The sequence below is a fragment of the Agrobacterium tumefaciens genome (assembly GCF_005221325.1).
Lineage (GTDB): Bacteria > Pseudomonadota > Alphaproteobacteria > Rhizobiales > Rhizobiaceae > Agrobacterium.
The window spans coordinates 1677058-1734728 of the sequence record NZ_CP039889.1 but is presented as its reverse complement, the minus strand read 5'-3'; the positions used below and the strand labels follow the sequence as shown (position 1 = coordinate 1734728).

General features: G+C 59.3%; 54 protein-coding genes (2 of these 54 only partly in view). 24 read left to right on the top strand and 30 right to left on the bottom strand.

Going from position 1 to position 57671, the window contains the following annotated elements; all coding sequences use genetic code 11:
• Positions 1–1432 carry the 3' portion of an FAD-dependent oxidoreductase gene (locus CFBP5499_RS22915; RefSeq protein WP_080827989.1) on the top strand. 182 nt of this gene lie to the left of the window's left edge, so only the last 1432 of its 1614 coding nucleotides appear in the window; its start codon lies beyond the left edge, outside the window; the stop codon is at positions 1430–1432.
• The gene (locus tag CFBP5499_RS22910; protein ID WP_080827990.1) at positions 1432–1752 is read left to right on the top strand and encodes a 4Fe-4S dicluster domain-containing protein; all 321 of its coding nucleotides are present in this window, start codon (positions 1432–1434) and stop codon (positions 1750–1752) included. The genes CFBP5499_RS22915 and CFBP5499_RS22910 overlap by 1 nt, the downstream gene beginning before the upstream one ends.
• A 102-nt stretch (positions 1753–1854) precedes the next feature.
• On the opposite strand, the gene CFBP5499_RS22905 is transcribed toward CFBP5499_RS22910, so the two are convergent.
• Entirely contained in the window at positions 1855–2901 is a 1047-nt protein-coding gene (locus CFBP5499_RS22905; RefSeq protein ID WP_080827991.1) for a substrate-binding domain-containing protein, read from the bottom strand.
• A 364-nt stretch (positions 2902–3265) separates the two neighbouring features.
• On the opposite strand from CFBP5499_RS22905, the gene CFBP5499_RS22900 reads away from it, so the two are divergent.
• The 4 genes from CFBP5499_RS22900 to CFBP5499_RS22885 all read left to right on the top strand — a co-directional run bounded on the left by CFBP5499_RS22900 (position 3266) and on the right by CFBP5499_RS22885 (position 8178).
• Positions 3266–4747, top strand: coding sequence for a sugar ABC transporter ATP-binding protein (locus tag CFBP5499_RS22900; protein WP_080827992.1), 1482 nt, complete (start codon positions 3266–3268; stop codon positions 4745–4747).
• Entirely contained in the window at positions 4747–5781 is a 1035-nt protein-coding gene (locus CFBP5499_RS22895) for an ABC transporter permease (RefSeq protein WP_080827993.1), read from the top strand. The genes CFBP5499_RS22900 and CFBP5499_RS22895 overlap by 1 nt, the downstream gene beginning before the upstream one ends.
• A gap of 32 nt (positions 5782–5813) precedes the next feature.
• Entirely contained in the window at positions 5814–6857 is a 1044-nt protein-coding gene (locus tag CFBP5499_RS22890; protein WP_080827994.1) for a substrate-binding domain-containing protein, read from the top strand.
• A gap of 67 nt (positions 6858–6924) precedes the next feature.
• Entirely contained in the window at positions 6925–8178 is a 1254-nt protein-coding gene (locus CFBP5499_RS22885) for an LVIVD repeat-containing protein (protein ID WP_080827995.1), read from the top strand.
• A 62-nt stretch (positions 8179–8240) separates the two neighbouring features.
• Here the strand turns inward: CFBP5499_RS22885 and mgrA are convergent, their stop codons facing one another.
• The 4 genes from mgrA to CFBP5499_RS22865 form a co-directional block, all read right to left on the bottom strand.
• Complete coding sequence (gene mgrA / locus CFBP5499_RS22880; RefSeq protein WP_080827996.1) at positions 8241–9284, bottom strand: L-glyceraldehyde 3-phosphate reductase; 1044 nt, start codon at positions 9282–9284, stop codon at positions 8241–8243.
• 87 nt (positions 9285–9371) lie between these two features.
• Entirely contained in the window at positions 9372–10634 is a 1263-nt protein-coding gene (locus CFBP5499_RS22875) for an SfnB family sulfur acquisition oxidoreductase (protein ID WP_080827997.1), read from the bottom strand.
• Between the two features lie 10 nt (positions 10635–10644).
• Positions 10645–11913: an SfnB family sulfur acquisition oxidoreductase gene (locus tag CFBP5499_RS22870; protein WP_080827999.1), complete on the bottom strand. Its 1269-nt coding sequence runs from the start codon at positions 11911–11913 to the stop codon at positions 10645–10647.
• A 217-nt stretch (positions 11914–12130) separates the two neighbouring features.
• The gene (locus tag CFBP5499_RS22865) at positions 12131–13588 is read right to left on the bottom strand and encodes an FAD/NAD(P)-binding protein (protein WP_080828001.1); all 1458 of its coding nucleotides are present in this window, start codon (positions 13586–13588) and stop codon (positions 12131–12133) included.
• Between the two features lie 304 nt (positions 13589–13892).
• Between CFBP5499_RS22865 and CFBP5499_RS22860 the strand changes: the two genes are divergently transcribed.
• Positions 13893–15311: an LLM class flavin-dependent oxidoreductase gene (locus CFBP5499_RS22860; protein WP_080828003.1), complete on the top strand. Its 1419-nt coding sequence runs from the start codon at positions 13893–13895 to the stop codon at positions 15309–15311.
• A 139-nt stretch (positions 15312–15450) separates the two neighbouring features.
• Positions 15451–15681: a 30S ribosomal protein S21 gene (gene rpsU / locus CFBP5499_RS22855; protein WP_080830120.1), complete on the top strand. Its 231-nt coding sequence runs from the start codon at positions 15451–15453 to the stop codon at positions 15679–15681.
• Between the two features lie 101 nt (positions 15682–15782).
• On the opposite strand, the gene CFBP5499_RS22850 is transcribed toward rpsU, so the two are convergent.
• The 9 genes from CFBP5499_RS22850 to CFBP5499_RS22810 are packed head-to-tail and all read right to left on the bottom strand — an operon-like array spanning position 15783 to position 25270.
• Complete coding sequence (locus tag CFBP5499_RS22850; RefSeq protein ID WP_080828006.1) at positions 15783–16730, bottom strand: LysR family transcriptional regulator; 948 nt, start codon at positions 16728–16730, stop codon at positions 15783–15785.
• Between the two features lie 49 nt (positions 16731–16779).
• Complete coding sequence (locus CFBP5499_RS22845; RefSeq protein ID WP_080828008.1) at positions 16780–18288, bottom strand: carboxylesterase/lipase family protein; 1509 nt, start codon at positions 18286–18288, stop codon at positions 16780–16782.
• A 1-nt stretch (position 18289) separates the two neighbouring features.
• Positions 18290–19078 (bottom strand): ABC transporter permease, encoded by a 789-nt coding sequence (locus tag CFBP5499_RS22840; RefSeq protein WP_080828011.1) that lies wholly within the window; start codon positions 19076–19078, stop codon positions 18290–18292.
• Between the two features lie 8 nt (positions 19079–19086).
• Entirely contained in the window at positions 19087–19962 is an 876-nt protein-coding gene (locus tag CFBP5499_RS22835) for an ABC transporter permease (RefSeq protein WP_080828013.1), read from the bottom strand.
• Positions 19962–21017 (bottom strand): ABC transporter ATP-binding protein, encoded by a 1056-nt coding sequence (locus CFBP5499_RS22830; RefSeq protein ID WP_080828015.1) that lies wholly within the window; start codon positions 21015–21017, stop codon positions 19962–19964. The genes CFBP5499_RS22835 and CFBP5499_RS22830 overlap by 1 nt, the downstream gene beginning before the upstream one ends.
• A 20-nt stretch (positions 21018–21037) precedes the next feature.
• Positions 21038–22111 (bottom strand): ABC transporter substrate-binding protein, encoded by a 1074-nt coding sequence (locus CFBP5499_RS22825; protein WP_080828018.1) that lies wholly within the window; start codon positions 22109–22111, stop codon positions 21038–21040.
• Positions 22112–22138: 27 nt separating this feature from the next.
• Entirely contained in the window at positions 22139–23140 is a 1002-nt protein-coding gene (locus tag CFBP5499_RS22820; protein WP_080828020.1) for a dipeptidase, read from the bottom strand.
• Positions 23137–23781 (bottom strand): 2-hydroxychromene-2-carboxylate isomerase, encoded by a 645-nt coding sequence (locus tag CFBP5499_RS22815; protein ID WP_080828022.1) that lies wholly within the window; start codon positions 23779–23781, stop codon positions 23137–23139. The genes CFBP5499_RS22820 and CFBP5499_RS22815 overlap by 4 nt, the downstream gene beginning before the upstream one ends.
• Positions 23774–25270 (bottom strand): FAD/NAD(P)-binding protein, encoded by a 1497-nt coding sequence (locus CFBP5499_RS22810; RefSeq protein ID WP_371506819.1) that lies wholly within the window; start codon positions 25268–25270, stop codon positions 23774–23776. The genes CFBP5499_RS22815 and CFBP5499_RS22810 overlap by 8 nt, the downstream gene beginning before the upstream one ends.
• 384 nt (positions 25271–25654) lie before the next feature.
• On the opposite strand from CFBP5499_RS22810, the gene CFBP5499_RS22805 reads away from it, so the two are divergent.
• Together CFBP5499_RS22805 and CFBP5499_RS30550 are read left to right on the top strand one after the other, a co-directional pair.
• Positions 25655–26983 carry an LLM class flavin-dependent oxidoreductase gene (locus tag CFBP5499_RS22805; protein ID WP_137066453.1) on the top strand — a complete coding sequence of 443 codons (1329 nt, stop codon included), beginning with the start codon at positions 25655–25657 and terminating at the stop codon, positions 26981–26983.
• A gap of 141 nt (positions 26984–27124) precedes the next feature.
• On the top strand, positions 27125–27430 hold the full coding sequence (locus CFBP5499_RS30550; protein ID WP_080828028.1) for a hypothetical protein: 306 nt from the start codon (positions 27125–27127) through the stop codon (positions 27428–27430).
• A gap of 42 nt (positions 27431–27472) precedes the next feature.
• Here CFBP5499_RS30550 and CFBP5499_RS22795 read toward each other — a convergent pair whose 3' ends face one another.
• The 6 genes from CFBP5499_RS22795 to CFBP5499_RS22770 all read right to left on the bottom strand — a co-directional run bounded on the left by CFBP5499_RS22795 (position 27473) and on the right by CFBP5499_RS22770 (position 32753).
• Complete coding sequence (locus CFBP5499_RS22795; protein ID WP_233284259.1) at positions 27473–27742, bottom strand: MurR/RpiR family transcriptional regulator; 270 nt, start codon at positions 27740–27742, stop codon at positions 27473–27475.
• Between the two features lie 102 nt (positions 27743–27844).
• Complete coding sequence (locus CFBP5499_RS22790; protein ID WP_080828031.1) at positions 27845–28864, bottom strand: Gfo/Idh/MocA family oxidoreductase; 1020 nt, start codon at positions 28862–28864, stop codon at positions 27845–27847.
• 26 nt (positions 28865–28890) lie between these two features.
• Positions 28891–29682: a TIM barrel protein gene (locus CFBP5499_RS22785; RefSeq protein WP_080828034.1), complete on the bottom strand. Its 792-nt coding sequence runs from the start codon at positions 29680–29682 to the stop codon at positions 28891–28893.
• An 82-nt stretch (positions 29683–29764) separates the two neighbouring features.
• Entirely contained in the window at positions 29765–30553 is a 789-nt protein-coding gene (locus CFBP5499_RS22780; protein ID WP_080828036.1) for an ATP-binding cassette domain-containing protein, read from the bottom strand.
• Positions 30553–31674: an ABC transporter permease gene (locus CFBP5499_RS22775; RefSeq protein WP_080828038.1), complete on the bottom strand. Its 1122-nt coding sequence runs from the start codon at positions 31672–31674 to the stop codon at positions 30553–30555. The genes CFBP5499_RS22780 and CFBP5499_RS22775 overlap by 1 nt, the downstream gene beginning before the upstream one ends.
• 125 nt (positions 31675–31799) lie before the next feature.
• Positions 31800–32753 carry a sugar ABC transporter substrate-binding protein gene (locus CFBP5499_RS22770; RefSeq protein WP_080828040.1) on the bottom strand — a complete coding sequence of 318 codons (954 nt, stop codon included), beginning with the start codon at positions 32751–32753 and terminating at the stop codon, positions 31800–31802.
• A 183-nt stretch (positions 32754–32936) separates the two neighbouring features.
• On the opposite strand from CFBP5499_RS22770, the gene CFBP5499_RS22765 reads away from it, so the two are divergent.
• The gene (locus CFBP5499_RS22765) at positions 32937–33932 is read left to right on the top strand and encodes a LacI family DNA-binding transcriptional regulator (RefSeq protein WP_175416853.1); all 996 of its coding nucleotides are present in this window, start codon (positions 32937–32939) and stop codon (positions 33930–33932) included.
• Between the two features lie 133 nt (positions 33933–34065).
• On the opposite strand, the gene CFBP5499_RS22760 is transcribed toward CFBP5499_RS22765, so the two are convergent.
• From CFBP5499_RS22760 to CFBP5499_RS22715, 10 genes are all read right to left on the bottom strand, one after another.
• Positions 34066–35313 (bottom strand): SfnB family sulfur acquisition oxidoreductase, encoded by a 1248-nt coding sequence (locus tag CFBP5499_RS22760; RefSeq protein WP_080828045.1) that lies wholly within the window; start codon positions 35311–35313, stop codon positions 34066–34068.
• Positions 35314–35345: 32 nt separating this feature from the next.
• Positions 35346–36140: an ABC transporter ATP-binding protein gene (locus CFBP5499_RS22755; protein ID WP_080828047.1), complete on the bottom strand. Its 795-nt coding sequence runs from the start codon at positions 36138–36140 to the stop codon at positions 35346–35348.
• 82 nt (positions 36141–36222) lie between these two features.
• Positions 36223–37557 carry an ABC transporter substrate-binding protein gene (locus tag CFBP5499_RS22750; RefSeq protein ID WP_080828049.1) on the bottom strand — a complete coding sequence of 445 codons (1335 nt, stop codon included), beginning with the start codon at positions 37555–37557 and terminating at the stop codon, positions 36223–36225.
• 96 nt (positions 37558–37653) lie between these two features.
• The gene (locus tag CFBP5499_RS22745) at positions 37654–38697 is read right to left on the bottom strand and encodes a branched-chain amino acid ABC transporter permease (RefSeq protein WP_080828051.1); all 1044 of its coding nucleotides are present in this window, start codon (positions 38695–38697) and stop codon (positions 37654–37656) included.
• Between the two features lies 1 nt (position 38698).
• Entirely contained in the window at positions 38699–39595 is an 897-nt protein-coding gene (locus CFBP5499_RS22740) for a branched-chain amino acid ABC transporter permease (RefSeq protein WP_080828053.1), read from the bottom strand.
• Positions 39595–40506 (bottom strand): ABC transporter ATP-binding protein, encoded by a 912-nt coding sequence (locus tag CFBP5499_RS22735; protein WP_080828055.1) that lies wholly within the window; start codon positions 40504–40506, stop codon positions 39595–39597. Before CFBP5499_RS22735 ends, CFBP5499_RS22740 begins: the two co-directional genes overlap by 1 nt.
• 122 nt (positions 40507–40628) lie before the next feature.
• Complete coding sequence (gene sfnG / locus CFBP5499_RS22730) at positions 40629–41738, bottom strand: dimethylsulfone monooxygenase SfnG (protein ID WP_080828057.1); 1110 nt, start codon at positions 41736–41738, stop codon at positions 40629–40631.
• Between the two features lie 31 nt (positions 41739–41769).
• The gene (gene msuE, locus CFBP5499_RS22725) at positions 41770–42342 is read right to left on the bottom strand and encodes an FMN reductase (RefSeq protein WP_080828059.1); all 573 of its coding nucleotides are present in this window, start codon (positions 42340–42342) and stop codon (positions 41770–41772) included.
• A gap of 274 nt (positions 42343–42616) precedes the next feature.
• Positions 42617–43642, bottom strand: coding sequence for an SAM-dependent methyltransferase (locus CFBP5499_RS22720; protein ID WP_080828061.1), 1026 nt, complete (start codon positions 43640–43642; stop codon positions 42617–42619).
• The gene (locus CFBP5499_RS22715; RefSeq protein WP_080828063.1) at positions 43639–44427 is read right to left on the bottom strand and encodes a DUF1295 domain-containing protein; all 789 of its coding nucleotides are present in this window, start codon (positions 44425–44427) and stop codon (positions 43639–43641) included. The genes CFBP5499_RS22720 and CFBP5499_RS22715 overlap by 4 nt, the downstream gene beginning before the upstream one ends.
• A gap of 189 nt (positions 44428–44616) precedes the next feature.
• Here CFBP5499_RS22715 and CFBP5499_RS22710 point away from each other — a divergent pair, with 189 nt between their 5' ends.
• From CFBP5499_RS22710 to CFBP5499_RS22645, 13 genes are all read left to right on the top strand, one after another.
• On the top strand, positions 44617–45990 hold the full coding sequence (locus CFBP5499_RS22710; RefSeq protein WP_080828065.1) for an NAD(P)/FAD-dependent oxidoreductase: 1374 nt from the start codon (positions 44617–44619) through the stop codon (positions 45988–45990).
• Positions 45987–46805, top strand: a complete 819-nt coding sequence (locus CFBP5499_RS22705; RefSeq protein WP_080828067.1) for a DUF1365 domain-containing protein — start codon at positions 45987–45989, stop codon at positions 46803–46805. Before CFBP5499_RS22710 ends, CFBP5499_RS22705 begins: the two co-directional genes overlap by 4 nt.
• Entirely contained in the window at positions 46792–48024 is a 1233-nt protein-coding gene (locus tag CFBP5499_RS22700) for an SAM-dependent methyltransferase (protein WP_080828069.1), read from the top strand. The genes CFBP5499_RS22705 and CFBP5499_RS22700 overlap by 14 nt, the downstream gene beginning before the upstream one ends.
• 28 nt (positions 48025–48052) lie before the next feature.
• A complete protein-coding gene (locus CFBP5499_RS22695) occupies positions 48053–48430 on the top strand; it encodes a DUF2147 domain-containing protein (RefSeq protein WP_080828071.1) in 378 nt (125 codons plus the stop codon).
• Between the two features lie 40 nt (positions 48431–48470).
• Positions 48471–48902 (top strand): DUF2177 family protein, encoded by a 432-nt coding sequence (locus CFBP5499_RS22690; protein WP_080828073.1) that lies wholly within the window; start codon positions 48471–48473, stop codon positions 48900–48902.
• Positions 48903–49027: 125 nt separating this feature from the next.
• The gene (locus CFBP5499_RS22685; RefSeq protein WP_080828074.1) at positions 49028–49570 is read left to right on the top strand and encodes a sigma-70 family RNA polymerase sigma factor; all 543 of its coding nucleotides are present in this window, start codon (positions 49028–49030) and stop codon (positions 49568–49570) included.
• A complete protein-coding gene (locus tag CFBP5499_RS22680; protein WP_080828076.1) occupies positions 49567–50277 on the top strand; it encodes an anti-sigma factor in 711 nt (236 codons plus the stop codon). The genes CFBP5499_RS22685 and CFBP5499_RS22680 overlap by 4 nt, the downstream gene beginning before the upstream one ends.
• 371 nt (positions 50278–50648) lie before the next feature.
• A complete protein-coding gene (locus tag CFBP5499_RS22675; RefSeq protein ID WP_080828078.1) occupies positions 50649–51677 on the top strand; it encodes a ketopantoate reductase family protein in 1029 nt (342 codons plus the stop codon).
• A 50-nt stretch (positions 51678–51727) separates the two neighbouring features.
• Positions 51728–52297 (top strand): TetR/AcrR family transcriptional regulator, encoded by a 570-nt coding sequence (locus CFBP5499_RS22670; protein ID WP_080828081.1) that lies wholly within the window; start codon positions 51728–51730, stop codon positions 52295–52297.
• Between the two features lie 12 nt (positions 52298–52309).
• Positions 52310–52912, top strand: coding sequence for a 2-hydroxychromene-2-carboxylate isomerase (locus CFBP5499_RS22665; RefSeq protein ID WP_080828083.1), 603 nt, complete (start codon positions 52310–52312; stop codon positions 52910–52912).
• 105 nt (positions 52913–53017) lie between these two features.
• Positions 53018–54394: an FAD-binding oxidoreductase gene (locus CFBP5499_RS22660; protein WP_080830121.1), complete on the top strand. Its 1377-nt coding sequence runs from the start codon at positions 53018–53020 to the stop codon at positions 54392–54394.
• 37 nt (positions 54395–54431) lie between these two features.
• On the top strand, positions 54432–56837 hold the full coding sequence (locus CFBP5499_RS22655) for a molybdopterin guanine dinucleotide-containing S/N-oxide reductase (RefSeq protein WP_080828085.1): 2406 nt from the start codon (positions 54432–54434) through the stop codon (positions 56835–56837).
• Between the two features lie 335 nt (positions 56838–57172).
• Positions 57173–57671: the beginning of an ABC transporter substrate-binding protein gene (locus tag CFBP5499_RS22645; protein WP_080828087.1), read on the top strand. The gene runs 1157 nt beyond the window's last position; 499 of the gene's 1656 nt are visible here — the first part of the coding sequence; its start codon is at positions 57173–57175; its stop codon lies off the right edge, out of view.

Sequence of the window (57671 nt, the reverse complement as noted above, 5' to 3'; positions counted from 1 at the left end):
GGGCACCCAGATCTGGTATGTACCGCCGGATGAAGCCGCGCGGGAGGCGGCCATGGCAAGCCGCGAGGCAATGGGCGGTTATCTTTCCGAACGGTCATGGATGGCGCCAGTCCTCGACAAGACTTTCGAAAGCGTCAACCGGCTGGCAGACTGGGGATATCCCTTCCCCCGCGACGACAGCGGCGAACAACAGCGCATCTCCGTTCAGGGACCGGAATATATGCGGCTTTTGCGTCGTCGGGTGAAAAACGCAGGCGTCACCATTCTGGATCATCATCCGGCAACCGGGCTGCTGACGGAGAGAGCACGCGTCGTTGGCGCAACCGGCGTGCGGCGGCAACAGGGCGGACAGTGGCGCATCGCCGCCGGTGCGGTGGTGCTGGCAACGGGCGGCTGCGCCTTCATGAGCAAGGCGCTCGGCTGTGATGTTTTGACCGGAGATGGCTATTTGATGGGCGCCGAGGCGGGCGCGGAACTCTCCGGCATGGAATTCTCGTCGGCTTATGCGATTTCGCCGGCCTTCGCGTCAATTACCAAGACGGCGCTCTACCGTTTCGCGCAGTTCTATCACAAGGACCATAGCCTGATTGAAGGCGCGGGCTCCGCAAGGGGTCGCTCGATCATCGCCCGCACCCTGCTTTCGCAACCCGTTTATGCCCGGCTCGACCTTGCCGGAACTGACGAGGTGAAAGCGATCCTGCGGCGCGCCCAGCCGAATTTCTTCGTGCCCTTCGATCGCCGCGGCATTGATCCTTTCACCGAATTCTTCGAAGTGAAGCTCCGACTGGAAGGCACGGTGCGCGGCACCGGTGGATTGCGGCTGACCGGGCTCGACTGCGCAACGACGGTCGCTGGCCTTTATGCCGCCGGTGACAATGCCACGCGCGAGCCGATCTGCGGTGGTTTCACCGGCGGTGGCAGCCACAATGCAGCCTGGGCGATTTCCACGGGCGCGTTCGCCGGCGCCGCGGCGGCGGCCTTTGCCCGCGAGGCGGCACAACTGCCGGAACGCGACCTTCCGCAGCCCACAACGCAAACCGCTTCGCCTACTGAGTCCACCGACCCTGCGGCCATCATCAAGGCGGTACAGGATGAGGTCTTTCCCCTCGACATCAACTATTTCCGCACCCACTCAGGCCTTTCGGCAGCACTGGCGCGGCTTGATTCCCTGTGGGCAAGGGTTGCCACGGCAGCGGCCGCCGATGACAGTCAGATATTGGCGTTGCGCCAGGCGCAAGCAATGGTCGCCACTGCGCGCTTCATGTATCGCGCTGCCCTGGCGCGCACCGAAACGCGCGGCATGCATCGGCGCGACGATTTTCCAAAGCAGGATCCCGCCCAGCATCACCGGCTCATTCTCAGCGGCCTCGATGCCATCTCCATCCGGCGGGAAAGCGTTGATCCCGGCATTTACACGGAGGCGGCAGAATAATGATCGAGGTTCTGGATAACGATGTCTGCACGGACTGCAATCTCTGCGTTCAGGTGTGCCCGACCAATGTCTTCGAGGCGATGCCGGAAGGCCCACCCGTCATCCTGCGACAGGATTCGTGCCAGACATGTTTCATGTGCGAGGCCTATTGCCCGGTGGATGCTCTCTATGTCGATCCGGATGCCGAGGCCGTGCATGGCCTGACACTGGATAGTGTGCGGCAGAGTAACCTCTTCGGCAGCTACAGAAAGGCCATCGGCTGGCACAAGGACACACGTCAACGCCGCCACATCGACGATCACTTCCGCCTTCCCCAATAACCGGCTGTTCTGGCGCCACAAGTGCGTGTTAAGCAGACCCGGACATGAAAGCGCCCCGGCACGGCGTGCCGAGGCGCTTCCCATATCCGTTTTCCAGGCAGCTCAGAAGGCTGCGGCCGGTATCCAGCTCGCCGTAGCGGCTGTGCTGGTCGAGAAAGCGGGGATTTTCTTTGCAAGCTCTTCGATGGTTTTCACATCCGCGGTCCGCAGTTGCTCCTGCGTCACCAGTACCGGATCGACGACGATGTTTCTCGGCACGGTTTCGCCGGCGATCTCCAGTGCGGCAGCGCGCACCGACACAGCACCGACGACAGCCGGATTGGTCGCCGCGGTTGCAACCCAGGGGCTGCCCGGCTCGACGATTTCCTGAATATCGGCCGTGGAGATATCGGCGGAATAAATCCTGATTTTATCGCTGATGCCAATATCCGCCGCGGCCAGCTTCACGCCGCGGGCAAATTCGTCATAGGGCGCAAAAATCACGGAAATTTTCGGGTTGGCGCGCAAAACGGCTTTTGCCTGATCCGCCGTGGCCGCAGCGGTCGTATCACTGACCGTGCCGAAACGGGCCTTCTCGACAATGCCCTTATTGGCTGCCTTCACCTTGTCCCACACCTCGTTGCGACGGTCGAGCGGTGCGAAGCCCGCCACATAGGCATAACCGGCTTCGAAATTCGTGCCGTTATCCTTCAGGGCCTGATCGAGCGCCAGCTCGGCCAGACGATGATCCGACTGTTCGACCTGAGGGATTTTCGGATTGTTGAGGTTCACGTCGAAAGCCACGACCTTGATGCCCTTATCCAGCGCCTGCTGAACGACATCCGTCAGCGATTCCGGCTGGCCGTGATCGATGATGATGGCCTCAACACCCAGATTGATCGCCTGCAGGATTTGCTCACGCTGCTGCGCCGCATCCTGTCTGCCGGGAAATATCCTGAGGTCGGCGCCCAGCGCCTTGGCCTGCGCTTCAGCGCCGGACTGGTAGGCCTGGAAGAAATCGCCGGCGGAAATATAACTGATCAGGGCGATCTTGACGCCGCCCTTGTCGAAAGGGTTGGGCGCGCCTTTCAATCCTTCCGCGCCTGCCGCCCCGGCGGCCAGAAGCGAAGGCAAAAGCGCAAGGGCGAGATAACCGGGTTTCAAAGACATCGGGATTTTTCTCCAATTGGATGGCCGCTGTACGAACCCTCGAATTAAGAGCACATAATCTATCGGTTTTATGGGTTTAAAATTGCTATTTTGCTCGGGATAACGAGTTTTCTTTTGTCCGCAAGACGCATGCAGGGAGAGGTTTTGCTCATGGCGGAAAGACGAGCGCGCGCCAAGTCGTTTGTAACGACAACTAATGTCGGGTCCCATGCGGCATGAAATTGATGAATTTCAAAACCTTGGAACGGATGCCGGGACGCGGGGAAATTTATTCCATGCTTTGTCGACACAATAGAAGGGCCATTCTTGTCTGTCGCTGCAAAAGTATTACCAAACTGGATTGTTACAGGATGGATTTCCGCACATGCCCCTTCTCGACGTCCAGAACATTTCCCATGCCTTCGGCTCCACCAAGGCTCTCACCGATGCGCATCTCACGATCGAGGCGGGTGAAGTCGTCGCACTGATGGGCGCAAACGGCGCTGGAAAATCCACGCTCGTCAAAATCCTTTCCGGGCTTTATCGGCCGGATGCCGGAACGATGACATGGCAAGGCAAACCGTTTTCGCCGCAAAGCCCGGCAGATGCGGCATCGCAGGGCATCGTGACGGTTCATCAATCAACGGATGTCGTTGGCATTCCCGGTCTGACGGTCGCGGACGCGCTGCTTCTCAACCATTTCGTTGATGGCCGTCATCCCTTCTTCCTGTCGAAAAAATCGGTCCGCCGGCAGGCTGCGGCCATTCTCTCAGAAACGGGTTTCGATCTGCCGTTCGACCGGGATTTCGAAACACTGAGCGCCGCCGACCGGCAGCAGGTTGCCATTGCCCGCGCGTTAGCGAACAAAGCACGGTTGATCATTCTGGACGAACCGACGGCCAGTCTTTCCTCCCGGGAATCCGCTCGTCTCTACGATCTCGTGCGCTCCCTGAAGGCGCGTGGGATCGGTGTGCTCTACATCTCGCATCGAACCGCCGATCTAGAAGCGCTCGCGGACCGGGTCGAAATCCTCCGGGGTGGGCGTAATGTCGGCTCCTTTGTGCGGCCGGTCGATTTCAATGCAGCCATTGAAACCATGATCGGCCGCTCACTGAATGCGGCGCGCCCGGACCGGCGGCGCGATTTCGAAAAGACGGTTCTGCGGCTGGAAAACACGCATCTTCTGCCGGAAAGCGCGCCGTTTTCCCTCTCCGTTCGGGAGGGAGAGGTGGTCGCCATCACCGGCGTTCTCGGCGCCGGCAAAAGTCGTCTTCTGTCCACGCTGTTCGGCCTTGGCGCGTTTTCGGGCGGACAGGCGTTTCTGGATGGCAAGGCCTATGCGCCGGGCAGTCCCGCCGGAGCAATCGCCGCCGGTGTGGTGATGGCCGCCGAAGATCGGCATAAATCGTCCTTCATCCATGCCGACTGGCCGGGCGAAAGCATTGCCGCAACCATCAGCCTGCCGCATCTCAACCAATGGTATCCATCGGGCTTCCTGTTATCCAACCGGGAAAAAGAAGAAGGCCGCAAAGCGATCCAGCGCCTGTCAATCAAGGCGCAATCGGCCGACGCTTCCGTCTGGTCGCTTTCGGGCGGCAACCAGCAGAAGGTCGTCATCGGCCGCTGGGAAGCCGAGCCCAGCCGCCTGCTCCTGCTGGATGAGCCATTTCAGGGCGTCGATGTCGGCGCCCGGCAGGATATCATCGCCGCCATCCGCCATCATTCCGAGCGCGCGACGCTCATCGCCACGTCCGACCCGGAGGAGGCTTACGAAGTGGCTGACCGGGTTCTCGTGATGGATGGGCACACCCTTTTTGAACAAACCAACGATGCCGGAACGCCGCATCTTCACAAGGAACTTGCCTGATGGTCGACGGCACCCGAGAGATTTCGGAACAAGCCAAACAAACAGCGACGCTGGAAAACCTGCGAAACGCGATAAGACGCGGTGCGGTTTTCCTGTTGCTCGCGGCAATGGTGGTCGGCTTTTCGCTGGCGCAGCCCGCCTTCATTAACATCAATAATCTCATGAGCATCCTGCAGGCGGTCTCGGTCGTCGCCATCATCGGTGCGGGGGTTAGCGTCACGCTTGCCATCAATGGCTTCGACCTCTCGGTCGGGGCGGTGGCGGCATCCAGCGTCATGGCCGCAAGTTATGCAATGATCGTGCTGGGGCTGAACGTCTGGCAGACGGTGCCGCTGGTGCTGGCCTTCGGCGCGCTTGTCGGCCTTGCCAATGCTTTCCTGATCGTCAAGCTCAAAGTGCCCGACCTGCTGGCCACGCTCGCCACCATGTTCCTGCTGACCGGCCTCCAGCTCATCCCGACGGCCGGCCGTTCCATCTCCGTCGGTCTCATCCTGCCCGACGGTTCGACGGCCAGCGGCAAATACGATCCCGCCTTTCTCACCATCGGACGCTCGAGCCTGTTCGGCCTCATTCCTCTGCCCGTGGTGCTGATGGCCATCGTCGCCATCGTTCTATTCATTCTGACCGAAAAGACGCGGCTCGGCCGCCTGATCTACGCCACCGGCGGCAATGAAACAGCCGCGCGGCTTGCCGGGGCCAATGTCGACAGGATCAAGACCTTCGCCTATGTGCTTTCGGGCACGCTCGCAGCCCTTGGCGGCATCATCGTTGCCGCCCGTGTCGGCCGGGGTGACGTTTCCTCCGGCGCTTCGCTGCTGATGGATTCGGTCGCGGCCGCGCTGATCGGCTTTGCGGTTCTGGCGCTGCGCCGCCCGAACGTTCTCGGCACGCTGGTGGGTGCCGTTTTCGTCGGCGTGCTGCTCAATGGCCTCACCATGCTGAACGCACCTTATTACACGCAGGACTTCATCAAGGGCGCCGTTCTCGTTGGCGCGCTGGCGCTGACCTACGGCGTTGCCCGCACAAAAAACTGACCTTTCAATATCCGTCCAGAGAAGTGGAAACCATGTTCAAGACCGTCAAGAAACTGGCCGCGGCCGTCATTTCGCTTACCCTCATCTCCACCAGCGCCTTTTCCGCCGGCATCGAAGGTGCCCCGGCACCCTTCGACAAGAAGACCGTCAACATCGCCGTCGTCAGCTTCCTCGGCAGCGGCGACTGGTTGCAGGCCTTTGAGGCGGGCGTGAAGCGCCAGGCCGATACGCTCGGCGTCAAGCTCACTGTCTCCCAGGCCCGCAATGACAACGACACGCAGAGAAACCTCGTCGAGCAGGCGATCAATCTCGGCGTTGACGGCATCATCATCAACAACGGCCGCCCCGAAGTGCTGAAGGACGTGGCGCAGAAGGCGCTCGACAAGGGCATCAAGGTCGTCGCCTATGACGTGGACCTCGAGAACCCGCAAATCCCGCAGATCGAACAGAGCGACAAGGACATGGCGAAGCTTGTGCTCGATCAGGCCGTGAAGGACAAGGGTGACGGCTTCGTTGGTGGGGCGGTCTACGTGGCCGGCTTTGCGCCTCTCGACCGGCGTTACGCGGTGTGGAAAGACTTCATCGCCAAACACAATCTGAAGGAAAAAGCCGTCTGGGGCGTCGTCAACGATACGGTGCCGGCCTCCGTCGCCGATCAGACAAAGGCCATCCTGCGCGCCAATCCGGATATTTCGGTCATCTTCACCCCTTGGGATGAGTTCGCCAAGGGCACTAAACTCGCCATCGACGAACTCGGCCTGTCGCAGCAGGTGAAGATTTACGGCGTCGATATTTCGACGGCGGACATCCAGCTCATCACCGAGCCGGACAGCGCATGGGTCGCCACCGCCGCGACCAACGCTGCCGTCGTCGGCGAAGTGTCGGTGCGCGCCGCCGCACTTTCCATCGCCGGCCAGTTCCCCGGCCGGTCGGTCCTGTTGCAGCCGACCCTCATCACCCGTGACGATCTGGTGAAAAACGACATCGGCACCATCGAGGATCTCCAGAAGAAATTCCCGGCATTTCTGAAAAGCGACGCCGCAACCGCCACCTGGATTCCCGCCGTCAAGCACTGACCCCTTTCGCCAAGATGCGCCGCCGCTCACGGACGGCGCTTTTCCCGTCGCAACGCAAGAGCAGACCATGGCCGCCACAGACCTTCCGACACCCGATTTTGCCCGTAACATGAAACTCATCGGCCATAGCGATATCGGCGGCCGTGGCGATGGCCTGCAACTGATGGTCCACCGGGGTTACGCCTATGTGGCGCATCCATGGTCGCAGGGTTTTTCGATCATCGACGTGCGCGACGCGAAAAACCCTGTCACCGTCAACTACGTACAGGCTCCGGCCAATACCTGGAACATTCACCTGCAGACGCATGACGACCTGCTGCTGGTCATCAACGCGCTCGATCTTTTCGCTGACGTCCAGTCGTTCACCGACGAAAAGGCCTATTACACCAAATCGGTCGGCGAGACGGTCGCTGCGGAGAAACGGGAGCGGGTCTGGACTGCCGGCATGACGGTTTTCGACATCTCGACACCCGATAGCCCTAAGAAAATCGGACAGCTGGATGTCGAAGGCATCGGTTTCCATCGCCTGTGGTATGTGGGCGGCCGTTATGCCTACGCTTCGGCGCTGCTGGACGGCTTTTCCGATTACATCTTCGTCACGATCGATCTTGCCGATCCAACGAAACCGCAATTGCTGGGCCGCTGGTGGTTGCCCGGCATGAACACGGCCGAGGGTGAAAAACCGGCTTGGGGCAAGGGAAAACGGTATGCCCTGCATCACGCGCTGGTGCATGGTGATACCGCCTATGCCTGCTGGCGCGATGGCGGCCTAACTTTGCTCGACGTAAGCGATCATTCGACCCCCAAACTCATCGCCCACCGCAACTGGTCACCGCCCTATGGCGGCGGTACCCATTCTCCCCTGCCCTTGCCGGGCCGCGACCTGCTGGTCGTTGCCGATGAAGCCGTGCTTGATAATGAGGAGGATGGGCGCAAACATACCTGGATTTTTGACATCCGCGTTCCGGAAAATCCGGTCAGTATCTCGACATTCCCCATCCCGAACGAGATCGATTACGCGAAGAAGGGCGGCCATTTCGGCCCGCACAATCTGCACGAAAACCGGCCGGGTTCCTTCGTGTCGGAAACGCTGATCTTCGCCACCTGGCAGAATGCCGGCATCCGGGCCTTCGATATTTCTGACCCCTATCATCCCGTTGAAACCGGCGCCCTCGTTCCGGCGGGGCCGACAACGATGACGGACCGGCGACCGGGCCGCCCAAAGGTCATCCAGTCGGCCGATGTCTTTGTTGATGCCAATGGGCTGATATACGCGACCGACTATAATGCCGGGCTGGAAATCATCGAATATGGCGGTTGAAGCGAATTCTTAAAGAAAATCGCCCGGGGAAATCCGGGCGATTGTTGGTAGAACAGGGTGCATCAGACCACTTCGTCGTGGGACGGTTTTTCCCACAGATTGATGCCGCCTTCGACGGCATAACGATCGATTTCCGCCAGCTCGTCCGTCGTGAAATACGGGTTGTTGAGTGCGGCGACATTTTCCTCCACCTGCCTGGCAGAGCTTGCACCGATCAGTGCCGAGGTAACGCGCTGATCGCGCAACACCCAGGCGATGGCGAGCTGCGCCAGCGACTGGCCACGATTTCTGGCAATTTCATTCAGCGCACGAGCCCGTTCGATATTTTCCTGCTTCAGATGCTCCGGCCGCAGGAAATCCCCGCCGGGACGGTTGACGCGCGCATCCTGCGGCACACCATCAAGATATTTGTTGGTCAGCAGTCCCTGCGCCAGCGGCGTGAAGGCGATCACCCCCGCGCCCACCTCGTCGGTCGCGTCAAGCAGGTCCTTTTCAGCCCAGCGATTGAAGAGATTATAGGCAGGCTGGTTGATGAGAAGCGGCACACCGCGCTCTTTCAGCAGAGCGGCAATTTCACGCGTCTTCGCACCGGAATAGGACGACACGCCGACATAGAGCGCCTTGCCCTGGCGAACGGCCTGCGCCAGTGCATCTGCGGTTTCCTCGAGCGGCGTTTCCGCATCGAAACGATGCGAGTAAAAAATATCGACATAGTCCAGCCCAAGCCGTGTCAGGCTTTGATCGAGGCTGGAAAGCAGCGCCTTTTTGGAGCCGCCGCCACGTCCATAGGGACCGGGCCACATGTCCCATCCGGCCTTGGTGGAGATGATCAGCTCGTCGCGGTAATTGGCGAAATCCTGTTTCAATATATGGCCGAAATTCACTTCGGCGCTGCCGGCGGGCGGGCCGTAATTATTGGCGAGATCGAAATGGGTGATGCCGAGATCGAAGGCCTTGAAAAGAATGGAACGTTGCGTTTCGAGCGGCGTCGTATCGCCGAAATTGTGCCAGAGACCAAAGGAAATCGCCGGCAGTTTCAGGCCGCTACGCCCCACACGGCGGAAGGTGGCGTCTTCATAGCGGTTGGGATCTGGATGATATGTCATGGTCTGTGTTTCCTGGTGGCGTTGAATAGCCGTCCGGCGATTGGTGATCGCCGGTTCGGGTGGGAGATTTGATCTTGAAACCGGAAGCTAGATGGCCCCGTGTCGCGGCGGCAGCGCGCCGTTCAGATAAAAATTGCCGATATGGTGATATTTCCAGCGGACGGGATCATGCAGCGAATGTGTTCGGGCGTTGCGCCAGTAACGATCGAGCCCGTAGCTTTCCAGCGTGGAGCGCGCGCCGCCGAGTTCGATGAGCTTGGTAGACGCAAGCTGCGCAACTTCCGTGCCCAGTGACTTGACCTCCGCCACCGCGATGGAGGCCGCTGCCACCGTTTTTTCGTCCGGTGCCGCAATTGCCGCGTCGAGAATACGACCGGCTCTTGCAAGAAGCGCATCGGCCGCATGCACGCGAATGGAAACGTCGCCAACGGCATGGATGGTATGCGGGTCTTCGTAACCGTGCTCGATGCTCAACTCGAAAAACGGGCGGGCATGGGCGCGAACATAGGAAATCGTCTCCGCCAGCGCGCCGCGCGCAATACCCACCTGAACCGCCGCATGAATGATCTGCGCAAAAGGTCCCATGGCCGTCGGCCGCTCGAAAACGACATCGTGATCCACGACCTGAAACGGTGTGATTTCGATATCATCGAACGTCACAGTGCCGCTGCCGGTCGTGCGCTGGCCGAAGGACGTCCAGTCATCGATGAGGGAAAGGCCGGCCGTTGCACGATCGATAAAGACGATATTCACCCGCCCGTCCGGCCCCTTGGCGACCACAACGATAATGTGGGCAAACAGAGAACCGGTGGAATAGAACTTCTGTCCGTTTAGCAGCAGCTTGCCGTCCCGCTCGGCGAAGTGCGTCTTGTAATCAACAGGGGTTTTCGTGCCGATTTCGGTAAAGGCATTGCCCAGCCGGTCTCCGTCGAGAACGCGCTCAAAGTAATGCCGCTTCTGTTCTTCGCTGCCCGCAAGCCGCAAGGCCTCGACCATATAGAAATGGTTTTGCGGAATTTGCCCGATGCTGCCATCGGCGGCGGAGATGATCGCCGTCACTTCCGCAAGCGTGACCGCTGAAACACCGGCACCGCCGAATTCTTTCGGCACGGTAATGGCCCACAGGCCGCTTTGCGAGAAGCGCTCGATTTCGGCGAGCGGCAGCCGCCGCTCGCGGTCACGCTCGGCGGCCCCGGCGGCAAAGACGCGCGCCAGTTCGTGCGCAACGGCAATGGCCTCGGCATCGTCCTTTATGATGTGCGCTTTCGTCCGGCGCGGCGGAATATGCGGCGCAGGCTTTCCCGAGGTCAACGCGGCCTCGCGATGCAGCTTCCGGTCAGTCGTTGTCATTGAAGCCGCCTCAATTCCAGGCATGGCGCGGGGGGTGCGCGCCGTTCAGATAATAATTTCCGACATGGAAATATTTCCATCGCACTGGATCGTGCAACGTGTGGACGCGGGCGTTTCGCCAGTGCCGGTCAAGCCCGTGCTCGGCAAGTGTCGAACGGGTGCCGGCAAGTTCGAACAGTTTGTTGGTTGCCAGAATAGCGATTTCGGTGGTCAAAACCTTCGATTCCCCGGTCTTGATCGTCGCTTCCGAAACGGTTTCCAGCGTCGTGTTCCGCTTTGCGGCGTCGATGCTATAACCAGCAATTTCGAGAAGCGCCTCGGCTGCATGCAGGCGGATTTTCAGATCGCCGATGGCGGCGATGGTAAAGAGGTCTTCGCCGGCCGTCTGCTTGCCGCTGTCGAGCCATGGCCGGCTGTGTTTGCTGATGAAGGCGATGGTGTCATCGATCGTTCCCCGCGCGATGCCCACGTCGATTGCCGACTGGATGATCTGCGAAACCGGGCCGCCAATGGTGGGATGATCGAAGGAGGTGACCTTCACCGCCCTCTCCCTGGGAACACGGACATTTTCGATTTTCACCGATCCCGACGCCGTGGTGCGCTGGCCGAAGCTCGACCAGTTGTTGGTCACCGTCAGGCCCGTAGCGTCGCGGTCGGCGAAAACGAGATATCCCTGCCCCGACTCATCGACGGCGACAATCGGCACGATATGCGCGAGAAGTGCGCCGGTCGTATAAAATTTCTCGCCATTGACGATGACATTGTCGCCGTCATGGACCACTTTCGTCTCGAAATCGGCGACGGTCTTGCTTTTCAGTTCGGAAAACGCGTTGCCGTAACGAATGCCCTCAAGCGCCAAGCCGAAAAACAGCTTTTTCTGGTCTTCCGTGCCATCAAGTTCGACGGTGGCGACGATTGCCAGATGGTTCTGGGTGATCTGAGCGATGGCGGGATCGGCTGCCGCAATCGTCGCAATGACTTTGGCAAGCGTGGCATAGGATACTTCGGGCCCGCCATAGGCCTTGGGAACAAGGATACTCCAGAGACCGCTCTGGGAATATTCGTCCAGCTCGTCGATCGGCAAAAGGCCTTCGCGATCCCGCAGCGCCGCCCCGACCTTGAATTTTTCCGCCAGCCGCTGCGCAATTTCTATGGCTTCCGCGTCTGATGAAACGATATGCGCCGGTGTGGATGGGCGCGGACGCGGCGAAATCGGGTCCGCGGAATTGACGCGTGGATGAACACTATAATCGATCTTGGTCTCGGAAATCGTGCCCATGGGACGCCTCGCAAACACGGTGAATGATGGCGTGAGCATCGCACAAGGCGCGGCACTGAACAGTAATTCTATGTTTTTTATGCTCTAAAAGAGAGAAGGTTTTTCTCTAAATAACGAGAAAAATGAAAGAGCGCCTCAACGGTCAGAGGGGGTGGCAGCGTGACGTCTTGAGGCTCGCGTCTGGCGCAAGAGGCTTCTTCCCTTTCGTTTTGCCGGTTCAGCGATCAGACGTCGATTCGAGCGGCTCCAGTGACCCGTGGCGTTCCGCCGCTGCCGATGCAAGGCTGTGCGCAATCTCGCCGGCCACGTAGACCGCGTGTTCCGTCACCTGTGGCAAGCCCATCAACTCTCCGAAGGTTCCGCGCGCCAGCGGACCGCCGATCAACAGTGTTTCGACACTCTTGCCCAGACTGTCGATGGCGCGCGATCGTTCGTCGCAACGGATACCGAGACCTGTCGGGCAGAGTGTCAAAAGGCCGGCATCCTCCAGACCGGACAGAAAGGCCTGAGATTTCAAAATTCCGCCATGGGCGGGACCGGTGGTGACGATGATCGCATCCAAATCGATTTGCGTGATGTTCTTCTGGCCACGAAGCCTGAGATCGACATGCAACGAACCCTCCTCGTCAGCTTGCGCAGACACGAGCGAACCGGCGACGATCCGCAACTGACCGGAGACGATGGCTTCGTCCAGAAGCGTCTCCACCTGCGGCGCGATCCTGAAACGATGCGCGTCCCAGAAAGGCCGCAGCCAGCGCACGACCCTGCGTCGTTCATTCAAGGGGAGATTCCGCCATATGTCCCGCCCCTGAAGTCGAACGGCATCCAGAACGCCATGCCACGTCACGCCGCTTGCTTGCGCCGCGCGCAAAGCTTCGCGAACCCGCCGCAGCAATTCCGACGCGCTTCTCAACGGCGGATCGGCAAAATCCCCATAGGGCTCCTGCGGCACGGCCGGATGGCCGCGCGACCGCAGACCCCTGCGCGATAGTGAAACGACCGACCCGTGATGGCCGCGCCGCTTCAGCGCGGCAAATGCATCGGCCGCCGTCAGACCATTGCCGACGATCAGAATGCGATCACCCGCGGCGATGTCATCAAGCGCGGCATCGGCATTTACATCAGCCACCAGCTTCGGATGGTTGGCAAGCGGGACCAGTGCCCGCGGAAGGGCCGGCGGGGGATGGCTTGTCGCCACCACCACGATATCCGCGAAGTGACTGTCGCCATCTGCGGTATGCAGTTCCCAGCCGTCGCCGTGACGGGCCACATGCACGACCTTGCTGCGCTTGTGCTGAAGGGTGCCCGCATCCAGCAAAGGAGCAATTTCGGCGGCAACATAGGCGCCAAATACCTTGCGCTGCGGATAGGCCTGCCCATCCGCCAACACCGCCGCCGCATCCTCGGTCAGGGCGTTCGTGCTGTCGAGATAACGGACGAAACTATCGGGATCGTCAGGGTAAAGCGTCATGCGCCCGGCCGGCACGTTGATCCGGTTGGCGGGCTCCGGCGTGGAATAGGCTAGTCCCGCGCCGAGCCTCTCCCTTGGCTCGAATACGACGATCCCTACCCCTCCAAGCCCACCAACGGCCCGATGGAGATGAACGGCAAGCGCCGCTCCGCTAAATCCACCGCCAATGATGGCGACAATGGTATTCTTCCGGTTTACTGACATCTCAACTCATGTGATCCCGTCGGCTTGCGACCTGCACGAAATCTACAACATTTATCGATTTAGGGACCTTACGAACTTCCAATTTTGACAGGCGTGACGAAAAATTCATCCGCGACACCCATCGCGCTGCGGCAGTTTTATTCGGCTGCATTTCTTATTCTTCCGAAACGCGGGGATAGGGCTCCTGCCAGCGCCAGACAATGCGCAATTTTATTCTCCTCATTAGTCTATAAAAAATATCAGGAAACTGTAACGCGTCTCATGTCCCCATTATTCTCGGCTGCGACACATCCGGGAGTTCAGCATGAGCAAGACCATTCGCTTCAACGCCTTCGACATGAATTGCGTTGGCCATCAATCGCCGGGCCTATGGGCGCATCCGCGCGATAAATCCTGGAAATACAAGGATCTCGATTATTGGCAGGATCTGGCCCGCACGCTGGAGCGCGGCGTGTTCGATGGCATCTTCATTGCCGATGTCATCGGCTACTACGACGTCTATAAGGGTTCGAACTATCACGCGATTCATCAGGCCGCGCAGATACCGGTGAACGATCCGCTACAGCTTGCCGCCCCGATTGCACTAGCGACGGAACATCTGGGCATAGGCATCACAGCCTCCACCTCGTTCGAACATCCCTACACATTCGCGCGCCGGCTTTCGACCGCCGACCACCACAGCAAAGGCCGGATCGGCTGGAACATCGTGACCTCCTATCTGGAAAGCGGCGCAAAGAATATCGGAGAGGGTGGCCTGCGCCGCCATGACAACCGCTATGAAGTGGCCGCCGAATATATCGAAGTGCTCTACAAGCTTTTCGAAGGAAGCTGGGAAGAAGGTGCGGTGCTGCGTGACCGTGACCGGCGCATCTTCACCGATCCCGCCAAGGTTCACGAGATCGGGCACAAGGGCAAATATTTCGAGGTGCCGGGCTACCACCTGAGCGAGCCCTCCCCGCAACGCACCCCGGTTCTTTATCAGGCCGGAGCTTCAGGCCCGGGTAAGGCCTTTGCCGCCGAACATGCCGAATGCATCTTCGTTGCCGCCCCGACCAAATCCGTTCTCAAGCAACACGTCGCGGAAACCCGCCGCCGCGTGGCCGAAGCCGGACGTGACCCCAAAAAGGTCTACATCTACACGCTGGTCACCATCATCACCGACGAGACGGACGAAAAGGCACAGAAGAAGTTCGAGGAATACCGGGATTATGTCTCCTATGACGGCGCGCTGGTCTTCATGTCCGGCTGGAGCGGTATCGATTTCGGCCAATATGCGCCAACGGACCAGGTCAAGAAGGTCGAAACGAATGCGATCCACTCCTTCGTCGAGCACATTGCAGGTGGCGACAAATCCTGGACGATCGACGAACTGGCGAAATTCGGCGGCATCGGCGGCCTCGGGCCCGTCTTCGTCGGCTCCCCTTCCCGCATTGCCGATATCCTGCAGGAATGGGTAGATGATACTGATGTCGACGGCTTCAACCTCGCCTATGCGGTGACACCCGACAGTTTCGAGGACGTGGTGGCTTATATCGTACCCGAACTTCAGAAACGCGGCGTTTATCCCAAGGCGTACAAGCCGGGCACACTCCGTGAAAAGCTGTTCGGCGATGGCGACTATCTGGCGGCCAACCATCCGGCCAACCGCTATCGCGACATTGAAGCGGTCAAGCGGGAAGAAGCGGAAGCGGCCGGCACGATACCGAAGAGTGCCGCGGTCTGAAACGACCTGTCGCCCAGGCCGTCTCGCGCCGCCCCTGCTAAGGCGCCATCCGCGGTGGTTGAAAATATTGGGCTCTTGAAATGACATGAACAGAATGGATATGGTGCCGTGCCACGTTGGCAGACCTCAAGAGGGAAAAATGCAGGTTTTAGTTCGCGACAACAATGTTGATCAGGCGCTACGCATTCTCAAAAAGAAGCTCCAGCGGGAGGGCGTTTTCCGCGAAATGCGCCTGCGCGAAGCTTTTGAGAAACCATCCATCCGAAAAGCGCGAGAGAAAGCTGAAGCTATCGGTCGCCAGCGAAAGCTGGTCCGCAAGCAAATGCAGCGAGAAGGTCTTCTTCCGTCAAAACCCAGGAAAGGCAAGTGATCGCGACCTCAACGTCGAGCTAGCCGGTTTTATCGATGGAACCGACTGCACATGCGCAATCGTTGCGTATGTGCAGTCGAAACGGCCACCCCTAAGAAAATTCAATCAAACGACGGGATTTGCGATATCTTATCGTAAACAATGGCTTGCGGAATATCCGCCACCATTCGCCTCGCGGTGGCCACTAGTTGCTCCACCTCGTAGATGACCGGCCGCCCGGCCGCCGTCACGAGACCCCACTGGAATGGGATGTGGAATGAGAGGGGCAGAATGCGGACGCCCTCTACCGGCAAGCCCCAGAGGGTGATCGATTCGACGATGGCGATGCCGAGCCCCATGCGCGCCAGCGAAAGGGAAACATAGGTCGCGTTGCTGTCGATCACGGAAGAAAGATCAACACCGAGATTGGAGAGCACGTCGTTGATCCGCATGCGAAGGCGAAAGGGGTTTGCAGAGGCGATAAGCCGGTGTCCGGCGAGGTCTTGCGCAGAGATTACCGCCTTTTGCGCCAAGGGATGATCCTCCGCAACCACGGCCACGCATGGCACCTCCCCCAGCCAGTGGATGTCGATGCCGGGATTGTCGAGCGGAAGACTGACGGCGCCCAGATCCGCCGTGCCGGCCATCACCGCCTGCACGACATTTTCCGAGGAAATGCTCTGCAGATGCACATGATCGGGAAACCTGTCGGCTGGAAGGGCGGCAAGCGCCCTCGGCAGAAGACTGGCTGCAATCGCCGGAATCGACGCCACCTCGATGGCCGTGCGGCGCGCGCCATGAATGCGCCTTGCGCTTTCACTGATCGTTCTGAGCCCGCTGAGAAACAGTTCCGCCTGGGCAAAAAAGGCGACACCCTTTTCAGTTGGGGTGATGCGCGGGCCGTTGCGATGCAGCAGCGCAAAACCGATTTCGCCCTCGAGGTCCTGAATGAGGCGCGTGACGACGGGTTGAGACTTACCCAGCGCCTTTGCCGCGCCCGTAATGCTGCCGATCGAAACCACGGCTACGAAAGCCTCGAGCTGCCGCGTATCGAGATAGTCAGACACCATTTTCCACTCCGCCCCGAGACCTGTGTTTCTTCGTCATCGTCACCAAGCGCTATACCGGTCGACGATCTTCATGACCAGCCGGCAGCCAGAGCGCCTCACGCCCGTCAAAGGGATCGGGAGTAACGCCAAACCCTATTGGACCCGCCCGCAGAACCGTTGGCCTTTGGGCATGATAACGCGGCCACTCGCCGTGCGGCGCGGTCGGCTGTGCATCCTTGATGAATGAGGCCCACAGATCATGGATCGCCCTTGCGAAACCCGCATCCGTCACACGCTGCCGCTCCGGCAGGTCGCGGCTGTTCGAGCCATGGCGATACCAGACGGAGCCGACTTCCGCCCCGTGCGGCGCACCCAGTTCATTGGCCTCCAGAGAGCCGTAGAGATATTTATAGACCGGGTTGAAGCGGGCATGCAGCTTGGCGAAACGGATCGCGGGAAGTTGGAAGACCAGATCGCCGGCAATTGCCCGCCAGATGCCGCGTGGGCTGTGGCCCGGCAAAGCGGTGCGATAGCGCTCCACAATGCCGGAACCGCTGAGGCCACAGGGCAGAACACGTTCATGCAGCAGGTCCGCACAGCGCACGAAATCCATGTCCGGCTGCGCCGTCGCATGGGTCACGTATTCTCCCGTCGTGCAGCCGATCATCATCGGCACGGCGGCGGTGCGTCCTGCCTGCGCGGCGGTTTCGGGATGTTCCGGCAGGCTCATCCCATCAACAACAGGAACGAAAGGCACGCCGAGCATCGCGGCCGCCCCGTCGCGGGCAAAATCATGGTGCTCGTAAGACTGGTTGCAGAGATCGCGCTGGATTTCGAGCAGTCTCTCTATAGGCAGAGCCGCAAGCGCTGCATCGTCCATTTCCGCCGCTGCCCGGAAGCGGCGCGAAAGCTTGGCGGCGTCGTCCAGGGAGGCGATTGCCGTGCTTGCGCCGCTTTGCGGCATGGCGCGATGAAAAAGCCCCTGCGCTTGCGGCATGGCCATCAGCGTCGCAACCGCAAAGCCGCCAGCCGAGCGCCCCGCAAGCGTCACACGATCAGGATCACCGCCGAAGGCGGCAATATTGTCGCGCACCCATTCGAGCGCGGCCATGAGATCGAGTAGACCGCGATTGTCTGGCTTGCCCTCAACGCGGAGAAAGCCAAGCGCGCCAAGGCGATAATTGACCGTGACCTCGACGATGCCGCTCGCCGCAAACGCGCCACTCTGCAGCACCGGCTCGTTGGCCGAGCCGACCGCATAACCGCCGCCATGGATCCAGAAAAGTACCGGCGCCCGGCCTGTCGGGTCCGGCGTGCGAATGTTGAGCGCCAAAAAATCCTCACCGAAGGCCAGTTTCGAGGTCGCGGCGGTGCCAACCGGACCGTAGGTGGGAATTTGCGGACAGACGGGGCCGAGCCGGGTCGCGTCCCGCACCGCCTGCCACGGCAAAACCGGCTGCGGCGCTTCGAAACGACGCTCCACCGTAACGGGCGCGGCATAGGGCACACCGAGAAAGGCGTGAATTCTGTTTTCCCTGATACCCTGCAACGCGCCGGCTGCCACTTTCACGATGGTCATGTCACAGCACCTTGCGCAACCCGATCAACCGCTCGACCGCCACGACCACGCCAACCGAGATGAGGATGAGGATGACGGAAAGGGCGGCAATCTGCGGATCGGTGGAATATTCGAGGTAGTGATAGATTTCCGTCGGCAATGTCGAGGATTTGACGGAAACGATGAAGAGCGAGATCGTCGCTTCGTCGAAAGAAATCAGGAAGGCGATGACCGCGCCGGCAATGAGGCCAGGTCGGACAAGCGGCAAGGTGATGCGCCACAGCACCATGGCTGGCGATGCGCCGTGAACGCGCGCCGCCTCTTCGACACGACGATCCACTGCCATCAGGCTCATGGTGATGGTGCGCACGGTATAGGGCGTGGTGATACCAAGATGCGCGAGAAAGATGCCGGTATAGCTGTCGAGCAAGCCGAGCGGCCCGAGCACCAGCATCACACCGACGGCAAGCACGATATGCGGCACGAGGAAAGGCGCAAGGATCAGGAAATTGACGGCGCCCTTACCACGGAATTCGTGCCGCGACAGCGCCAGCGACAGAAGCAGTCCCGCGAAAATCGAGACGAAACCGACAAGCAGGCCGATGCCGAGGCTTCGCCAGAAGGCGGAGATGAACTTCACATTGGCGAACACCTTGGCATAGGAGCCGAAGGACAGGCTTTCCGGCGGAAAGGCCAGATATTGCCGCGTATCGAAGGAAATGATCAGGACGACGATGATCGGCGCCAGAAGAAACAGGTAAAGCAGTGTCAGCAGAAGCGCGTGGGCGAAGCGTCCGAATTTCGCGTCCATGGCCGGCCTCACATCTCAAGCGCGCGCATGGCGCGCTGGTATATCACGATCACACTGCCGAACAGGACGAGCAACAACACCGAAAGTGCGGCGGCCAGCGGCCAGTTCAGCGTCACCGTCGCCTCGTTGAAAACCTCCGTGCCGATGACGAAAACGCGGCCGCCGCCCATCAGGCGCGGCGTAACGAAGGACGAGATGGCGAGCACGAAGACCAGAAGGGCGGCGGTGAGAACGCCGGGCAGCGAAAGCGGCAGCACAATGCGGGTGAACACGCGCAAACGGTTCGCACCCAGCATGGCGGCTGCCTCCTCGAACTGCGTGTTCAGCCGGCCAAAACCGCTCAGCATCGCAAGGATCGCATAAGGCATCAAGATTTCGACCAGCGCGACGGTCGCACCGAAATAATTGTTGGTGAGCCGGATGACCCCATCCGTCAGGCCGGAAGATTGCAGCGCCGTGTTGATCACGCCCCGATCCCCCAGAATGACCATCCAGCCATAAGTGCGCACCACCGAGGAGGTGAGAAGCGGTGCAACGGCAAGTGCTGTCAGCACACCGCGCCAGCGGCTGGTGGTGCGGGCTAGGAAAAGCGCGATGGGATAGGAAAGAACGACCGCCAGAACCGCGACATTCACGCCGAGATAAAGCGTGTTCCAGGCAATTTTCCAGTAGAATGGGTCTAACAGCACGGTTCTATAGGATTCGAGCGTCCAGTCGCCGCCGCGGAGTGCGGCCATGGCCGAGGACGCGAACGAGGCCCGCACCAGCCAGATGAGCGGCAAAAGAAACGTCGTCAGCAGCGCAATGAGGCCCGGCAAAAGCAGAAGAAGCAGAACGCCGCGATGCGAGGTGCCGCCACCGGAAGCATGACTTGCCGCCGCCATCAGGCCGCCTCCCCGATCAGCGTCACATCCTCCGGCGCGACGGAAAGCGTCACCCGCTCCCCCTTAGCCGGCAAGGCGGCAGCATGTGTGGGCAGATCGGCCTGGAGGCGATGGTCGCCCGCGCGCACGCCGAGCGTCAGCATCTGCCCGCGATAGGTCACATGTTCGACGATGCCAGAGAAAGCATTGACGCCCTCACCCAGCACGAAGCGATGCGGACGCACCAGAAACCGCGCTTTTTGGCCAACCGGAACAGCGGCCGAGAAATGCAGGAAACCGAGACCGGGGATTTCCGCCCTGCCCGGCGCAACCACCGTGCCCGTAAGGAAAGAACCAGCGCCGATGAAGGAGGCGACAAAATCCGTTTTCGGCCTGTCGAAAATCTCGCGCGGCGTGCCGATCTGCTCCAGCCGACCATCCGACATCACCGCCAGCCTGTCGGCCATTGACAGGGCTTCATCCTGATCATGCGTCACGAAAATGCTGGTAACCCCGGTGCGGCTCTGGATGTCGCGGATTTCATCGCGCATTTCATCGCGCAGTTTCGCATCGAGATTGGAGAGCGGCTCGTCAAACAGCAGCAGCGCGGGTTCGATGACGAGTGAGCGGGCGATTGCCGCGCGTTGCTGCTGGCCGCCGGAAAGCTGGGAGACGCGCCTTTCGCCAAGGCCGGAAAGCTTGACCAGATCGAGCGCCTTTGCCACCCGCTCCGTGCGCTCGGATTTGGCGATGCCGCGCATTTCCAGCCCGAAGGCGATGTTTTCGGCAACATTCATATGCGGAAACAGGGCATAGGCCTGAAAGACCATGCCCATATTGCGCTTATGGACTGGGGTCGCGGAAATGTCGCGACCATCCAGCCGGATCTCGCCCGAGGTTACCGGGATCAGACCGGCAATCATGCGCAGGATTGTCGTTTTGCCGCAGCCGGATGGGCCGAGCAACGCCAGCATTTCCCCGCGCGGCAGGGAAAAGCTGACGTGATCCACGGAGGGCTTGAGGGCGCCCGGATAGGTCTTCACGAGACTGTCGATCTCGACATGATGATCGGCCATGACGTCCTCTGCTTCCTGTCTCAATTCGCCGCGATGACCTCGCGGTTGATCCGCTGTATCCATGCCGAATATTTGTCCGCCACGAAGGTCCAGTCCAGCGAGGACTGCGCGGCCTGGGCTTCCTTGCTGCCATAGATGCGGGCGGCAACCGGCTCGCTGAGCGAAACCTTGGTATTGACCGGACCATAGAAGCTCTTCTCGGCAAATGTCGCCTGCGCCTTCGCGCTCAGCGCATAGTTGACGAAAAGCTCGGCGGCCTCCTTGTTGGCAGAACCTTCGACGAGACCGATGGTGTTCGTCTGGCCGATGGAGCCTTCCTTCGGCAGGGCCACGCCGATCTTGCCGCCCTGCGTATCATGCAGATATTGCGCGCGGCCGTTCCAGCAGACGGAAAGATCGACCTCGCCGCTCTGCACCACGGCATAGCAGTCCGGTGCGGGCTCGAAGGTCGAGACGCTCGGCGCAACCTCCTTAAGAAAATCGATGGCCGGATCTATGGACGTCTTGTAATCGCCGCCCTTCAGCTTGGTGAGGATCGGCAGGAGAATGACGCCACGCGTATCGGAAAGCTTGGCCGCGATCTTTCCCTTGTATTTCGGGTCGGCAAGATCGGCCCAGCTTGTCGGCGGTTCCTTCACCGCGTCGGTATTGTAGAGGATGGCAAGATTGTCCTGCGAGAATGCGATGGCGCGGTCGCCATCGATGCGCGCCCATTCCGGCTGTTCCGCAAGGTTCGGCACCCTGGCGGGATCGAGTTTGGTGAACAATTCCTCCTTGTTCGCCTTGATGGCGACCGAGACGTCGATGAGCGCGACATCGACCTTCGGTTCGGCGCGCTGAAGGGTGAGCAGCGCCAGCGTTTCGGCCGAATTCTTGCTCTGCTGATAATTCACCTCGACGCCGGGATGTTCGGCCTTGAAGGCGTCAATGATGAATTTTTGATAGTTATCGGCAAAAACGCCGGAAAAACCGACGATATTGACGGTGCCCTTTGTCGCATCCTGCGCATAGACGGTTCCCGAGAGCGATGCGATCCCGGCGGCAACGATGCCGGCGAAAATCGCGGCCTTGCGGCGCTGATGAGCTTTTTTCATTTCAATTGCCTCCGTTTGATTTGGTTGTCAGACTGCAGGCCGCCACGCGGCATCCAGCACGCGCAGCCAGTTCTGTCCGAGAAGTTTCAAAACGAGCGTTTCGCTCCAGCCGCGCGCCAGCATGCGGGCGGTGATATTGGGAACCTCGCCGATGCGCTCGATGCCCTTCGGCTTGGAAATCTTCACCGTCGCGAATTCCGTCAGCGTCCGGGCCGTGCCCTTGTCGCGGTTGGCCCAGAGCTGCCACGGGCCGGGACGCGGCCGCTCCTGCGAAAAATCCGTGCCGATGCCGACATGATCCTCGCCGACGAGATCGATGACATAGGCCATGGCATCGAGGTAATCCTCGACCGTCGCATCGTTTCCGGCAGCAAGTCCCGGCGCGAAAAGGCTGATGCCGACGATGCCGCCCTTTTCCGCACAGGCCTTCAAGAGTTCATCCGGCTTGTTGCGTTTCACGTCGCGAAGCGCGCGCGGCAGCACATGCGAGATGCAGACCGGTGCTTTGGAGCGGGCGATGACATCCGCCGTGGTTTTGTCGCCGACATGGCTGAGATCGCAGAGCACGCCGACGCGGTTCATCTCCCCAAGCACCTCACGGCCGAAGCCGGTCAGGCCGCTGTCATTTTCCTCAAGATAACCCGCGCCGGAATAATTCTGGGTATTGTAGGTCAGTTGCATGATGCCGACGCCGAGATCCCTAAAAATCTCCACATAATCAAGCTTGTCCTCGAGCGGCGAGGTGTTCTGCCAGCCGATGATGATGCCCGTTCTATTTTCCGCCTTGGCCGCGTGAATATCGGCCACCGTGCGCACCAGGCGGATCAGATCGTCGTTTTCCCGCAGGAAACGCTTCCATTCGCTGACATAACCGATGCCCTCGCGGAAATTTTCCCAGATCACGCTTGAGACGTTGACGGCGGTGAGGCCGCCGGCACGCATGTCCTCGAATATGGATCTGCTCCACTGGCAGGTTTGCAGACCGTCGATGACGATGGCCTCATTGTGGAGTTTTGCGGCATCGGTCATGCGGATGTCCTCACGGCGGATTGTGAAAGTTGCTGCTTGAGCGCCCCAAGGGCGCGGCTTGCGAATTCCAGGCGATCCTGCCCCCAGAAAAGCTCGCCGTTCACCACATAGGTAGGTGTTCCGAAAATGCCGAGACGCTCGGCTTCGGCAAGATTTCCCTGCCATTCCGCAACGACGTCCTGCGGCTGCGGATCGCGCGCAAGCGCTGCGCCTTCGGGTCCGAGCACCGCCTGCGCAATGGCGCGCAGCGTCTCGAGATCGGCGATGTCGCGGTCTTCGCTCCACAGGGCGCGCTGGATGGCGAAGGAGAGGCCGATCGCATCAAGCCCGGCCGTCTGCGCGGCGATGACGAGCTGGGCGGCGCGCTCGATGGTGGCGCAGGGGTAAAACTTCGGAGTCAGGTTAAGCGGCATGGCGAGATAACGCCGCCACCGGTCCAGTTCCACGGCATGATAATTCTGCCGGGCATCCGGACGGCTGCGCAGCGGAATGCCGCCATTGGCCTCGATGATGCGGATGGGCCGCAGCACGATTGCGGCGCCATGTGTGCGGGCGACTTCGACCGCCCTTGGCGCGCCGAAATAAGCCCATGGTGAGGAGATGCCGTAAAATATCTCCAGTTTCAGCGCCGCTTCAGCCATTGGCATGCTCCTTGGTCTTGTCCTGCGCATCTGCGTCGCGCCATTCGTCGCCGGTGATTTCAGCGGCGTCGTGATTCATGAATGTATGGTAATGACGGGCGCGGTCTTCGACGAACAGCGAGCGGGCAATGCCCTGCGCCAGACGCTCCGCCCCCTGGCTGACTGCCGGAATGCCGCTGGTGATTTTCCCGTGGGATGGAACTGCCGGATAGGCAAAGCAGTGGATACGGGAAATCGTCTCCGCCTCGGCGGCCGACAGATCCGGTTTCGGCAGAAACTCGAAGGCAGGTCCGAGATAGGGATAGGACCCCAGCACATCGTTGCTCTGTCCGGCGGGCGGCTGGTAGGCGTCGCGCCAGAGCAGGACGCGGTCGCTCAGTGCGGTAAATTCCGGCCGCCGGGCGAAATCGACGTCGAAGCCGGTGGCGAAAATGATGAGATCGGCCGGATAGCGCCCCTTCGGGGTCTCGATCTCCACCGCGTCGTCAACCTCGGTCAGGCTGAGAACGGGACTGGCCAGATGGAAGAACGCATTGTCGTGGCGCGAGACCCTGAGGACGCTGTGGCGCGGCGGCGGAATCTGCGTGCGCTCCGCTTCGACCATGAAAGCCCAGCGATCGGCCTCAGGCAGGCCGATATAACCGTGGGTCATCCCGAGGCTTGCGATGCCGCCGAATTTTTCGACCCGGGGGATATCGGTCCTTCGAATGAAAAGATCGACCCGGGCAGCGCCAGCCTCGAGTGCTGCGGCTGCATTGTCCATCGCCGAAGCACCAGCGCCGACCACGGCGACGCGCCTGCCGCGCAAGGCGCTCACATCGAATACGTCGCCGCTGTGACGCACGAAGCGGGCAGGAACCGTTTTCGCCACATCCGGCAGGCGCGGCGCGCCGAGGCCATCGAGCCCCGTCGCCAGTATTACCCGCCGCGCCAGAACCTTTGCTGGTCCCTCCGGCCCTTTCAGAACGAGTTCGAGCAGCCCATCCTCACGCAAAACGAGGCTGACAAGCGCGGTCTCGTTGGTCACCGGCAGCGCCAGCACGGTGCGATACCAGACCATATAGGCCATCCATAATTCACGCGGGATGAGGTCCATATCGTCGTAGGCACGGACACCGAACTGCGCCTCGAACCATGCGCGGAATGTCAGGGACGGCACACCGAGCGCCGGCCCGGCGAGTTCCTTGCGGGTGCGCAATGTTTCCATGCGCGCGCTTGTGACCCAAGGACCCTCCCGCCCGCTCGGCGCCTTGTCGACAGACCTGATATTGTCGATTCCGGCAAATGACAGGGCGGCCAGCGCGGTTAGCCCGCAAAGTCCAGCGCCGATGACCGCGACATCCAGCACTTCGACGCCATCGAGCTGCATACGCGGCACCCACGGCTTCGCCGGCCGCTCGAGCAGCGCCAGCTCCTGCGCAAGCCTCGCCTCAAGCGCTGGCAAGCCGACAGCATTAGAGGACACAGCATTGGTTTTGCGATCTTTCATCATGTTATTTCTGAATTAATAGGCGTCAAAAATTCTATTTAAGCATTATAAGAAACACAGAAGCCCAGATGCTGAAAGCAAAATTCTTCTAATCATTTGCGGTTTTCAGCAAATTTTGGCGCAGGCGGCAGGAAGTGAGGGTCGGCCTGTCGATTCTCGCGCTCATCAAGGCCGAAACAAACCCGGCCCTGTGACGGGATCATCGCCAAATGAACAATTTCAGGAAAAATCTTTCGGTTTGCAAATCATAATCGGAATAGTCTTTGCCGCGCCAACGCCCCGGCAGGGATATCGTTGCGATAAATATCGGGCCTGCCTTCGCCTGTTAGAGGCCATCGGCACAAGCAGCCCGTATCAGAAACATCGACGAGTGAGTGAAGCCCAATGGCAAATGATCGCAAACTGCATCTCGGCGCATTTATGCGGCCCGTCAGTCTCCACACGGGCGCATGGCGTTACCCGGGATCCTTCCCGGATGCGAATTTCAATTTCACCCACCTGGCGCGCTTTGCGCAACAGCTTGAAGCGGCGAAATTCGATGCATTCTTCATGGCCGACCATCTGGCGGTGCTGAACATGCCGACGGAAGCCCTGCGCCGCAGCCACACCGTCACCTCCTTCGAGCCCTTCACCCTGCTTTCGGCACTCGCCGCCGTTACCTCCCGCATCGGGCTGGTCGCCACCGCCTCCACCACATTCGATGAGCCCTATCACGTCGCCCGGCGTTTTGCGTCGCTCGATCACCTCAGCAACGGCCGCGCCGGCTGGAACATCGTCACCACGTCAAATCCGGATGCGGCCCGGAATTTCGGCCGCGACGTACAGCCCGATCATGCCGAGCGTTATGGCCGGGCGCGGGAATTCTACGATGTCGTCACCGGCCTCTGGGACTCCTTCTCCGATGATGCCTTTATCCGGGACGTCGATAGCGGGCTGTTCTTCGAACCTGACAAAATGCATGTGCTCGACCACAAAGGGCCCGAATTTTCCGTGCGCGGGCCGCTCAATATCGCGCGTCCGGTGCAGGGTTGGCCCGTCATCGTTCAAGCCGGGGCGTCGGAGCCGGGACGCCAGCTTGCCGCCGAAACGGCAGAGGTGGTTTTTGCGGCGACACCCACGCTTGCGGCGGGAAAAGCCTTTTATAAGGACGTCAAGGACAGGACTGTCGCGGCAGGCCGTTCCCGCGACGGCATTGTCATTCTGCCGGGCGCCTTCGTTCTGGTCGCTGATACCGTGGAAGAAGCGAGGGCCAAACGCGCCAGGCTCGACAGTCTCGTCCACTATGAAAGCGCGATAGCCTCGCTTTCCATTGCCCTTGGCCACGATGCTTCGAGCTTCGATCCCGATGCTCCCCTGCCCGATATTCCCGAAACGAATGCCAGCAAATCCAGCCGCGAAAGGGTGATCGAACTTGCCAGAAGTGAAGGCCTGACGGTGCGCCAGCTCGCCCAGCGACTGGGTGGTTATGGAGGTCTCGCATTTGTCGGCACGGCCAAAACCATCGCCGACGAGATGGAGCGATGGCTATACGAAGAGGGTTCGGACGGCTTCAATGTCACGTTCCCGTTCCTGCCTGCCGGTCTTGACGATTTCACGAACCTGCTTGTGCCGGAACTGCAAAGACGCGGCCTGTTCCGAAAGGAGTATGAGGGAACGACATTGCGCGATCATCTCGGCCTGCAACGACCGGTCAATCGTTTTTTCCCTGGGTAACGCCATCGCGTCCCAAGAGTGTCGCGACGATATCTAGAGCCGGATGGGGGTGCAGTCGGAGCGACAGCGGAGCCATGCAAAGTTTTAGTTGACCTCTTTGACGGCGAGGCCACAATTGACAGCCAAGACAGGGGGGAAATGATGGATAAGTCAAACCGATGGCGCCATATGGCAAGCGCGCCCAAAAATGGCGAACGCATTCTCGTCACGATCCGTTCGTCCGAACAGGGTTCGTCCCAAGTCGATCTCGCTTACTGGTCGCAGGGTGACCAATATGGTTGGGAAGGCTGGCGTGCTGCTGACTCTTCGCCCGGGCGGATCGTCGAATACTCTGAACCGGAATTAAAGTGTTGGATGCCTATGCCCTCAGCCGATATCGATGACCTCTCAATACCCACGCCCTGGGAAGGCGAGGACGCCCGGGAGCTTGATGGCTCTGGGATATGAAGTCTCCGGTGACACCGCGCCCCTGGAGTTCGTCTCGGAACTTTAGCGCCTGAAAATTGGCTGGACCTGCCCCAAATGCGCGTGGCGACTTACCTCAGATAACAAGTGCGCTCGAAAAACGCGTTTGAACTGGCGGAACGTGTCGAAACCAAGTGAATTTGCGACGCGAACAACTGTGGAAGGAGACACGGCGCACTCGCCGGCTAGAGAGCCTATGGTTCCGAAGGCCACGATATGTGGCCGGGTCAGAATGGTTCGTGCAACACGTTCCTGCTGCTCTGACAATCGGAGCTCCGTGATCAAGTCCTGCATTTCGTAAATGCTCGTCGGTGTCTTGAAGGTCTGCCGCGTGCGCATGAAGCCTGCTCCTTGGCGGGATCGGAAAGCGCGCTGGCCTACCAGCGCGCATCGGGGTCAATCGAGGGCAACGGGCTGTTTGCGCGAGACCGACTCTATCGCGGCAAGAGCGATCGCCAATGCGTTACGCGCATCAAGACCATCGGGGGCGCCGTTCATTGCTCCCTGGCGAACGGCCGTTATGAAAGAGGCAAGCTGCGCCGTGTAGCCATGAACAAAGTGATCGGTATCGCGACGCCAGGTCTCATTCGAGACGCCATGTTCACCAAACAGCGTCATGCTGGAACGGCGCACGTCGCCCATCGTCACCATACCCGCGGAACCAAAGACCTCCCCGCGAATGTCATAGCCATAAAGCGCCGAGAAATTCGCTTCCGCGACGGCGATCGAACCATTGTCGAAACGGATATTCACGACCGCCGTATCGAGAAAACCGTTGGCTTTCGCATCGGGACGGACAAGCGCATCCGCCATGGCGAAGACTTCGACGGGCTTGGCGCCGGGGTTCAGCCATAACAGCGTGTCGAAATCGTGGATGAGGGTCTCGTAGAAAATCGTCCAGAGCGGAATACGGCCGGGGTCTCCTCCGAACGGACCGGGGTCCCGCGTCAGCGATCGAATGAGCTGCGGCGCGCCGACCTTGCCGGCATCGATCGCGGCCCTGCCTTCCAAAAAAGCCTGATCCCACCGGCGATTGAAGCCAACCTGGAGGGGAATACCGGCAGAGCGTGCCGCGGCAATCGCCCGGTCAGCATCCTCCAGCGTCAGAGCCATCGGCTTTTCGCAGAAGATCGCTTTTCCAGCCTCTGCAGCCTGAACCAGAACATTGGTATGGAAGCGCGCCGGCGTTGCGATGATGACGGCATCGAGACCGGGATGCGCAAGTAATTCGGCGATGCCGGTATAGGCCGCATCAACGTCGAGTTTTTCCGCAAGTATGGCGGCTGCACCCGGCGCGGGATCGGCAATGGCGACGAGTTCGGCGTCGACCAGCCGCCGGGCGACGGTTTCGCCGTGGAAGGAGCCGATGCGGCCGGCACCGATGAGGCCGACATTGACGGGTTTTATCTTGGGCATGGGGTTCGTCCTTGAGAATTATGATTTCAGATTGTGAATGCGGTGCGAAAAGCGGAAAGCGCTGCATCGGCATCGCCGAATGCCCATGCCTCCATGCCGATCGGTCCGGAATAGCTCATGGCTTTCAGCGCTCTGGCGATACCGTTCCAGTTGACCTCACCCGTACCCGGCTCATATCGGCCGGGCACATCGGCGACCTGAATTTCCCCGATCCACGGCAGGGCTTTGCGGCACAGCTCGATCAGATTTCCTTCGCCGATCTGCGCGTGATAAAGGTCGAGGTTGAGACGCAGCCGGGGGTGGTTGATGCTGGATACCAGAGCCAGCGTATCTTCCGCGCGCCCGAAGGGTACGCCGGGGTGATCGACGGACAGGTTAAGGTTCTCGAGGGTGAAGACCACATCCTCTTCTTCCGCCAGATCGACGATACGGCAAAGCGTGTCGCGGGCCTTCAGCCACATGGCGCCCGTAACGACCTCGACCGGCTGCACGGGCAGGCCGCCTTCTCCGAGGCCTGTACCGTGCAGGTTCAGCCTCTGCACGCCAAGGCGCTTGCCCACCTGGGCTGTCTGACGCGCCGTCCTGAGCAGCTCTTCCGCGCCCTCGTCGTCTGTCAGCCGTCCCGTGAGATAGCCGTTCATGATGGTGAATGTCGCACCGGTGGCTTCGAGTCTGGTCAGGTCATGGTCCGGCCAGTTCCACAGGCCGACACCGAAACCCATGTCCTTGAGCCGGGCGGCGCGCCATTCGATCGGCCTGTCACGCCATAACATCTCTGCGCAGGCCGCGAGCGAAAAGGAAGTTGCGGGAACTGTCATTGCTAGTACCTTGCTGGTGAGTGTGAGGGGCCGTGGTGCGGCGCGATTGCGCCGAACCTGATATTCATTCCTTGGTGTCCGCTCAGATGGTTCCGCCCAGCTCCTCGGAGATCGACTGCAATTCCTTGCCGCCTGCCATCAGGTTTTGCAGATCATCGATGCCGATTTCACTTTTCGAATAGGTCCCGAGCGTTTTCCCGCGGTTCAATGCCGTGAAACGATTGCCGACGGCGTAGGCATGGCGAACGTTGTGCGTGATGAAAATGACGCCGAGCCCATTGTTGCGAACCTGATTGATATATTTGAGGACCATCGACGTCTGCGCGACGCCGAGCGCCGAGGTGGGTTCATCAAGAATGAGCACCTTTGCGCCGAAATAGACCGCGCGGGCGATGGCGACGCATTGCCGTTCACCACCAGACAAAGTGCCCACCGCCTGATCCGGCTCGCGCACATCGATGCCGATCTTGCGCATCTCGTCCCGCGTGACCCTGTCGGCGAGTTCCATGTCCATGCTCTTGAAGGGACCGAAACCCTTCAGCGGTTCCCGGCCCATGAAGAAGTTCCGGGTCACTGACATCAGCGGGATCATCGCAAGATCCTGGTAAACGGTCGCGATGCCCGCATCGAGTGCATCGCGTGGACCATTGAACATGCGTGCCTGTCCGTCGATGAGGAAGTCTCCTGAATACGGCTTGAAGACGCCGGACAGGGTATTGATGAGGGTGGACTTACCGGCGCCGTTGTCGCCGAGAAGGCAGAGGACTTCCCCGGCATTGACACTTAGCGAAACACCATTGAGCGCGATGATGGAGCCGAAATATTTGACGAGGTTCCTGACCTCTACGATTGGCGTCTGCGACGTGCTCATCAGCGTTCTCCCGTGACGCGTTTGCGGATCACATTGTTGAAAATCACGGCTGTCAGCAGCATGCCGCCAAGGAACACAAGATACCAATCCTGATCGATTGAGGTGTAGGTGAGCCCGATCAGCACCATGCCGAACACAACGGAGCCGAAGAATGCGCCGATCGCCGAACCATATCCGCCTGTGAGAAGGCAACCGCCGATGACGGCCGCGATGATGGCCTCGAATTCCTTCTGAAACCCACGGCGGGCATCCGTTGAGCCGGCATCCAGCACCGTCAGGATTGCAACGAGGGTGGCGCACATGGCCGTTATGATGAACAGCGTGGTCTTCACGCGCGCTACAGGCACACCCGATTTACGCGCCGCACGCGGATCGCCGCCGGCTGCAAAAATCCAGTTCCCGAAGCGTGTCCGCAGAAGTACCCAGGTAGCGAGCAAAGCAATGAGCACAAACCACAGGATCTCCACGGGAATGCCGGGAACTTTCGGCGCGCCATTTGGAAAGGTATCGATAATGCCCCTGCTGCCGAGCCAGGAAAACAGGCCGGGAAACGCATCGCCGGAAAAAAACGGTGCAAGCGGGCTGTCGGCGACGGCTTCCTTCATGCCGCGAAGCTGCGTTGCGCCGCCGCTTGCCCATTTGAGCCCAACCAGAGTGAGACCGCGCAGAATGAAGAGAAACGCAAGCGTGACGATGAACGAAGGGAGACCGGTCCGCATCGTGAGCTGCGCATTCGTAACCCCGATTACCACGGCGAAACCCAGCGCAATTAGAATGGACACACTCAGCGGAAGATCGAGAACCACGAGCGCCGTGCCGAAGACGAGGCCAGCGAACGCGACCATCGATCCGATCGACAGGTCAAATTCACCACCGATCATCAGCAAGGCCGCGCCAATGGCGAGAATTCCTAGCTGAGCGGCAGGCGCCATGAAATTGACCACGCCTGCCAGCGTGAACATGGCGGGGTTGGCCGTGAAGAAAAAGAAGATGGTGACGAGCACCAGTCCAGCGACAGCGCCGAGTTCCGGACGACGCAGCAACGCGGTCATCGTCGAAACCTTTTTGAGCCGCTCGTCGGACGGGGTCGGGGTCCCGTTCTGTTCGTTGGCCAGCGTCATGGGTTCGTTCCTTGGATTATGTGTTGTCTTTGCGCGCGAATGACATCGACGGCCGAGGTCGCGCATGGTGGCAAGGGTTGCGGTCGGCGTAGCTCCCGTCGACACGGGAGCTACGCTTCATCCGGCTAGCGGATGCCCTGGGAGGATTTTTCGATGACCGCAGCCGCCGTGTCCTTCTCGACGAAGCTCGGACCGGAAGCGACGTTTCCTGCCGGAATGGTGCCGTAGCGCGCATTCAGCGCCAGAAAGGTTACCGGCAGATACCCCTGCAGGAAGGGCTGCTGATCGACCGCGAACAGCGCTTTGCCATCTGCAACCGCCGTCAGGAAGCCTGCCGACAGATCGAAGGAGGCCACCTTGACCTTGTCGCTTGCCCCCATTTTCTCCACGATCGCGACGGCACGTTCACCGACCAACGGAGCAGAAAGGCCGAGAACAACATCAACCGATGAGTCCGCGCTCAGAGCCGCCTGGATTTTGGCCTCGATTTCGGCGGGATCCGCCGTCGTCGGCAACACCGTCACCTTGCCGCCTTCGAACCCTTTCTCGGTTCCGGCGCAACGCTGATCGAGCGCGGCATTGCCCACCTCCTGATTGACGCACAGGACATGTTTAAAGCCGAGAGATTTCAGCTTTTCCCCCACCTTGATGCCGGCCGGCAGCTCGTCCTGGCCGACATGCAGTTTGATGCCGAGTTTTTCGGCGGCCGCGATACCGGAATTCATGGATATGACCGGAATTCCGGCAGCAACCGCTTTTTCAATCGCCGGACCAAGGGCGTCCGGATCGGGATTGGAAATCACGATCCCCGCCGGAGCCTGGTTTGCGGCTGCGTCGATGAGCTGGCCCATCGCAACCATGTCAAATGTTTCAGGAGCGCGATAATCGACGCGCACATTGCTGTCCTTGCCCGCCTGCATCATGCCGTTCTTGACGATGGACCAGAAAGGATCGGATGCCTGACCATGGGTGACCGCGATGATGGTCAACTGGTCCTGCGCCCCGGCAGCGGCTGCGCCGGAGACGACAATTCCCGCGGTCAGAAGGCCATAGGCGAATTTTCTCAAAATGGATTTCATGGTGTTCCTCCTCTTTGTGCCGCCCACTCCCCAGGCGGGTAAAAATATGAATGCTACCGGGTGCAAAGAGTTTGCTACCGGGTGCAAACAGGTGCATCATATCCACGAATGGGTTAAAAGCAAGCGTCCATTTCATCGGAACTCAAAAATGGAATGTTCGTTCTATTTTTCTTGGGAGGCTCAATGCGGAAGCGGGCGACAGCAAAACAAGTGGCGGAAGCGGCGGGCGTATCGAAATGGACGGTCATCAGAGCCTTCACCCCCGGCGCCTCGATCACAGAGGAAAGCAGGCGCAAAGTCCTCGAGACCGCCGCCACTTTGAATTACAGCCCCAATCTTCTGGCGCGCAGTCTCGCGACAAATTCCACGCGGCAAGTCGCCGTCTTTGTTGACGATTTTGCGAACCCCCAGAAGCTGCCTTTCCTGGAGGCGCTGACAGAGCAACTGCAGGCGGCCGGTCTCGTCGCGATGTTGATCAACATCAACAACCACTTCGATCATGTCCACGCATTGCTTCATGCCGATCAGCGCCAGGTCGATGCAATCATTCTGTTTGGTACCGCATTCCGCGACGAGACACTGAAAGATCATAAGCTTGGGCAGGGAATGCCCCCCATGTACGTGCTTGCCCGCGACAGCCAGATCGATGGAGTGCCGGCTGTCGTTTGCGATGCCGAACTCGCTCTCAAGGACATCGTCGATCACCTCTACGAGAAAGGATACCGTCGGCCGGCCTTCATGAGCGGCGCAATGGCGCTATCAACCGCGCTGCGCCGCCGGCAGCACTTCACCGAATTCTGGGCCGAAAAGGGTATCAAAGACATAGAATTGCTGTCAGCTGAAAGGTACAGCGCTGAAGCCGGTGCTATATCGGTACGGGATTATCTTTCCAGAACGGCACCGGCAGATCGGGCGGATATTCTGATGTGTGAGAACGACATTCTCGCATTCGGGGCAATGGATGAAATCCGGGGCAAGTTCGGGCTTCAGATCCCGCAGGACATAGCGATTGTCGGATTCGACAATTACGAGCTTGGCGGATCCCACGCCTACGGCCTCACCACCTACGAACAACCGCGATACGAAATGGTCGAGGCAGTCATCGCCATGATCTTGGGAAAAGTTGAACCCGAAACCGTCACCATACCCGGCAAGCTGGTCATTCGGCGCTCGACGTGATCCCCGCATTGGGGACCATCCGATATCCGAACTCAAAGACCTAAAATTAGCGATTTATGACGGCTTCGGGTGCGGGTACTAAGGTCTTTCAGACGGCCTCCCACGCGCAAACATGGGAGGCCCCTTCGGGCCGTCAACTCCAGGCATGAAGCGGAGGCTTTTCCCCATTCAGAAAGTACTTTCCGAGAATGGCATATTTCCAGCGAACAGGGTCATGCAGCGTATGGGTGCGCGCATTGCGCCAGTGGCGATCAAGATTGTGTTCGGCAAGCGTTGAGCGAGTGCCTGCGAGTTCGAACAATTTGTTGGTCGCCGCAATTGCGATTTCGGTCGACAGGATCTTGGCCTCAGCCGTGACGATCTGTGCCTCAGCCACGGTGTCGGCGTTGGGATTGGCTATAGCACGATCGATAGCATAACCGGCTTTCTCCAGAAGCGCTTGGGCGGCATGCAGACGCAGTGTCAGGTCTCCGATAGCCTGGATCGTATAGGGATCTTCCCAGGCGTGATCCTGGCCGCTATCCACCCAGGCGCGGCTCTTGGTGCGCACGAAGGCGACGGTCTCGTCAATGGCGGCCTGCGCGATACCGGTGTCCACGGCAACCTGGATGATCTGGAAGATCGCACCATCGGCGGTCGGCACTTCATAGCCCTTGTAACCCGGCACAAGATGGGTCTTCGGCACTTTGACATCATCGAGCAGCACGGTGCCCGAGAGTGTCGTGCGCTGCCCGAACGAGGACCAGTCATCGATGACGGTGAGGCCCGGCGCATCGCGTTCGGCAATCGCATACCAGGCCCGCCCTTCATCATCGAGTGCGACGATCGGCACCAGATGTGCAAGCAGCGCGCCGGAAGAATAGAATTTGCGCCCGTTGACGACGACATGGTCGCCGGCATCGGTGAAGCGCGTTTCGAAATCGACTGCCCGTTTGGAGCCGAATTCCGAAAAAGCGTTACCGAAACGGGTGCCCTTCAGCACTTCAGCGAACAGAAGCTTCTGCTGGGCGGCATCCGATACGGTTCGGATCGCAGCAACGACGCCCAGATGATTCTGAGCGATCTGGCCAATCGAGGAATCTGCCGCTGATATGATCTCGATGACCTTTGCGAGCGTGGCGTAGGAAACCTCCGGCCCGCCGAAGGCTTTTGGCACGTTGATGGACCACAAGCCGCTTTGCGAAAATGCATCGAGTTCGGCAACGGGCCAAATGCGCTCACGGTCGCGTTTGGCCGAGTCCTTGACAAATTCGGCCGCGAGCCGGCGGGCAACGGTAATTGCCTCAGCGTCGTCCTTGATAATATGGGCAGACTCGGCCGGGCGAGGAACCGCCGGCACAGCCTTGACGGCGTTTTCGGTATTGACCTGTGAAAGCGTCATGATGGTTTCTCCTGGTTGATGATGGCGGCCGATCAGGCCGGGGGGAGGCTTGTTGCGGCGGTTGTGGGCGCCGGCGTGGATTTGTGGCCGAGATAAAAGGCCTTGACGTCGTCTCGCCTGCGCAACTCGGCAGCATCTCCCGAAAGCACGGCAGCGCCGTTTTCGAGCACGGTCGCACGGTCGGCATAACGCAGGGCGATCGCTGAATTCTGTTCGGCAACGAGAATGGAAAGACCGCTTTCGGCATTCAGCCGCCGCAGCGTCCGGAAAATATCCTGCACGACGATCGGCGCCAGCCCCATGGACGGCTCGTCGAGCACAAGAAGCTTTGGTCGTGACATCAGCGCACGGCCGATCGCCGTCATTTGTTGCTCACCGCCCGAGGTAAGGCCGGCCAATGCACGGCGCTTTTCCTTCAGCCGGGGAAAAATCGTGTAGACTTTCTCCAGATCGGCGGTGATCTCGGCGCGCGAGCCGCTGCGTCCAATACCGCCGGAAACGAGATTTTCCTCGATGGTCAGATTTCGGAAGCAATGCCGGCCCTCAAGGACCTGCACGAGGCCGGCGCGCACCAGTTCTGCCGGCGATGCCGTGGTAACATCACGACCCTCGTAGAGAATGGCGCCTTCGGTGATCTCGCCGCGCTCGGCCGGCAGCAGGTTCGAAATTGCCTTGAGCGTCGTCGTCTTGCCAGCGCCGTTGGCGCCCAGCAGTGCGAGAATCTCACCACGGCGCAATGTGAAGCTGACACCGTGAAGCGCCGTGATCGCAGCATTATAGGTCGCTTTGATGCCGTCCACTTTCAGGAGAACGTCTTTTTCAGCCATGGTCCACCGATCTCGGTTTGGTTTTGTGGTAGAGCCGGGGCATCGGCGGGGATCCGGGTCCCGCCAATGCCCGGCCATTGGCTCAATTCGTCACTGTCTGTGCATCTTCGGCGGTGCGCAGCTTGATGCCCTTTTCCTTCGCATAGGCTTCCGAGGACTTTTCGATAATCGGCCTCAGCAGCGCCCAGTCCGGCGCGATCCAATCGGAGACGACATTCCATTTCTTGCCGTCCCACTGCTGGAAGGTCACGTAGCCATTGCCCTCATGGTTGTCCCAGGTGACGTTGATGGAATGGAACAGGCCCTTGGCGCCCAGGGCTTCGACGCGCGCCGGGTCAAGCTGCAGATGCTCGAAACCCCAGCGAACCTCATCACCGGTCAAGGTGCGATGTCCGAACTTTTCCTGCGCGATGCGGATGGCTTCCACATTCAGGATGCCATTGACGATGCCGAGATTGTGGTAGACCGAGCCGATGCGCTTCTTGTCTTCAAGGTTGCCCTTGCCGTTATCGTAAAGCGTCTTCACGATCTCCTGGACGACTGGATATTCCGCGCCCGAGGCTTGCGTGGTAATCGCGGTATAGCCCTTGGCTGCATCGCCCGCAGGGATGGCATCCTCCTCGGAGTTCGACCAGACATTGCCGATGATGTGGTCGACCGGGAAGCCGGTCTTGGCCGCCGTCTTGAGTGCGACCGGATTCATCACGCCCCAGCCGCGCAGCACGACATAATCCGGCTTGGCACGGCGGATCGTCAGCCATTGCGCCTGCTGCTCGTTGCCGGGATGCGGCACTTCGATCTGCTGCAGTTCGAAACCATATTGCTTCGACAGCAGCTCATAGATCGGGATCGTCTCCTTGCCATAGGGCGAGCCGTGATAGAGCACGACGATCTTCTTACCCTTGAGCTTGTCGGATCCGCCCAGCTTGGAGGCGATATAGTTCACGATGCCCGAAGTCTCGCTGTAGGGATTGAGCAGCAGCGGAAAGACATAGGGGAAGACGCGGCCGTCGGTGGAGTCGGTGCGGCCGTGGTTGATGGTGATCAGCGGCGCCTTGTCCTGGGTGATGCGGTCGATCATGGCATAGGCGATACCGACGGAAAGCGGGTTCCAGGCGGCAATATTCGGATTGCTCTTGAGGCGCTCATAGGCTTCGACGCCGCGCTCCACCTCGTACTGCGTTTCCGCTTCGGACCAGGTGAGCTTGACGCCGTTCACGCCGCCGTCGCGCGTATTGATAAGATTGAGATAGTCGATGAAGCCGCCGAAGAACCCCGTGCCGCCGGCCGCATAAGGCCCGACGCGGTAGCTCTGCAGGGGGAAATATTGTTCGTCCGCATGGGCAGCCGGTACGGCGGCCGAGACGGCAAGGCCTGCCGCGAAGACAGCGGATTTCAGTTTCGCAAACATGGTCATGTCTGGATACACTCCGGGTATTGTCCGGTGCTGCGACCGGATCAGGTTGAAGAAGCAATGCGTCTGGTGCTTGCGGAGCTTGCGCCCCGGTATTGGTCAGGCTTGTCTGCCGACAGCGGAGCCGAGCCGCCTTCGGATCTTGTCCCAGAGCGAGGAGAGCCCGTCCGGTTCGAGGATCAGAAACAGAATGATCAGGGCGCCGAGCACGATGCGCTGGCTCATCTCGAGCACGCCGGAATCAAAGAGATCACCGAGCAGGAACGAACCCAGCCGCGACAGCAGCAGCGGGAAGACGACGATCAGCGCGGCGCCGAAGAAGGCGCCTCGCGTCGAGGCAAGCCCGCCAATGATGATGATAAAAAGGATCTGGAAGGAGCGGTCGAGGTTAAAGCCGGCCGGCTCCACGGTTCTGAGATAGGCGAAAGCCCACAGAACTCCCGCCACCGCGATGATGAAGGAGGAAATCGCAAAAGCGAGCAGTTTGGTCCTCAACACGGGCACCCCGATGATACGCGCTGCCGTCTCGTTGTCCCGCACGGCGATGAAGTTGCGGCCGGTCTGCGAGGTCGTCAGCCGGTGGGCAAGAAACGTCAGGACGACAACGACCGTAAGAGCAAAGAGGTAGCGGCCGACCGGGCCGGTAAACTCGATGCCGGCAAGCGTCAAAGGCGGTGCATCGATGACCCCGGAGGCGGAATCGTTCGAAAACCAGCTGAATTTGGTAAGCGTCCACTGCACGAAAAACTGCGCGGCAAGCGTCGATACCGCGAGATAGAAGCCTTTTAATCTAAGGCTCGGCAGGCCAAAGACGATACCGATCACCGCCGCCGACAGGCCAGCCAGCAGAATGCTGACGATGAGCGGCAGGCCATCGACACGCAGATTGAAATTGTAAGCAGCGAAAGCCCCGACCGCCATGAAGGCGGCACTTCCAAGCGAAACTTGACCGGCGTAGCCGGTAAGCAGGTTAAGGCCGACCCCGGCAAGGCTGAGCGCCAGGAACGGCAGGAGGATTGCTTCGAACAGATAGGTTGAGCCGATAAAGGGAACAACAAGGTAGGCGCCCGCTACGATGGCAATCGGCGCCAGCTGACGATTGAAAAACCATGTGGGATGAAGATCTGTGGTAACGACAGCCATATCAGACCCTTTCCACAAGCTTCTGCCCGAACAGGCCGGACGGGCGGATGAGCAGGAAGGCAAGTGCTACGACATAGGCGATCCAGCTCTCGATGCCGCCGCCGAAATATTCGCCGATATAGACTTCCGCGAGTTTCTCCGTCGCACCGATCAAAAGACCGCCGACGATCGCTCCCAGAATGGAATCGAAACCGCCAAGGACGAGGACGGGCAGCGCTTTGAGCACGACCAGCGACAGTGAGAACTGCACGCCGAGCCGCGCGCCCCACAGCAGACCGGCAACCAGCGCCACGACACCGGCGGCCGCCCAGACGGTTGCCCAGATCCAGGGCAGTTTGAGCCCAACCGCAAGGGCGGCGAATTGATCATCCGCTACGGCGCGAAATGCCAGCCCAATCCGGGTGTAGCGGAAGAAAGCTGACAGCGCCGCTACCATCAGACCGGCAACAGCGGCCGCAAACAGATCGAACTGGCTGATGAACACGCCGCCGATATCGAAGGGAACATCCTCGATCCCCAGCTCCAGACCGTGGACCTGCGTGCCCCAGAGGAGCTGTGCTGCCCCTTCGATGATATAGGAGAGCCCAAGCGTCGCCATGAAAAGGGTGATCGGCGGCTTGTTGGTCAATGGCCGCAGCACCGTGCGCTCGATGACGAGACCAATCAGCACCATAACGGCGAATGTGAGGACGAGTGCGAGCGCGAAGGGAACGTTGCGTTCAAGCAGGCTGACAAAGGTCAGCGCGGCAAACAGCAACATCGCACCTTGAGCGAAGTTGAGAACGCCCGAGGTCTTGTAGATCAGCACGAAACCGATGGCGACGAGCGAATACATAACGCCCGAAAGCAAGCCGCCAACCAGCACTTCGATCAAAAACAGCCAGTCGAAATCTGCCATCAGATGCCCTCCCCGTCCTCGTTTTCCTCGATGACGCCGAGATAGGCGTCGATAACGCGCTGGTCGGCACGAATTTCGTCCGGGCTGCCATCGGCAATCTTGCGGCCGTAATCGAGGACTGCGATCCGGTCGGAAAGCTGCATGACCACGCCGATATCGTGCTCGATCAGGATCACCGTCGTCTCATACTGATCGCGGGCAGACCGAATGAAGTCCGCCATGTCGTTCTTTTCGGCGGCCGTCATTCCCGCCATGGGCTCGTCCAGAAGCAGAATCTTCGGCTCGGCTACCAGGGCCCGGGCAAGTTCGACACGTTTTTGCAGCCCATAGGGAAGCGTGCCCACGAGACGATGGCTGACCTGATCCAGATGCAGGAACTCAAGGATACAGGCCGCCCGCTCGCGCGCATCCGCTTCTTCGCGGCGTGCGCGGCCAAGGCCAAATATCTGCCCGACAAAGCTGGAGCGCACCGTATAGGCTCGGCCGGCAACGACATTATCGATGACGCTCAGGCCCTTAAACAAGGCGAGGTTCTGGAACGTGCGCGCGACGCCAAGCGATGCCAGCCGTTCCGTCGGCACATGCCGGAAGGAACTGGAACCAATATGAACATGGCCATGGCTTGAGCGATAGACACCGCTGATAACGTTGATCAGCGAACTCTTGCCGGCGCCATTTGGCCCGATAATCGCCCTGATCTCCCCCGGCTCCACGGAAAGATCCACATCAACCAGAGCATTAACCCCACCAAATGACAGGCTGACGCCATGCAAAGCGAGAGCATGGGATTTTTCGCCATGCTGCCGGGTGCCGCCGGTCTTGCCCGATGGCAACGCGTGGACGAGCTGGTCGCCGTTGTCCCGCAGCGTGCCGGGAACAGGCACGTCAAGGGAATAGATCGCGGCAGGCATTTGGTGTCCTCCATCGGTTGGGGTGCGGCTTGAACATGGCATGCCAATCCCGTTGGCGCGGACCAATCGGCCCGCGCCCCCATCCCGTTACATGCGCAAGATATTCTGGTGTTAAAGTGAGCCTATTCGGCTGCCACCGATTGCGTGCTCCCGGCCTCTTCAAGCTCGCGAACCAGCGGGATCACATGCTTGCCAAAATACTCGACCTCCTCCTGGAAATGCAGGAAGCCAAGCAGGATGAGGTCGGCACCGGCGCGCTTCAGATCGACGACGCGCTCGGCCACCTGTCGCGGCGTCCCAATCAGGTTGGAGCGGAAGCCGTCATTGTACTGCACCAGATCCTCGAAACTGGACTTCGCCCAGTTCCCCTCACCTTCCGGGGAAGACTTGCCGGCGTTCTTCACCTCATGGCCGAAGGCATTGACCGCTTCGGGATTAGCCTTCTCGATGATCTCGGCGAGCACGGTTCTCGCCTCTTCCTCGGTCTCGCGCACAATGGCGAAGGCATTTACGCCGACCTTGACTGAGTGGTTGTTTTCTTTCGCCTTGGCCCGGATATCGTTAACCTGCTTGCGGATCTCCTCCGGCGTATTGCCATTGGTGAAGTACCAGTCGGAGACGCGTGCCGCCATGTCGCGAGCCGCGCGCGAGGAACCGCCCTGGAAGATTTCCGGCTGCGGATCGATGGGCTTCGGTTTCAGCGAGTAATTGTTGAAGCGATAGAAATCACCGCGGAAGGTGAAATTGTCCTCAGTCCAGATACCGCGAAGCGCACGGATGAACTCCTCCGAGCGGCGATAGCGCTCGTCATGATCGAGCCAATGCTCGCCGATGGCGGAAAATTCGCCACGGAACCAGCCGCTGACGATATTGACTGCGACGCGACCGTTGGTCAGGTGATTGATGGTCGCAATCTGCTTGGCGGCAAGTGCCGGGTTCCATGGGCCAGGCAGGATCGCGGCTATCACCTTCAACGTCGTCGTGGATTCGAGAAGAGCATGGCTGAACGAAACGGACTCGTGCTGAAATTCCGCCCCGTAACCTGCCGTGAAGCGGATCTGGCTCAGGGCATAGTCGAAACCACTGGCTTCAGCGATCTGGGCAAGCTTTCTGTTGTATTCGATCGTCCAGCTTGTGCGCTGTTCGATGTTCGAAATCACGAGGCCGCCCGAAACATTCGGCACCCAATAGGCAAATTTGACTGGATCGTTCGAAGCGTCGGAAAAAGTCATGTAAGGCTCCCTTTGAATTTCGTTCTATAAGTTAAGCCGCCAAGCCACCGTGCGTCCCCGCAGGGGTCACCGTCGAATTGGCTAGCGGTGTGATGGCCGCGAGCTCCTCGATGGCGCGATCGACACGTTCGAGGACCTCAGGATTTGTGAGTTCGTAATCGGTAAAGTCGGCCTCGAGCGCGTAGATTGCGGTCGGGACGGTCAGCGCATTGAAGAAACCGAAGAGCGGGCGCAATTGGTGCTCAAGCATCAGGCCATGCAGCGGCGTGCCACCCGTTGCGATCAGAATGACGCGCTTGCCGGCAAGCGCCCGGTAGTCAACGAGATCAAAAAGATGTTTCAGCGCGCCGCTATAGGATGCGCGATAGACCGGCGATCCGACGACGATGACATCTGCATCTTCCACCGTGGCAATGATTGCCTTGCCTTCGGTATCGAGCTGATCCGCACGAAGCGCGCGAAAGAGCACGGGTGCCGCGTCAACAAGCTCGATGGACTGCACCTGCCCGCCAATCCGTTGCCGCAGGCGATCGGCCGCGATGCCGACCAGCGACGCAGTCCTGGACGGTTTTTTTACATTGCCACTCAACGCTATGATTTTCATGATTACGACTGCCCAATTAATACTTTTACTCTATAAATTTAATAGATTTTTGACAGGCGAAAATGTTCTAATCTTATGGGCAAATTGGACAGAATTACCGCAGACTTCGGCATATAACCGGACGAAATTTCTCAAACGCAACGTGTCAAACATCACAGACGGGTGACTGTAATGCCTCCGGAGCACAGGGGAACATCGATATTCGAGCACGGAGAACCGCCATTTCATTAAAAGCCCTTGCGGACTTCGTGGAGCGGCGCATCGCTGGTCGAAACTAAATCCCCTTCAAAAGATAGTGCCCGACACCCCAAACTTCACCATCCTGATGACCGAAAAGCCCGGCGGTCGCGAGGAAGAAAAGCCGCCAGCGGCGCTCCCACAGTCGCGCGTCGCTCCCATAGACGCGCTTGAGGATCGGTCGGATATGGTCAATTTCCCGGTCGAAATTTGTCAGCCAATCAAGGGCCGTCCGTCGGTAATGTAGGCCCGACCATCGCCAGTCCTGTTCCACCGTGAAAATTCTCCCAAAACGGTGGGGCAGATCGAAGGCAGGCATGATACCACCGGTGAAGAAGTGCTGCGCGATCCAGTCTGCCGGATTATTGTGGTCAAAACGGTAGGAGCGGTCACGATGATTGAAGACGTGCATGAAGAACCTGCCTTCCGGCTTCAGCCAGGAATGAACCCGCTCGAATAGCGTCTGCCAGTTCGACATGTGCTCGAACATCTCCACCGACACGACACGATCGAAACGATTGCCGGTCGTGAAATCATTCATGTCGGCGGTCACCACCGAAAGGTTGGAGAAGCCGCGCTCTCGGGCGCAGCCGACTATGTAGTCACGCTGCGATGCTGAATTCGAAACGGATGTGATGCGCGCATTGGGAAAACGTCCTGCCATATAAAGGGAAAGCGAGCCCCAACCGCAGCCGAGTTCAAGGATGTCCATGCCATCAACCAGTCCGGCATGGGCCACGGTCTCGGAAAGGGCCGCGGTCTCGGCTTCGTCGAGCGTCGTTGTGGCATCGGGATAATAACAGCAGGAATATTTGCGCTGCGCTCCGAGAACCAGCGAGAAGAACTCCGCTGGGACTTCGTAATGTTGTCTGTTCGCCTCGGCGGTATGGCTGGCGACGGGAAACGTCGCCATATCCTTTGCAAAGGCCAATTCGGCATCATCGGGAATTTTTGCAAGCCGCCGTTTCGTTCGTGCGCAGAGCATATCTATACCGGCGAGTGTGACCGCGTCATTGAGCGGTGCGCGTTCTGCGGCATTGATGGCGAAGGCGAGCATGTTCATGGCGTTTCCTCGTTCTTGCGCGGCCCCGGAAAGAAGGCATTGACGCGGCGTTGCAGGGCGCGGAATTTCTCCCCGCGCGATTTCAGCATGTGCTCTTCAAGCGGCGGAATGCCGGAGACGTGGACGAGCAGCCAGTACATCATGATGGGTGCGGCGAGCGACACCCAGGACAGGAGCTGCTCCTGAATGGCGAGCAGCGGAAAACTGCACCAGAAAAGCCATTCGAAGAAATAATTGGGATGGCGGGAATAACGCCAAAGGCCGGTTTCACAAACGCCGGTTTTGGCTTCCGATGTTTTCCGGAATTTTGAAAGCTGGGCATCCGAGAGCGCTTCACCGGCCAGTGCAGCAAAAGCGACCACCGTGGCGAAAACATCGACGATACGCGGAAAATCCTGACTGTTACTGGCAGCGAGATAAACCGCGAGAACGAGCACGAAAGCAGCAATGGCCTGTATCTGGAGGAAAATGAAAAGCCTGAGAGAGGCGGCGCTGCCCCATTGCTCGATGAGCTTTGCATAACGGGGATCTTCTCCGCCGCCTCGCGTGCGCATGCCGATGTGACTGGCAAGCCGCAAGGACCAGACGACGACAAGGAAAAATACGGCCGCGCGACGCCAGCCGTCTCCTTCCGCGAATAAAACGGCCACAACGCCGCCAAGCCCGACACTCGCCGACCAAACGGTGTCGATCCAGCCGCTCGAATCGGTTGCTCTCTGCAACGCCCACGCGCCTGCCATCAGAAGCGACATGAGAATGGCAAGCGTCAGGATCACAGACAACATCACTACTTCGCTCACCGTTTGAACAGATTGAGGCCGGGTTTCGTGATGGCAAATACGACCCAACCGGCAAAAGAGTTTCAGGTTTCGGAAAAGATTCCAAAAAAACACCAGCGGCTGAAACTTATCCGACCCCTACCTCGTATCTGCGCTGTTCCAAGGCAAGTTTCTGTAATGCGATAGCGAGGATAGATGACCGACACGGAAGCGAGACAAAAAGACAACCGGCGCCGCATCGCAATTGTGGGAACGGGAATTTCCGGCCTGTCGGCAGCGTGGCTTTTGTCGAAACGGCACGATGTCACAGTCTTCGAGGCGGCTGACCGCATCGGCGGCCACAGCAACACCGTTGCATTTAATACGGATAAAGGACCGGTTCATGTCGATACCGGGTTCATCGTCTATAACGAGTTGACCTATCCCAATCTCACCGCGCTTTTTCGAACGCTTGACGTGCCGACCGCAGCCTCCAACATGTCTTTTGCCGTTTCCCTTGACGATGGCGGTTTTGAATATTCCGGCGGAACCGGCCTTGGCCTGCTGGCACAGAAGAGAAATGTTCTCAGACCACGTTTCTGGGCGATGCTGGCCGACCTCCTTCGTTTTTACCGCAATGCCCCCCGCGACCTGCATTTGATGGGCGATATATCGCTCGACGAATATCTCACGCACAACCGGTATGGATCGGCGTTCCGCGACGACCATCTTTACCCCATGGCGGCGGCCATATGGTCCACGCCGGCGATGGAGGTCGGCCGTTATCCGGCAGCGCATTTCATCAAATTCTGCCGCAATCACGGCCTGCTGTTGCTTCGCAATCGGCCGGTCTGGCGCACCGTTGTCGGTGGCTCGCGTGAATATGTAAAACGCATCACGGCGCCATTTGCCGACCGCATTCGCCTCTCTACGCCGGTGATGCGCATCCACCGTCTGCCGGGCGGTGTCGAAATCACCACCGCAGACGAAAAATCCGCTCGCTTCGATGACGTCGTGATCGCAACCCATGCCGATCAGGCTCTGGACATGATGGCGGACGCCTCGCGAGCGGAACGGCGCATTCTCGGCGCATTTAGCTATACGAAAAACCGCGCCGTGCTTCACACGGACAGCAGTTTCATGCCGCGTCGCCGCGCCGCCTGGTCAAGCTGGAACTATGTGGCCGACACGCGCATTGGAGCGGGTCAGCCGAGCATCACCTACTGGATGAACAGGCTTCAGCCGCTGGGCGAAACCCAGGACACTTTCGTAACGCTGAATCCGGTCCGGGAACCGGATCAAAGAAAAATCATTGCCGAGGAAACCTACCACCACCCCGTTTTCGACGCCGGCACCGAACAGATGCGTCAGGAATTATGGGCCTTGCAGGGGCTTAGAAATACCTGGTTCTGCGGCGCTTATTTCGGATCGGGTTTTCACGAGGATGGGCTTCAGGCCGGCCTTGCCGTCGCCGAAGATTTAGGCGGGGTGACACGGCCATGGAAAGTTGCCGACGATAGCGGCCGGATCATTCGTCTGGATTTGGAAACCATTGCGACCGGCGCGGAACTCATGGAGGCGACAGCGTGACGCTTCCCCTCACCTCAGCGCTTTTTCCGGGCCATGTAACCCACGCCCGCTTCAAGCCGAAAACCCATAAACTGGCCTACCGGATTTATTCGCTGCTTCTCGATCTCGATGAGCTTGAGATGCTCGATCGGAAATTGCGGTTTTTCTCCGTGGACCGGTTCAACCTCTTTTCATTTCATCGCAGGGACCGAGGCGACGGCAGCGCGATTGGCTTGCGCCGGCAGATAGAGACGGCGATGGCGGCGGCGGGTATCGCCGTGGATGGAGGGCCTATTCGCCTTCTCACCATGCCGCGCCTGCTCGGCTGGGCTTTCAACCCTCTCAGCGTGTTTTTCTGCTATGGGCGCGACATGTCGCTGAACGCCATCCTCTGGGAGGTGGATAACACCTTCGGGCAACGGCATTCCTATCTGATCCCGGTGGAGGCCGGCAAAGAGACCGAGATCATCCAGCGTTGCGACAAGGCCTTCTATGTCTCGCCCTTCATGGACATGGACCTCCGTTATGTTTTCCGCGTCGTCCCCCCGGGTGACAGGCTGAAGATCATCATCGAAACTTTCGACGATGACGGGCTCGTCCTGACCGCCCGTCACCTTGCGCGGCGAGTCGAACTGACCGATCGCGCGCTGCTCAAAGCCTTCGTCACCATCCCGTTCCTGACGCTCAAGGTGGTTTTCGGCATTCACTGGGAAGCCCTTAAAATCTGGCTGAAAGGCGTGCGGCTCAAAAAACGTCCGTTGCCGCCCGCCGAGCCTGTCTCCTTCGTTCATCCTTCATCGTCGCAAATCGAGGCCAGAATTCATGACCCCGTTTGAAAACCTCTCTGAATTACCGACGCAGAGCACACGCCTCCACGGCCGTGCCGGAATAGGCATATGGCTCATCAATCGGCTGCTGAACAATATCGAGTACGGCCGGCTGCGCGTAACCCTTCCCGGCGGCGCAACCTTCGAAAAATCGGGAGGTTCCGAAGGCAGCGAGGCCATTCTCGTGCTGCATAACTGGCGCGCAATCCGGAGGCTGCTTGTCAACGGCGATATCGGCTTTGCGGAAGGCTTCATCGAAAATGACTGGTCTACGCCTGATCTGACGGCGCTCATCCGTTTCGCCGCTCAGAATCAAGATGCGTTTGCAAGGTCTATGCGAGGCAGCCTGCCAATGCGCCTGATCAATCGGATAGCACATGCTCTGAACGCCAATACCAAACGCGGCAGCCGCCGTAATATCGAGGCGCATTACGATCTCGGCAACGAATTTTACCGGCAATGGCTCGATCCCTCGATGCTCTATTCCTCGGCGATTTTCGACGATACCACCCCCACCCTCGAGGCCGCGCAACGGAAGAAACTCGAGCGTATTGCCGAGAAGCTGCAATTAACCGGCAACGACACCGTGCTGGAAATCGGCTGTGGCTGGGGTGCGCTCGCCATCCACCTCGCCACGCAGCAGAATGCCAACGTGACCGGCATCACCCTTTCCCCCTCCCAGTTGCGCTGGGCAGAAAATGCGGCGGAGAAAGAAACCACGGCTGGCCGGATCGATCTTCGGCTGCAGGATTACCGAGACGTGCAGGGTCAATTCGACAATATCGTCTCGGTGGAAATGTTTGAAGCGGTCGGCGAAGCCTATTGGCCAAGCTATTTCGAAACGCTGAAACGCTGCCTGAAACCCGGCGGCCGTGCGGTCCTGCAAATCATTTCCATTGAAGAAAGCCGCTTCGATACCTATCGGCGCAAGGCTGACTTCATTCAGAAATACGTCTTCCCGGGCGGTTTCCTGCCCTCCGATTCAGCGCTTGAAAAAGCCGTCGGACAAGCGGGCCTGAAACTCACTGACACGGAGCTTTTCGGCCAGTCCTATGCGCTCACACTGGCGGAATGGCGCCAGCGCTTCCATGCCCGGTGGCAAACGATTTCCCTGCTTGGCTTCGATGAACGCTTCCGGCGGCTCTGGGATTATTACCTCTGCTACTGCGAAGCGGGTTTTGCCGAGGGAACCATAAATGTCGGTCTGTACACGATAGAACACGGATGAGGTGGGGGCGAACAAGCGGAGAAAGACGATGAAAATCAGGAGATTGGCAATTGTATACGGCGTCTTCCCAATGCTGGTTGGCTTCAGTGCGGAAGCAGCCGAGATCGACGGCAACTGGGTGCGCGGCGACGGCAAGGCGAAAGTGCTGATCGCGCCCTGTGGCGAGAAAATATGTGCCACGAACACATGGATCAAACCCGGCACCCCGAAAGAGAAGACCGGCGACCGCCTGATCATGGACATCACGCAGAGCGAGGCGGGCAGCTATTCCGGCACTGCCTTCGACCCGCAGCGGGACAAATCCTACAAGATAACAGTGACGGTCGCGGGCAATAACATGACCACGAAAGGCTGCATCGTCGCCGGCCTCCTGTGCAAGGGCATAAGCTGGACCCGGATCGACTAGCGCTCGCCGCCTTCTCAAGGCCTCATAAAGGACAACACCGATGAAGACCTATCTTGTCGCTTATTTCTTCACCCTTATCGCATTTCTGGTGATCGATTTCATCTGGCTGAGCACCATGGCGTCGCGTCTTTATCGGCCGGCCATCGGCGATCTTCTGGCGGAAAATTTCCGTCTTGCTCCAGCAATCGTCTTTTATCTCATCTACGCCGCCGGCCTCACTTTTCTCGCCGTGCGCCCGGCTCTGATTTCGGGCGAATGGACCACAGCTTTGCTCTATGGCGCCGCGGTGGGCTTCATGGCCTATGCCACCTATGACCTGACCAATCAGGCCACGCTGAAAAGCTGGTCCACTACCCTCACTATTGCCGATCTTCTGTGGGGAACCTTCGTCTCCGCGGCAGCGGCCATCATCGGTTATCTCGTCACGGTACGCCTCATCGGCCCACTTGAAAACTCGGCGGGCCTGTCATGACAATTGTCATAACCTGCGGCTTGCGCCCGACGCCCAAAGGGAGTGTCTGCAGCGAACGCCCCAAGCATCTCTTGTCTTCCCCCGAAAGACGACCCTATAAAGGAAGGACAGCAAGGAAGGTTCGAATGCAGGGCACAGAGATCGCAACGCTTATCAACCGCGTCGGCATGGGTGATCGTTCAGCATTCGTCTCGCTTTACCAGGCAACAAGCCCGAAGCTTTTTGCGATCTGCCTGAAAATACTGCGGGACAGAACGGAAGCCGAAGAGGCGTTGCAGGAAATCTATATCAAAGTCTGGCAGCGCGCCCGCACATTTGCCGTAAGTGCCGGCAAACCGGCGACATGGCTTGCCACCATCGCCCGCAACCACGCAATAGACACCATCCGTGCGCGTAAACCCGCAGGCGACGACATTGACGAAGCTTATGATCTCGCCGACGAGAGCCTTCGTGATCCCGAGCAGCAGGTCGTTTTGGCAGATGAAGGCCGCAGGATCGATGACTGCATGCGGGAACTTGAGACTGTGCATGCACAGGCAGTACGCCGTGCCTATGTCGAGGGTTTGAGCTATCTTGAACTCGCCGATGAATTGCGCGTGCCGCTGAACACGGTCAGAACCTGGCTGCGGCGCAGTCTTCTCAAACTCAGAGAGTGCATGCAGCGATGACAACGGGCGACCAGAGCGGCGGAATGCACTCGCGCGATGAAATCCTCGCCGGCGAATATGTGCTGGGCGTTCTGCCGCTTGAAAAGCGCCGTGAGGTGGAACAGCGCATCCGGGACGACAAGGTCTTTGCACAACTGGTGCAGCGCTGGGAAGCGGAGTTTTCCGACTTCAACACCGATTATCAGGAACAGGCACCGAGTGCGACTGTCCTCGCCCGCATCGAAGAGCGCCTTTTCGGCAGCAGGGCGGTCAATACAAATGGCAGCCTGTGGAACTCCGCGTCTTTCTGGCGCTGGATATCGGTGGCCACCAGCGCAACCGCCGTCGCTGCCGTCGTCTATGCTGCGTTTCCCGAACAACAGCAGGGCGCCAAGCCGTTGGTGGCCGAACTTGCGACAACCGACAGCCAGGTCAATCTTCTCGCATCCTACGATGCAGAATCGGGCCGGATGCACATCGTGCCCGTCGCAACCGGCAAGACGGACGAAAAATCATTGGAATTGTGGCTCGTCATGGATGGCGGCAAGACCCGCTCGCTTGGCGTTTTCCAGCCCGGCACGAACGGCGACCTCATCATTCCCGCCGACATGCGCGGCAACATAACCGAAGGCACGACCTTCGCAATCAGCGTGGAACCCTTTGGAGGCTCGCCGACCGGCCAGGCAACCGGCCCCGTTATCGCTGTCGGCACTGCGCGGTCACTATGATTTCGCTTACCTGACACGGATAAGAACGCTGTCGGAAGCATGCGAATTCGCATGGATCAATGATACTGACAGCAGCTGAGATCGTTGTCTGCGTCGGAGCATCGAAGGCCTTGCGGTCTTAACACGAAGACCGGCTGGCGGCGCGATCTCTCCCGAAATCGCTGATTTCGGGAACTGATTTTCTACAAAATTAGTAGATATAGAATGACCGGTCTTCCTTTCCACCGCTCGCAGGCTTTACGATCCGTTCCAGAATGCTTTTGACACGCGTCTACCACCGTCGCCAATTGTCGCCAGCACAGACCGCCGAACCAATGAACAGCCGAAGCCCTCCGGAAAATCCAGGGCGTGAAAAAGACGAGACACGACAGATGCCACGTTACGTTATTATCGGCGCCGGTGCGGTGGGCGCGAGCCTTGCAGCACAGTTCGCACTTTCCGGCATTGATTATGCGCTTTTCGGACGGGGTGCGCAGATCAGCCATATCAGGCAACATGGCCTTACCTTTCAGCGCCCCACGGAGACTCGCCAGATCGATCTTAGGGTTTTCGACCTGGCGGACCTTCCGGAATTGACGCTGGATGATATCCTCCTGGTGACGGTGAAAGCTCAGGATGCCGTCAGTGCGCTTGCCTTCTGGTCCTGGCAGAGCGTCTCGAACGCGACGACACCGGCAGCGGCAAACCTTCCTATCGTGACCTTTCAAAATGGACTGGCGACCGAAGCAAATGCGCTGAGAACATTTGCGAGGGTCTATAGTGCAAGCATCCTGACCCCGGCCCGGTTCACGGAAACCGGCAAGGTGGTGGTTGGCGGCGAGCCGCAGCTGGGCATCGTGACAGTGGGACGTTTTCCGCGCGGACAGGACGACGTGACCACGCAGATCACGGCAGACCTGAACAGGGCCGGATATCTGGCCGAGGCGAGCGACGATATCCGCCGCTGGAAAGCAGCAAAGCTTCTTCACAACGTTCGCAACGTCCTGGAACTTTTCGACGGTCCAGCCGATCTGAACGACAGGATCAGCGCGGCTCTGGTGGATGAGGCCCGCCATGTGCTGGAGGCAGCGGGTTACACTCTTGCCTCGCCCTCCGAGCGAACCGTCGATATCTCGAACTGGCGCGTTGCGCCGAACAGCGGCATTCAACCGGGCCAGCAATCAACATGGCAGAGCTTCAAACGCGGAGCTTCGAGCGAGGTGGATTTCCTCAACGGGGAGATCGTTTTGCTGGGCCGGCTTCACGGTATTCCGACGCCTTATAACGAAGCCGTTCAAACACTTGCTGGAAAACTGGCGTATCAGGGCGGGTTTTCAAAGCCGCTGCCGCTCGATGCGATCACTTCTCTCATCGTCGCTCCGGATAGTGCGGCACATCCCAGTGCTGTCGCTCCTTTATGACGACAATCCGTAGCGGTGCAATTTATGAAACGACAGTGTGAAGCGATACAATGAGAGAAGCCATATCAGACCATATCCTTACCGCCGCCGGCACGCTCTTCTATCGCGAAGGCATCCGGGCTGTCGGCATAGATCGGATCATCGAAGAAGCGAATGTTGCGAAGGCGACGCTCTATCGACATTTTCCGTCCAAAGATCACCTCGTTGCGGCCTATCTGGAGGCGCGGCACGAGCGGGTCATCTATTCGCTTCAGAAAGTGCTGGATGCGGATATGGCTCCGAAAGAGCAGATCCGACTGATCTTCGATCAACTCCACGAAAAGGCCGACAGCCCGGATTTTCGCGGCTGTGCCTTCGCTCTTGCGGTTGCGGAACATGGCGAGTCCGAGCGTGTGGTATCCGTTGCACGTACCCATAAGGCCAAGGTCAGAGACGTGTTTGCGGCTGTCCTGGCAAAAGCCGGTAGCACTGCGCAGATCGCCGCCGCCCATCTTTCACTTCTCTACGAAGGGGCACTGGCAACCGTCGCCGTCGGGCGGGATCCTAAAGCTGTCCTGATTGCGCGTGACTGCGCTCTCTCCGTCTTCGAAACGGCCGCGTCCACCAATCAATCCAACTGAAAGCAGCACACAATGACAAAGACGATCGATTATTTTTTCAGCATTGGTTCTCCCTGGGCCTTTATCGGTCTTGAACCGTTTGCTGCGCTGGCGAAAGAACAGGGTGCCACGATCCGCCCGCATGTCATTCCGCTGATCGAAGAAAACGGTGGCATTTATTCGCGAAACCGGCCGGAGGCCAGACGGGCCTACTGGATCAGAGATCTGAAGCGCTGGGCGGCCTTGCGTGGAAAAGTGCTCAATTTCGACAATCGCGCAGCCCTCTCCGATCCCTCACCGGCCGGCCTGATGGTTGCGGCAGCGATCGAGGCGGGTGAGGACTGGCTCACGCTGGCAATTGCGCTTCAGGAGGCTTTCTGGGTTGGCGGTAAAGACATCGGCAATGCGGATGTCCGGCGGGCGATTGCGACTGCCACAGGCTTTGATGCTGCGGCACTCGATGAACATGGCCAAAGCGATGCGGTCGCGGCGTTGCAGAAGGCCAGCTTCGAAGCCGCCAGAACAGCCGGTGTGTTCGGCGTGCCGACCTATCGCTATCAGGATGAACTCTACTGGGGACAGGACAGCCTTCCGTTCCTTGAGCGTCATCTCAGGGATGAAAAGCTCGCCGCCTGATATCGTCGCCAGATGGCGGGCGACGGTTTCGCGGTCCTGCCGCGGCGCTTCGTCCTTAATAAGCCTGTCGTAGTTTTCTGCCGCAAGGCTCCCATGGAATCTCTTATGCCTGATCTGTCCGCTCCTCTCATCCAATCCCTCCGGGACCTCCTCGGGGAGCGTCTTTCGACGGCGCTTGCACTGCGCGAGCAGCATGGGCGCGGCGAAGCGCATCATGCAGCTGCGTTTCCCGACGCGGTCGCCTTCGCTGAAACCACGTCTGAAGTATCCGAGATCGTGCGGCTATGCGCGGCCGAGGGCGTGCCCGTCATCGCATTCGGCGCCGGCACTTCGCTTGAGGGCCATTTGACGGCTGTCAATGGCGGGGTTTCGATCGACCTTTCGCGCATGTCGAAGATAGCCCGTATCAGCAGTGAAGACCTGGATTGCACGGTTGAGGCTGGCGTAACGCGGGAGCAACTGAATACCCACCTGCGAGACATGGGATTGTTCTTTCCCATCGATCCCGGCGCAAACGCCTCCATTGGCGGCATGGCTGCAACCCGCGCTTCCGGCACCAATGCCGTCCGCTATGGAACGATGCGGGAAAACGTGCTCGGGTTGACCGTGGTACTGCCGACCGGCCAGATCATCAGGACCGGCGGTCGCGCCAGAAAATCTTCCGCCGGATATGACCTGACACGGTTATTTGTAGGCTCGGAAGGCACTCTCGGGATCATCACCGAAGTAACGCTTCGCCTCTATGGAATACCGGAAACCATCTCGGCAGCACTCTGCTCTTTCGAGAGCGTCGAACAGGCGGTGGCGGCAGCCATTCAGGTCGTGCAGCTGGGCATCCCGGTCGCCCGCATGGAGCTTATGGACCGTGGCTTGATCAGGGCCGTCAACGCCTATTCCGGGCTGGACCTGAAGATCGAGGACACATTGGCTTTTGAGTTTCATGGCTCGCCCGCCGGTGTTCAGGAGCAGGTCGACATGGTATCCGCCATCGTGGAGGACCATGGCGGCAAGGATTTCGAGTGGGCGAATGCGCCCGAAGACCGTAATCGCCTGTGGAAAGCCCGACACAACGCTTTTTATGCCGTCGTATCCCAGAGGCCAAACGCCAAAGGATGGTCATCGGATGTCTGTGTTCCGGTCTCGCAGCTCAGCAACTGCATATTGAAGACCCGCGAGCTTTTGAAGGATTGCAGCGTCCCGGCGGCTATCCTCGGCCATGTCGGCGACGGCAATTATCACGTCGTCTTCGCGGTGGATCCCGGTAATGCGGAAGAACTCGGCGAAGTAGCAGCCATCAACAAAAAGATGGTACAACATGCCCTCTCAGTCGGCGGCACTTCAACCGGCGAACATGGCGTGGGCACCGGCAAGATCGCTTATCTGCGTGAAGAACATGGCGACGCGGTTGATCTGATGGCGCTCATCAAACATGCGGTCGATCCCGCCGGCATCATGAATCCGGGAAAAATCCTGCCGAAATAGAATTGCCATTCTGCAATCCTGACCGTGAGGCCATGCGATGAATTCCTTCAAGACTCACAGTTCTCACTGGGGCGCGTTCTCCGGTCGGTTTACAAATGGGCGACTGGAGATAGAGCCGCACCCCGGTGACCCGCACCCGTCACCGCTTCTGGGCAATCTTCCCGCAGTTGCCCATAGCCCGGCTCGCGTCCGCCGGCCTGCCATCCGGCGTGGCTGGCTAGAGCGTGAAACGGACCATGCACAGCGACGCGGCGCTGATGACTACGTCGAGGTCAGTTGGGCCGAAGCGACGAAGCTGGTCGCGGATGAGCTTGGGCGGGTCTATGACATTCATGGCCCGAGCGCGGTATTCGGCGGCTCCTATGGCTGGTCAAGTGCCGGCCGGTTTCATCACGCACAAAGCCAGATACACCGCTTTTTGAATGTCCTTGGCGGATATGTCCGGTCCGTCAATACTTACAGTTCCGGCGCGGCCATGGTCATAATTCCCCATGTGCTTGGACCATATGACAGCTTCGACCGCAAAAGCGTGACCTGGGATGCGATCGAGCGCAGCACCGAGCTGGTGCTTGCCTTCGGTGGGATGCCGATCAAGAATGCCGATGTCCACGGTGGAGGGATCAGCACCCATACCGTGCGACAGAAACTGGGCGGCGCCAAAGCCCGTGGTGCACATTTCACATTCATCAGCCCGCTGGCAGACGATTTTCCGGGTGATCTGAATGCCGAATGGCTTTCCATAACTCCCGGCACGGACGTGGCGATGATGCTGGGACTTGCCCATGTTCTTGTCACCGAAGGACTGCACGACCGGGGGTTTCTGAAGCGTTACACGGTTGGATATGACAGGTTCGAGACTTATCTTCTTGGCAAGGAGGACAGTCAGCATAAAAGCCCGGAATGGGCGGCTGCAATCTGCAACATCGCCCCGGAGGCGATCCGAAAGCTGGCGCGGAAGATGGCCAGCTCCAGAACCCTGATCACGGTCAGCCACTCACTCCAGCGCGCCGATTATGGCGAACAGCCGGTGTGGATGGGCATTGTCCTTGCCGCCATGCTCGGCCAGATCGGACTGGATGGCGGCGGATTTTCCTATTCCCTCGGCGCGCTGGGCAATATCGGCAAGAGCCTTCTCGCTGTTCCCCTGCCAACGCTGCAGCAGTTCAAAAATCCCGTGCCGGACTATATTCCCTGCGCGCGCATCGCCGATATGCTGCTCAATCCCGGTGCCGAGTTTCATTACAACGGGGACGCGCTTCGCTATCCCGATATACGACTTGTCTATTGGGCGGGTGGCAATCCGTTTCACCACCATCAGGATATCAACCGGTTGCGGACCGCTTTCCGGCGTCCCGAAACGATCATCGTCCACGAATCGGCATGGACCTCGACCGCGCGACATGCCGATATCGTGCTGCCCGCCACGACCACCCTTGAGCGTGACGACATCGGCGCAGCCGATCGCGATCCCCTGATGATCGCCATGAAGCGCCTGATCGCTCCCATTGGTGAGGCGCGCGATGATTATGAGATATTCGCCGGGATTGCGCAGGAACTTGGCAGATTCGACGCCTTTACCGAAAACCGCAGCAGCAGAGAATGGCTCGCCTTCCTGTACGAGACGACCCGTCAGGCGCTTGCAGCGGGCGGCCACGACGCGCCCGACTTTGAAAGCTTCTGGGAACGGGGGGAGCTGCATCTTCCGGTTAAACCCGATGAAGGTGGCCCGGCGCGTACTTTCCTTCAGGACCCCGAGACTAAACCACTGCCGACCCCCTCAGGAAAGATCGAGGTCTTTTCTGAAACTGTCGAGGGCTTCGGTTATGAGGACTGCAAAGGCCATCCGCGCTGGTATCCGCCAAGAGCGGAGATGTCGGATGATGCACGCCTCCATCCCCTTTATCTCGTCTGCAATCAGCCGTATCAACGTCTGCACAGCCAGCTGGATTTTGGTGACTTCAGCCGTTCGACCAAGATCAAGGATCGGGAACCTGTTCGTATCCACCCCGCCGACGCTGCGGCCCGTGGAATATCCCAGGGCGACGTCGTCAGGCTTTTTAATGCGCACGGCAGCTGCCTCGCTGGTGCCATTCTCAGCGAAGACGTCATGCCGGGCGTGATGCAGCTTGCCACCGGCGCATGGTTCGAGCCAATTGATCCCGCTGCGGACAATGCCATCTGCATCCATGGCAACCCCAATATCCTGACCCGCGACATCGGCACTTCGAAACTGGCGCAAGGTTCGACCGGCCAGATCGCCAAGGTGGAGATTGAGCTTTTCACCGGCGATTTGCCGCCGGTCAGGGTTTTCGAAGCCATGACCTTTGTGCCGCGTGACCCAGCATCTTCGGCACTGGGCCATCACCGATCACCAGAGCGGGACAGCAATTTAACTGCGTCTGAAACACCAATCCAAACTGCCGGCAAAATGGCGATAAAATAATTCACTAAATCCATAGAAAAAGAATAACCAGTCTTTCTCCCTCGCGCCCGGCTGCTACTTTATGGGCAAGATAAACACCGCAACGAAGGGGCCGCGACATGACTGAAATATGTAGAAGCGGGCGCGCTCCTCAGCCAGGCGAGCTGCCAGGAGCCGCTCGCTAACCCTCGCGACGCCCAACCCGGTCACTCAAGGAAATCAAGCATTCTTCCGCTCGGCTGAAAGGCCGGTGCGGCAACGGTTTGACGTGCTTTTTGCCGACGGCAGCAGCATGTCCGTTCGGAAGGAATGCCGAAATTGCAACGAAAAAACTTTGAATTTTTCAGGATCATACCATGACAAAACGTTCTTTCTCATTCTCCCTTTCGCGCCGCCGGCTGCTTTTTACGGCCTCTCTGGCAGTCTCCGCCTCGCTGTTTTTATCAACAGCGGCGCCTCTGACCGCAGTGGCGGCCGACACGCCACGCGATGGCGGTGACATCACATTTCTGATCGATTCACTGGGCGATACGTGGATCCCCAACAACAGCGCCATCTCCAGTTTCCAGGGTCACATCTGGGGTCACGTTGCGGACAAGCTGCTCTATGTCGATGCGGAAGGTAAGGTCAGCCCATGGATTGCCGAGAAGTGGGAGCAGAACGATACCGCGACTGAATTCACCCTCCATCTGAAAAGCGGTGTGACCTTCTCCGACGGCGAACCGCTGGATGCGAAGGCCGTCGTTGCCAATCTCAACATCTGGTATGCCGGCCGCAAGAACGAGGGAATTAACCCGATCGGCCTCTTCCCCAAGACCTATGATCGCGCAGAAGCGGTCGATGCCACTACCGTGA

Coding starts and splice junctions, on each gene's coding strand:
- CFBP5499_RS22910 (WP_080827990.1), top strand. CDS start 1,432: ATGATCGAGGTTCTGGATAACGATGTCTGCACGGACTGCAATCTCTGC.
- CFBP5499_RS22905 (WP_080827991.1), bottom strand. CDS start 2,901: ATGTCTTTGAAACCCGGTTATCTCGCCCTTGCGCTTTTGCCTTCGCTT.
- CFBP5499_RS22900 (WP_080827992.1), top strand. CDS start 3,266: ATGCCCCTTCTCGACGTCCAGAACATTTCCCATGCCTTCGGCTCCACC.
- CFBP5499_RS22895 (WP_080827993.1), top strand. CDS start 4,747: ATGGTCGACGGCACCCGAGAGATTTCGGAACAAGCCAAACAAACAGCG.
- CFBP5499_RS22890 (WP_080827994.1), top strand. CDS start 5,814: ATGTTCAAGACCGTCAAGAAACTGGCCGCGGCCGTCATTTCGCTTACC.
- CFBP5499_RS22885 (WP_080827995.1), top strand. CDS start 6,925: ATGGCCGCCACAGACCTTCCGACACCCGATTTTGCCCGTAACATGAAA.
- mgrA (WP_080827996.1), bottom strand. CDS start 9,284: ATGACATATCATCCAGATCCCAACCGCTATGAAGACGCCACCTTCCGC.
- CFBP5499_RS22875 (WP_080827997.1), bottom strand. CDS start 10,634: ATGACAACGACTGACCGGAAGCTGCATCGCGAGGCCGCGTTGACCTCG.
- CFBP5499_RS22870 (WP_080827999.1), bottom strand. CDS start 11,913: ATGGGCACGATTTCCGAGACCAAGATCGATTATAGTGTTCATCCACGC.
- CFBP5499_RS22865 (WP_080828001.1), bottom strand. CDS start 13,588: ATGTCAGTAAACCGGAAGAATACCATTGTCGCCATCATTGGCGGTGGA.
- CFBP5499_RS22860 (WP_080828003.1), top strand. CDS start 13,893: ATGAGCAAGACCATTCGCTTCAACGCCTTCGACATGAATTGCGTTGGC.
- rpsU (WP_080830120.1), top strand. CDS start 15,451: ATGCAGGTTTTAGTTCGCGACAACAATGTTGATCAGGCGCTACGCATT.
- CFBP5499_RS22850 (WP_080828006.1), bottom strand. CDS start 16,730: ATGGTGTCTGACTATCTCGATACGCGGCAGCTCGAGGCTTTCGTAGCC.
- CFBP5499_RS22845 (WP_080828008.1), bottom strand. CDS start 18,288: ATGACCATCGTGAAAGTGGCAGCCGGCGCGTTGCAGGGTATCAGGGAA.
- CFBP5499_RS22840 (WP_080828011.1), bottom strand. CDS start 19,078: ATGGACGCGAAATTCGGACGCTTCGCCCACGCGCTTCTGCTGACACTG.
- CFBP5499_RS22835 (WP_080828013.1), bottom strand. CDS start 19,962: ATGGCGGCGGCAAGTCATGCTTCCGGTGGCGGCACCTCGCATCGCGGC.
- CFBP5499_RS22830 (WP_080828015.1), bottom strand. CDS start 21,017: ATGGCCGATCATCATGTCGAGATCGACAGTCTCGTGAAGACCTATCCG.
- CFBP5499_RS22825 (WP_080828018.1), bottom strand. CDS start 22,111: ATGAAAAAAGCTCATCAGCGCCGCAAGGCCGCGATTTTCGCCGGCATC.
- CFBP5499_RS22820 (WP_080828020.1), bottom strand. CDS start 23,140: ATGACCGATGCCGCAAAACTCCACAATGAGGCCATCGTCATCGACGGT.
- CFBP5499_RS22815 (WP_080828022.1), bottom strand. CDS start 23,781: ATGGCTGAAGCGGCGCTGAAACTGGAGATATTTTACGGCATCTCCTCA.
- CFBP5499_RS22810 (WP_371506819.1), bottom strand. CDS start 25,270: ATGAAAGATCGCAAAACCAATGCTGTGTCCTCTAATGCTGTCGGCTTG.
- CFBP5499_RS22805 (WP_137066453.1), top strand. CDS start 25,655: ATGGCAAATGATCGCAAACTGCATCTCGGCGCATTTATGCGGCCCGTC.
- CFBP5499_RS30550 (WP_080828028.1), top strand. CDS start 27,125: ATGGATAAGTCAAACCGATGGCGCCATATGGCAAGCGCGCCCAAAAAT.
- CFBP5499_RS22795 (WP_233284259.1), bottom strand. CDS start 27,742: ATGCAGGACTTGATCACGGAGCTCCGATTGTCAGAGCAGCAGGAACGT.
- CFBP5499_RS22790 (WP_080828031.1), bottom strand. CDS start 28,864: ATGCCCAAGATAAAACCCGTCAATGTCGGCCTCATCGGTGCCGGCCGC.
- CFBP5499_RS22785 (WP_080828034.1), bottom strand. CDS start 29,682: ATGACAGTTCCCGCAACTTCCTTTTCGCTCGCGGCCTGCGCAGAGATG.
- CFBP5499_RS22780 (WP_080828036.1), bottom strand. CDS start 30,553: ATGAGCACGTCGCAGACGCCAATCGTAGAGGTCAGGAACCTCGTCAAA.
- CFBP5499_RS22775 (WP_080828038.1), bottom strand. CDS start 31,674: ATGACGCTGGCCAACGAACAGAACGGGACCCCGACCCCGTCCGACGAG.
- CFBP5499_RS22770 (WP_080828040.1), bottom strand. CDS start 32,753: ATGAAATCCATTTTGAGAAAATTCGCCTATGGCCTTCTGACCGCGGGA.
- CFBP5499_RS22765 (WP_175416853.1), top strand. CDS start 32,937: ATGCGGAAGCGGGCGACAGCAAAACAAGTGGCGGAAGCGGCGGGCGTA.
- CFBP5499_RS22760 (WP_080828045.1), bottom strand. CDS start 35,313: ATGACGCTTTCACAGGTCAATACCGAAAACGCCGTCAAGGCTGTGCCG.
- CFBP5499_RS22755 (WP_080828047.1), bottom strand. CDS start 36,140: ATGGCTGAAAAAGACGTTCTCCTGAAAGTGGACGGCATCAAAGCGACC.
- CFBP5499_RS22750 (WP_080828049.1), bottom strand. CDS start 37,557: ATGACCATGTTTGCGAAACTGAAATCCGCTGTCTTCGCGGCAGGCCTT.
- CFBP5499_RS22745 (WP_080828051.1), bottom strand. CDS start 38,697: ATGGCTGTCGTTACCACAGATCTTCATCCCACATGGTTTTTCAATCGT.
- CFBP5499_RS22740 (WP_080828053.1), bottom strand. CDS start 39,595: ATGGCAGATTTCGACTGGCTGTTTTTGATCGAAGTGCTGGTTGGCGGC.
- CFBP5499_RS22735 (WP_080828055.1), bottom strand. CDS start 40,506: ATGCCTGCCGCGATCTATTCCCTTGACGTGCCTGTTCCCGGCACGCTG.
- sfnG (WP_080828057.1), bottom strand. CDS start 41,738: ATGACTTTTTCCGACGCTTCGAACGATCCAGTCAAATTTGCCTATTGG.
- msuE (WP_080828059.1), bottom strand. CDS start 42,342: ATGAAAATCATAGCGTTGAGTGGCAATGTAAAAAAACCGTCCAGGACT.
- CFBP5499_RS22720 (WP_080828061.1), bottom strand. CDS start 43,642: ATGAACATGCTCGCCTTCGCCATCAATGCCGCAGAACGCGCACCGCTC.
- CFBP5499_RS22715 (WP_080828063.1), bottom strand. CDS start 44,427: ATGTTGTCTGTGATCCTGACGCTTGCCATTCTCATGTCGCTTCTGATG.
- CFBP5499_RS22710 (WP_080828065.1), top strand. CDS start 44,617: ATGACCGACACGGAAGCGAGACAAAAAGACAACCGGCGCCGCATCGCA.
- CFBP5499_RS22700 (WP_080828069.1), top strand. CDS start 46,792: ATGACCCCGTTTGAAAACCTCTCTGAATTACCGACGCAGAGCACACGC.
- CFBP5499_RS22695 (WP_080828071.1), top strand. CDS start 48,053: ATGAAAATCAGGAGATTGGCAATTGTATACGGCGTCTTCCCAATGCTG.
- CFBP5499_RS22690 (WP_080828073.1), top strand. CDS start 48,471: ATGAAGACCTATCTTGTCGCTTATTTCTTCACCCTTATCGCATTTCTG.
- CFBP5499_RS22685 (WP_080828074.1), top strand. CDS start 49,028: ATGCAGGGCACAGAGATCGCAACGCTTATCAACCGCGTCGGCATGGGT.
- CFBP5499_RS22680 (WP_080828076.1), top strand. CDS start 49,567: ATGACAACGGGCGACCAGAGCGGCGGAATGCACTCGCGCGATGAAATC.
- CFBP5499_RS22675 (WP_080828078.1), top strand. CDS start 50,649: ATGCCACGTTACGTTATTATCGGCGCCGGTGCGGTGGGCGCGAGCCTT.
- CFBP5499_RS22670 (WP_080828081.1), top strand. CDS start 51,728: ATGAGAGAAGCCATATCAGACCATATCCTTACCGCCGCCGGCACGCTC.
- CFBP5499_RS22665 (WP_080828083.1), top strand. CDS start 52,310: ATGACAAAGACGATCGATTATTTTTTCAGCATTGGTTCTCCCTGGGCC.
- CFBP5499_RS22660 (WP_080830121.1), top strand. CDS start 53,018: ATGCCTGATCTGTCCGCTCCTCTCATCCAATCCCTCCGGGACCTCCTC.
- CFBP5499_RS22655 (WP_080828085.1), top strand. CDS start 54,432: ATGAATTCCTTCAAGACTCACAGTTCTCACTGGGGCGCGTTCTCCGGT.